This window comes from Methylobacterium sp. AC315, from assembly GCF_979253755.1.
This window is the reverse complement of sequence record NZ_CEEDEA010000010.1, coordinates 113,619-169,923: the sequence shown is the minus strand read 5'-3', so window position 1 is coordinate 169,923 and position 56,305 is coordinate 113,619. Positions and strand designations below refer to the sequence as shown.

Sequence of the window (56,305 nt, the reverse complement as noted above, 5' to 3'; positions counted from 1 at the left end):
CGGGTCCTGATGATCCCGGACGAGTTCCTGGCCCAGAACGTCCAGGCCGAGGTTCCCGAGGTCGAAATCCTGACCTGGGCTGGCCATTGCGAGGTGCACGAGCGCTTCACGCCCGCCGACATCCGCGACGTGCGGGACAGCTATCCCGGCGTCACGGTGATCGCGCACCCGGAATGCCCGCCCGACGTCGTGGCCGAATCGGACTTCTCCGGTTCCACCGCGATGATGATGGATTTCGTGCTGCAGAAGCGCCCGAGCCAGGTCGTCTTGGTGACCGAGTGCTCCATGGCCGACAACATCGCGGCGGCAAACCCGGACATCGAGTTCATCAAGCCCTGCAACATGTGCCCGCACATGAAGCGGATGAGCCTGAGCAACATCCGCAGGGCCCTGGAGACGTTGACCCACGAGGTCACCGTCGATCCCGCCTTGGCCGACCGCGCCCGGGCTGCGGTCGAGCGCATGCTGCTGGTGCGCTGACGATGAACGCCGTCACTCCCAACATGGCCGACCGCATCGTCGTGGTCGGCGGCGGCGTCGCCGGCCTCAGCGTCGCGTTGCGGCTCGCGCCGCGCCCCGTGACGCTGATCACTGCTTCGGCCCTGGGCCTCGGCACCGCTACCGGCTGGGCCCAGGGCGGCATCGCCGCCTCAGTCGGCGCCGACGACGCGGCGTCTCTCCACGCCGCCGATACCGTAGCCGCGGGCGCCGGGCTGACCGAGCCCGACGTGGCGCTCCGGGTCGCCCAGGCGGGCCCGGGGCTGATCGACTGGCTGGTGCGGATCGGCGTCCCGTTCGATCGCACCGAGGATGGCGCCCTGGCGCTCGGCCTGGAGGCGGCGCATGGCCGCCGCCGCATCGTCCGCTCGGGCGGTGATGCCACCGGGGCCCGCGTCCTCGAAGGATTGGTGCGCGCGGTCCTGGCCACGCCGTCTGTGGAGGTGGTCGAAGCCCGTGCCTGCGACCTGCTGCGGGACACGCGCGGCGCGGTCGCCGGCATCGTGGCCGAGCGCGACGGCGCCCGGTTCCGCATCTTGGCGCGCGCCGTGGTGCTGGCCACCGGCGGCGTCGGCGCCCTCTACGCGGCGACCACGAACCCGCCCGGCGCCGTCGGCGGGGGGCTCGCGCTGGCCGCGCGGGCCGGGGCGGTGATGCGCGACATGGAGTTCGTGCAGTTCCACCCCACCGCGATCGCGGCCGGGGCCGATCCGATGCCGCTGGCCACCGAGGCGTTGCGCGGGGAGGGCGCCCGGCTGATCGACGGGGCCGGCGAAGCGGTCATGGCCGGAATCACCGGCGGCGACCTCGCCCCGCGCGACGTGGTTGCCCGGGGCATCTTCCAGGCGCTCCAACGCGGCCGCACGGTCTATCTCGATGCCCGCGGCGCCCTCGGGGCCGCGATGCCGAAGCGGTTCCCGACGGTGGCCGGCCTGTGTGCCGCCGCCGGCATCGATCCCGCCGTTCAGCCGATCCCGGTCCGCCCGGCGGCGCACTACCACATGGGCGGCGTGAAGGTGGATGCGCATGGAGCCACGTCGGTGCCGGGCCTCTATGCCTGCGGCGAGGTCTCCTCCACGGGCCTCCACGGTGCGAACCGGCTCGCCAGCAATTCCCTGCTGGAAGGGCTCGCCTATGCCGGCTTCATCGCCGACGCCCTCGACGTGCCGCTTCCAGGCGCGGTCGCACCCGAGACGATAACTCCCCGTTCGGTCGCGGATCTGTCGTCGATCCGCAGGCTCATGGAGGCCCAGGTCGGCGTGGTCCGCGATGCCGCCGGCCTCGAGCAGGCGGTCGCCACGCTCGAAGCTCACAGCGAGACCTGCGACGCCGCCCTGGTGGCGCTGATGATCGCCCGCGGAGCGCTCACCCGCCGGGAGAGCCGCGGCGCCCACTGGCGCAGCGACTTTCCGCATGTCGCCCCGGCAGCCCACACGGACACGACGCTCGCCACGCTGAACGCCGAGTACCGCGAAACCACGACCGCCGGGACGGAGTTGGCATCATGACGCAATCGGTCCTGACGGAAGAGATCCTGCCCTTGCCGCGGCTCCTGGTGGAGCCGGTGGTGCGTGCCGCCCTGATCGAGGATCTCGGCCGGGCCGGCGACATCACCACCGACGCGATCGTGCCGCCCGGGCAACGGATGCGCGGCGTCATCGCGTCCCGCCAGGACGGGGTGATCTCCGGCACCGACGCCGCCGCGATCGCGTTCGCGCTCATCGACCCGGCCGTGTCCGTGACGGTCGAGCGCGGCGACGGGGCCCGGGTCGCGCCCGGCGACGTGGTGTTGCGCCTCGACGGCCCGGCCCGGGCGATCCTGACCGCCGAGCGCGTCGCCCTGAACCTGCTCTGCCGGATGTCGGGTGTCGCGACGGCGACGAACGGCCTCGTGGAGGCGGCTCGCCCGCACGGCAAGGCCTCGATCGTCTGCACCCGCAAGACGACGCCGGGCCTGCGCGCGCTGGAGAAGCACGCCGTGCGGGCCGGGGGCGGTTCGAACCACCGCTTCGGCCTCGACGATGCGGTGTTGATCAAGGACAACCACGTTGCGGTGGCCGGCGGCATCGTGCCGGCGATCCAGCGGGCCCGCGCACGGGCCGGCCACCTCGTGAAAATCGAGTGCGAGGTCGATAGCCTGGAGCAGCTCGAGGAAGCCCTCTCGGTCGGCGTGGATGCGGTCCTCCTCGACAATATGGGCCCCGACCTGCTGACCCGCGCCGTGGCGATGATCGACGGCCGTGCCCTCTCGGAAGCCTCCGGACGCATCACCCGCGAGACCGTGGGCGCGGTCGCGGCCTCGGGCGTGGACCTGATCTCCTGCGGCTGGATCACCCACTCGGCGGCGATCATCGACCTGGGGCTGGACGCCGCCTGATCGACAGAACCCTCTCCCGATGTGCGGGGGAGGGGGCCGCGCGCTTCATGCGGCCGTCATCACGTTTGGGTGACAAGTCTTCACCGTGTTGGTGGCGGCGACGGATCAAGTCTTTCGCACCGCATCCGGCTTGCTAAGGTCGCGCACGTCAGTGCCGCCCTCGACTGGATACGCCCGTGCGCCAAGTCTTCAGTCCCGCGGCTGGTCCTGCGGTCGTTCTGCCTGCTGCGCCGGTGGCGCGAAAGCCGGGCGCCGTTCGGCAGGGGCCCGGGCCCGCGCTGATGATGGGGGCGCTCGGCGTCGTCTACGGGGATATCGGCACCAGCCCGCTCTACGCCTTCAAGGAGGCCGTGAAGGCGGCCACCGCCGGAGGCGCCGCGGTGCCGGCTGCGGCGCTCGGGGCCGTGTCGCTGATCCTGTGGTCGCTGATCCTCATCGTGTCGCTGAAATACGCGGTGCTGATCCTGCGCGCGGACAACCGGGGCGAGGGCGGCATCGTCGCCATGCTGGCGCTGCTGGGCGCCCGGCAGGCGCAGCCCGGCACGTGGAAGGCCGTGCTCCTGGTGGTCGGCCTCGTCGGCGCGGCTTTGCTCTACGGCGACGGCGCGATCACCCCGGCGATCTCGGTGCTCTCGGCGATCGAGGGGCTGAAGATCGATGCGCCGGTGCTGACACCGTTCGTGGTGCCGATCACCTTGGTGATCCTGGTCGCGCTGTTCGCCGTGCAGCACAAGGGCGTGGCGGCGATTGGCCGGGTGTTCGGTCCGGTGATGCTCGTCTGGTTCACGGTGCTGGTCCTGCTGGCGATCCCCAGCATCCTGCGGGCGCCGGAGATCCTCGGGGCGGTCAATCCCTGGCGGGCCGTGGACTTCCTGGCCCATGCCGGCTGGCACGTGAGTTTCATGATGCTGGGCGCGGCCTTCCTGGCGGTCACCGGCGGCGAGGCGATGTACGCCGATCTCGGCCATTTCGGCGCACCGGCGATCCGCGCGGCCTGGTTCGGCCTGGTCCTGCCGGCGCTGCTGATCCACTATTGCGGCCAGGGCGCCCTGCTGATCGCCGACCCGGGCGCGATCGAGAACCCGTTCTACCTGCTGGCCCCCGACTGGGCGCATTACCCGCTGGTGGCGCTGGCCACGATGGCCACCGTCATCGCCTCGCAGGCGGTGATCTCGGGCGTCTACTCGCTGACCCAGCAATCGATCCAGCTCGGCTTCATGCCGATGATGCGGGTGGTCCACACCGATCAGGACGAGCGCGGCCAGATCTACGTGCCGGCGGTGAACTGGCTGCTCGCCATCGGCACCCTCACGGCCGTGGTGGTGTTCGGCTCCTCCGATGCGCTGGCCGGCGCCTACGGCATCGCGGTCTCGGCGCTGATGGGCATCACCACCCTGCTGGCCGCCCTGATCGCCCTGCGTTGGGGTTACAACCCGATCCTGGTCGTGGCGGTCAACGGCTTCTTCCTGGCCATCGACGCTTTGTTCTTCGCCGCCAACAGCGTGAAGCTATTCGAGGGCGGCTGGTTTCCCCTGGTGCTGGCCGCGGCGGTCGCGTTCCTGATGCTGACCTGGATGAAGGGCAACCACGTCCTCGAGGCGGTGCGCGAGACCATGCGCCAGCCTGAGGCGACGTTCTTGGCCCGCCTCGCGTCGCACCCTCCGGTCACGCTGCCGGGAACAGCGGCCTTCCTCACCGCAGCCACCGAGGGCATCCCCATGGCCCTGGGCCGGCTGGTCGAACGCAGCCGATGCCTGCACGAGCGCATCCTGCTGATCACCGTGATCTACGAGGAGGCGCCGATGATCCCCGCCGAGGAGCGGGCGCAGGTGACTCTGGTCGCGCAAGGCATCCGCAAGGCGATCTCGCAATACACCCCCGGGATGGAACGCGTCGTGCTGCGCTACGGCTTCATGCAGACCGCCTCGATCCCCGAAGGCCTGCAATGCGCCGTAAGGAGCGGCCTGCTCCCGCCGGAATACCTAGAGGACCTGACCTTCTTCGTCGGCCACGAGGTGGTCATCCCGTCGGCCAAGCCCGGCATGGCGCTGTGGCGCCAGGGGCTGTTCGCCTTCCTGAAGCGCAACGCCGAGCGCACCGGCGCCCATTTCTGCCTGCCGACCCGGCAGATCGTGGAAGTGGGAACAGAAATCGAGATCTGAGCCGCGCGCGTCCCGCCGAACCCGTCGCCGCCTCATTGAAAACGGCCGGCCGGGCGGGCATATCGCCACCGCATTTTCCCCTATGCGGAGGCATTGCCCGTGAGCGAGACGATTGAGCGGCACGAATTCGGGGCGGAGGTGGGTCGACTCCTCGACCTCGTCGTGCACGCGCTCTATTCCGACCGCGAGATCTTCCTGCGCGAACTCGTCGCCAACGCCGCCGACGCCATGGACCGGCGCCGGTTCGAGGCGCTGACCTCGGCGGCGAGCGCCCTGCCGCCGGACGCCAAGGTCCGGATCGTGCCCGACAAGGAGGCGCGCACCCTGACCGTCTCGGATGCCGGCATCGGCATGACCAAGGAGGATCTGGCGTCCAACCTCGGCACCATCGCCCGCTCCGGGACGCGGGCCTTCTCGCAGACGCTGGATGCGGCCAAGGCCGAGGATCGTCCGAGCCTGATCGGCCAGTTCGGCGTCGGCTTCTACTCGGCCTTCATGGTCGCCGACCGGGTCACGGTCACGTCGCGCCGGGCCGGCAGCGACGAGGCCTGGACTTGGGCGTCCGAGGGCCAGGGCAGCTACACCCTGGAGCTCGCCGATCGGCCTGAGCCCGGCACCGACATCGTGCTGCATCTCAAGGCGGACGCCGACGAGTACCTCGAACCCTACCGCCTCGACCACTTGGTGCGGAAATGGGCCGACTTCATCACCGTGCCGATCGCCATTGCGCGGGATGGCAAGGACGAATCGGCCAACCAGGGCACCGCGCTCTGGCGCAAGCCGAAATCCGAGGTGACCGAGGAACAGTACGAGGCGTTCTACCACGCCCTCGGGATGAACTTCGACAAGCCGTGGGCGACCCTGCACTGGCGCGCCGAGGGCCAGCTGGAATTCTCTGCGCTGTTGTTCGTGCCCGGCGCTAAGCCGTTCCAGGCGCTGGAGAACGACCGGCAGAGCAAGGTCCGCCTCCACGTCCGCCGGATGTTCATCACCGACGAGGCCGAGTTGCTGCCGCCGTGGCTGCGCTTCGTCCAGGGCGTCGTCGACACCGAGGACCTGCCGCTCAACGTCTCCCGTGAGATGCTGCAATCGACGCCGGCGCTCGCCCGGATCCGACGCGCCGTCACGGGCCGCGTCGTGTCCGAGCTGACCACCCGCGCCAAGGATGCCGAGAGCTACCAGACCTTCTGGGAGAATTTCGGCGCGGTGCTCAAGGAGGGCATCTACGAGGATTTCGAGCGCCGCGGCGAGATCGCGCCCCTTCTGCGCTTCCGCTCCTCGGCCGAGGACGGCTGGACCTCCCTGCCGGACTACGTGGCCCGCATGAAGGACGGCCAGGAGGCGATCTACTACCTCGTGGCCGACGATGCCGAGGCGCTGAAATCGTCGCCGCAGCTCGAAGGCTTCAGGGCCCGGGGCCTGGAGGTGCTGCTGCTCTCCGACCACGTCGATGCCTTCTGGCCCAACCAGCTCGGCAACTTCGAGGAGAAGCCGCTCAAGTCGATCACCAAGGGCGGCCTCGACCTGTCGAAGTTCGCACCCGAGGGTGAGCAGCCGGAGGCGCCGGAAGGCATCGACGCCTTCGTGGCGGCTGTGAAGGTGGCGCTGGCCGGTGAGGTCTCGGACGTGCGCACCACCGACCGGCTGGTGGACTCGGCCGTGGTGCTCTCGGCCGGTACTGCTGGACCCGACCTGCAGATGCAGCGGCTGATGCGCCGGGCCGGCCGCGGCGGTGCCGGGCAGCCGGTGCTGGAGATCAACCCGCGTCATCCGTTGATCCGGGTGCTTGCGGCCTCTGCCGAATCGGAGATCCCCCAGGAAGCGGGCACGCTGCTTGATCTCGCCCGGATCCAGGACGGCGACAGCCCCCGCGATCCGGCGGCCTTCGCCCGGACCATCGCGGCGGCTCTGGCCGCAGCCCGAAGCACTTCGCGCTGACGGTCCGGTCGCGGCCCGGCATCCGCCCGAGCCGCGGCGCCGGGCTCTTCGCCGTGCTCTTCGCGCCCACGATGCTTCCCGATGTGCGTGTGTGCTCACGCACATCGGCGTCGAAAGTTTCTAAGTTCGGTTGATCATTCCGAAACGGGCGAGCCATAACTTCGCCACTGGTCGGGACCATTTCCCGACCGGAGGCGCGGGCGCGGTGGGGGCCGCAGGCGTCTGAGCCGATTCCTCACTCGCGCGCGGCCTGCGCGCCTCACGGACGCTGCATGAACCCGGTCGAGGCTCAAGCCGGCAACGGACAGGCGGTCTTGGCGGCACGCACGCGGGCTCACGCCCGGGCGTACCGCCACAGCGGCCGCGTGCGCACGATGCGCCGACTCATCCCGGTCGCTGCGGGCGGCGCGGTGGCGCTGCTGCTCGCGTACCTGTTCAATCCGTTCGGGACGAGCCTGCCGGGAGTCTCGGTCGGCCCCGTGACGGTGGCCGGCTCCAAGGTCCGCATGGAGAACCCCCGGCTCGCGGGCTTCCGCCAGGGCAACCGCGGGTACGAGGTGACGGCCGATGCTGCCCTGCAGGATGTGCGCAAGCCGAGCCTGATCGAGCTGGAGCGGATGCGCGGCCACCTCGCCACCGACGATCAGGGCGGCGTCGCCCGACTCTCGGCGGCCTCTGGCCTGTTCGACACCGCCCGCGAGGCGCTCGACCTCAAAGACGACATCCGCATTTGGACCGACAAGGGCGAGGAAGCGCGCCTGCGCTCGGCCGCCGTGGTGTTCAAGACCGGCTCGGTGAGCTCCCAGGAGCCGGTCACCGTCTCGACCCCGCGCGCCACCGTGAACGCCAACGCCCTCGACGTGGTCGAGAACGGCAAGCGGATCTCCTTCGTCGGGAACGTGCATGTCGTGATCGCGAACGACGACCCGGCCGACAAGGCGCCCCCGCGCATCCTGACCTCGAACGCCGAGCCCGCGGAAACCGGCCGATGAGCGCGCGTGCAGCCCTCTGCGTGGCCCTGGCCGGTTGCCTGGCACTCGCCGGCCCAGCGCTGGCCGAGAAGCCGGCCAAGAAGGACTCGCCCTTCGGCAATATCGGCGGCGGCGGCAAGGATCCGATCAAGATCGACGCCGACCGCCTCGACGTGTTCGACCGGGAGAACCGGGCGGTGTTCGTCGGCAACGTCGTGGCCGTGCAGGGGGAGAGCACGATCCGCTGCTCGACCATGACGGTCTACTACAAGCGCGGCAAGGACGGCGCCGGCAAGGCCTCCGCGAGCAAGGATGCGGACGGCAAGGCTGCGGACACCGCCGACGAGGCGCCGGCGCCGAAGAATCCGGCCGAGAACGGCATTCAGAAGGTCGATTGCGCCGGTCCGGTCACGGTGGTCCAGAAGGACCAGGTCGCCACCGGCGATCACGCGGTGTTCGATCAGGACGCCAAGCGCATCGTGCTCACCGGCAACGTCGTGCTGAGCCAATGCCAGAACGTCACCCGCGGCCAGCGGCTGGTCTACGACATGGGCACCGGGCGCGCGAACATGGATCCGGTGGCTGGCGGCCGCGTCTCGGCGCTGTTCGTGCCCGGCGAGAAGGCCGACGCCAAGGATGGCAAGGGGAAGGGCTGCGCTCAGCCGCCGGTCAAGCCGCGGGCGCAGGTCAATTGAGCGGCGCGGTTGCGTTCCGGGCGGAGCCGCAGGACGCGGCGGGCCGCCCGACACTGCTCGGTCGCCTGTTCGGCCGTCGCGCGAGCCCGCCTGTCGCGGATGCCGACGAAGTCGCCGCCGCGGAAGAGGGCGGACCCGGGATCCTCAGCGTGCGCGGCCTGCGCAAGAGCTACGGCGCCCGCACCGTCGTGCACGAGGCCGGGCTCACGGTCCGCACCGGCGAGGCGGTCGGGCTGCTCGGGCCCAACGGCGCCGGCAAGACCACGATCTTCTACATGATCACCGGTCTGGTGGTGGCCGATCGCGGCCACATCACCCTGGATGGCCTGCCGATCACCCATCTGCCGATGTATCAGCGGGCGCGCCTCGGCATCGGCTACCTGCCGCAGGAAGCCTCGATCTTCCGCGGGCTGACCGTCGAGGACAACATCCGCGCGGTGCTCGAAGTGGCCGAGCCCGACCGCAAGGCGCGGGCCCGCAAGCTCGATTCCCTGCTCGAGGAGTTCGACATCGCGCGGCTGCGCAAGTCGCCCTCGATCGCCCTGTCGGGCGGTGAGCGGCGGCGCTGCGAGATCGCCCGGGCGCTGGCCTCGTCGCCGACCTTCATGCTGCTCGACGAGCCCTTCGCCGGCATCGACCCGATCGCGGTGGGCGACATCCAGGACCTGGTGAAGCACCTCAAGCAGCGCGGTATCGGCGTGCTGATCACCGACCACAACGTCCGCGAGACCCTGGGCCTGATCGACCGCGCCTACATCGCCCATTCCGGCCGCATCCTCACTGAGGGGACCCCGGAGGAGATCGTGGCGAACCCCGACGCCCGGCGGCTGTATCTCGGCGAGGATTTCAGGCTCTGACAGCCTGGACCTGATGCTCGGACGCGGAGCAGATCCGCGACGGTCCTGCTCCGCTCCGAAGCCAATCACCCCTTCCAGTTCTTCAGCGCCGCGAACGGGCTATCGGCCTCCGGGGGCTTGTCCGGGTTCAGCACCGGCTCGACCTGCGCGATGGCGTCCGCCATCGAGAAGACGGATCCGCTCTGGAGCCGGCCGCCGGCGGCGTCGCGATGGCCGCCGCCGCGGAACAGGCGGGCGCCGTCGAGGGCCGTGCCGTCGTTCGAGCGGAACGACATGGTGCCCATCCGCTGTACGTTGACGACGCGCTTGGCCCGGCCGGCATCCATGATCAGGTCCGAGACCCGCTGGAACGTGCCCGAATCGAGGGCGAAGGACAGGAGCGTGCCGTCCTTGAGCGGGCGGAACAGCGCGTCCGAGCGGGCGAGCGCCCGGGCGAGACGCATGCGCGTTGTGAGCGCCCGGTCGTCGTCCGGCGCGTCGCGCAGGAGGGTCTCGACCACCTCGGAGCGGATCGCCAGGGCACGCCGCTCCAGGTCGGCCGGGGTGGCGCCCTCGCGCAGGGAAACGGCGGCCGCACGCAGCAGCCCGGACATGAAGGCCTCATGCCAGGGATGGCCGACGGGCACGAAGCTCGACACGCTCTCCCAGAACAGCTCGTCCAGTGCCAGGCCCCCCGGGAAGGCTGGGCTGTCCTTGCGCCAGAGGTCCACCGCATCGATCGCCGCCACCAGGGCGGAGGTGTCGGTCTCGGGCTCGTGGGTGGCGAACAGGGCCCGGTGATCGAAGGTCATCCGGGTGGCGCAGACGTTTTCGTCGATCAGCACGACGCAATCCGGATCGCCGAGATCGATCCGGCTCAAGCCCGGACGTTCGGGATCGGCAACGGGCTCCAGTCCCTGGCGGCGCAACTGGTCCAGCGAGGAGGCGTGGTGGTCGAGGACCACGAGCTTATGCTTCCTTCCGTCCTCGCGGCGGCGGTTCATGGCCGCGAACTTCTTCAGGCCCGCGATGGTCTGCTCCTCCAGGCCGAGGTCGGTCATGAGCAGGATCTCGCCCTCGCCCGCCCGGGCCAGGCGTTTGGTCTCGTCCTCGAAGACGGGGCCGACATCGCTGTAGCGGGGTACGTGGACGACGCGCTCGACCGCCGTGCAGGCTGCGGCGACCGTGGCGGCGCCGTAGCCGTCGAGGTCGTGGTGGGTGATCTGGATCAGGCGCACGCGGGACGGTCTCGGTCGGTGACGGGTGCGAGCGGTCTACGACGCCCGGCGCTGCGACGCGAGGCCCCCGACTGTCAGCCGGCACCTTCCCCTCGCCGGCATTCGGTGCAGAATATCGCTCGGACGCCGTGAGTCGCGGACGCGCGATCGGTCCCGAAGCACCCTGAAGAGTGCGCGTCAGCCAAGGGGGGGAAGCAGTGGCTCCAGTCGCAACGCCGCGCGTGAAGCGCATTCAGACGATCTCGCTCGCCCTTCTGGTGACGGCCGGAGTGGTCAATTACGTCGACCGCGCCACGCTGGCGGTGGCCAACCCGCTGATCCGGCAGGATCTCGGCCTGTCGATCCCCGACATGGGATTGCTGCTCTCGGCATTCCTGTGGGCCTATGCCTTCGCGCAGCTCCCGGCCGGCGCCCTGGCCGACCGGCTGGGTCCGCGGCTGACGCTGACCATCGGGCTGAGCTGCTGGTCGCTCGGCCAGATGCTCGGTGGAGCCGTGACCTCGTTCTGGCAGTTCGTCGGCGCGCGTATCGTGCTCGGCCTCGGCGAGGCGCCGCATTTCCCGACCTGCGCCCGGGTCTCGCGGGACTGGTTCAACATCCGCCAGCGCGGCACCGCCACGGGGATCTGGAACTGCGCATCCTCCCTCGGCACCTTCCTGGCCCTGCCGCTGCTTACCTTCCTGATGGTCGCCTTCGGCTGGCGGGCCATGTTCATCATCATGGGTGTGGCCGGGCTGGCGCTCGCCGGGATCGTCTACCTGGTGTTCCGCAACCCGCCGGAGATAGACCTGACCCCGGCCGAGCGCGCCTTCCTGGAGGAGGGCGATGCGCCCAACACCGACCGCCGCGTCACCTGGAACGCGTGGAAGCGGCTGTTCCGCTACCGCACCAGCTGGGGCATGATCATGGGCTACTTCGGCTGCATCTACATGACCTGGCTCTACACGGCCTGGCTGCCGAGCTACCTCGAGATCGAGCGCCACTTCACCCTGCAGAAGACCGGAATCGTCGGGGCGATCCCGTTCGCCTTCGGGGTGCTGGGCGGCATCCTCGGCGGCCGGATCGTCGACATCCTGATCCGGCGCGGGGTCGATCCGATCCGGAGCCGCAAGATCCCGATGGTGGTGGGCCTGCTGGCGACCGCGGCCTGCACCGTGGTGGCGGCACTGACGCCGAGCGACACGCTCGCCATCGCGTGCATCTCGGCGTCACTGTTCCTGGTCTACGTGAGTTCGTCGGCCGCCTGGGCGATGGCCTCCGTGGCGGCGCCGGCCAACGCCACCGCTTCGCTCGGCGCCATGCAGAATTTCGGCGGCTATATCGGCGGCGCCCTGGCCCCGATGATCACCGGCTTCATCGTTGGCGGGACCGGTCATTTCTCCATGGCCTTCATCACCGGCGCGGTGATCGCCGTGGTGGCGGCGCTCGGATACTGGACGCTGATCCAGGACCCGATCGCCGCGGAGGCGCCCGCGGAGACCTTCCTCGCCGGGCTCAAGCCGGCCGCTTAGGCGGCGGTCAGCCGCGCAGGTGCGGCACCGGTGCGTGGAGATCGCGCGCCGGCGTCCGGGCCGGGAAATTCCGGCGCATCAGGTCGACGAAGGTCGCGGCGGGCCCGTCCCAGTCGTGCCGGGCGGCATGCGCCCGGGCGGCGCCCGCATCGAACGGCAGCCGCCCGTCGATCGCGGCGCCCATCAGCTCGGCCAGCCGCTCGACCCGGTCCGGGGCGTCCGGATCGAAGTAGCTCGCCGCGCTGCCCCCCGCCTCCGGGATCGCGGTGAGGCTCGAGGCGATCACCGGCGTGCCCCGGGCGAGGCTGTCGAGCACCGGGATTCCCCAGCCTTCGCCGCGGCTCGGGAAGACCAGCGCGGCGGCCCGGCCGTAGAGGTCGGACAGGCCGTTATCATCGATCCCGGCGATGTGCACCGCGTCCGGGGTCCGGGTCAGCCGGTCGAGGGTCTCGGGCCGCTCACCGTCGCCCTTGCCGACCACGATCAGCCGGGCCGCGCCCTCGGGCAGGCGGGCGAACGCATCGAGCACCAGGCCGAGATTCTTGCGTGGCTCCAGGCGGCCGACCATCAGCAGGTACGGGCGTCCGTCCGCGAGCGGATGCCGCTCGGCCGAAGCCCGTGGCGGGGTCGACCCGCAGCGCACCTCGGCGATCCGGCTGCGGTCGATGCCGTAGACCTTCGCGATGGAATCGCGGCTGTAATCGGAGATGGTCAGGACCAGCTTGGCGCGCCGGGCCGAGAGCCGCGTGAGGATGCGGTTCCGCCAGCGCATACGCCACGTGAAGAACTCGGGATGGGTCTCGAACAGGATGTCGTGGACCACCACCACCTGGCGGTCGCCCGGCACCAGCGGCGGGGCGATGTAGGTGGTCAGCAGGGTATCGAGGCGGTCGCGGAAGACCAGCCACGGCCAGATCGCGAGCAGGCGCAGGCTCGCCGGCACCCGCGGCAGCTTCTGGTGCTCGATATTGGCGCCCGAAACGAGGCGGGCGCAGGCCTCCGGGTCTCCGGAATAGACCACGTAGGTCGCGTCCGGATGGCGGGCGGCGGCGCGCCCGATGATGTTCACGAGCCAGGTGCGGCTGCCCTGGGGCTTGCCGGTGAGCACGTGCGCGTCGATGCCGATGCGTAGCATGTTACGGGCTCCTGTAGGCGCCGAAGGTCGGGGCTTCGCCGGCCGCGTAGGCTTGGCCGGCGAGGTCGCGGGTTGCGCCGAGCGGGATGCCGGCGCGGGCGGGGGGCTTGGTCAGCGCGAGGCCGCCAGAGAGCGGGGCGGCCGGGTCGCGGAAGGCGGGGGTGCCGGTCAGGTCGGGGCCTTGGCCGTGCAGCGGCAGGCTCGCCCCGTCGCTGGTGGTCGTGGCGGCCCAGCGATAGAGCGGCGCGCCGACGCGGCTGCCGATGAAGTTCGGCCCGATGGCGTTCCCGTTGTCGGCGGTGGTCGCCTCGATCGCGATGGCTGCGATGCCGGGCCGGGTGGCGAAGGCGATGTTGTTCAGCACCCGGTTGCCCGCGGTGCGGTCGACCGACTTGGTGTAGTCCGAGGCCAGCACGATCTCGCCGCGGTAGACGTGCTTGCCGCCGGAATCGCGCATGTTGCCGGTGACGGTGTTGTTCACCACCGTGTTCGAGCCGGCGTCGAACAGGTTGATGCCGGCGCCGTCGTTGCCGGTCGCGACGTTGAACGCGACGGTATTGCCGTCGCACCATTGGTCGATCTGGATGCCGTTGCCGTCCTGGCCGGTGGTTTCCTTCTGGCCGGTGACGATGTTGTACCGGATGGTATTGCGGTCGCCCGCGTCCTGAGCTGCATCCTTGGCGTAGACGTGGATGCCGGAGGTGCCCGACATGCCGACGCCGTTGCCCGAGACCCGGTTGCCCTCGACCACGTAGCCGGAGCCGTTGATCTCCATCCCGTGGATGCCGTTGCCGGTCACCGTGTTGGCCAGGATGTAGCTCGGATCCTCCGGCGGCACGTTGATCACGTCGATGGCGACGCCGTGGGTCTTGTTGTCGGAGAGCGTGTTGCCGGTGATGCGGTGGCCGGCCCCGGCGCCGTCGCCGATCCAGATGCCGAGACCGGATTTCGACACCGTGGAGTCCGCCACCGTCACGTGGTGCGAGCCGCGGCGGATGATGAAGCCGGAATTGACCGCGCCCTGCACGGTCAGGCCGGTCACCGTGACGTAGGCGGCGTTCTCGAACACCACCGAGTTCGACAGGACCGGCCTCGTCCCGGCGACGGCCGCCACGGTGACCGGTGCCTCGGCGCTGCCGCGGGCGCCGATCACCGCCACGTCGCCGTAGCTGCCGCCGCGGATCAGCACGCTCGATCCGGGCCCGAGGCTCGCGAACGGGACGTCTGCGAGCCGGGCCACCGTGCGGTAGTTTTCCATCGCGCCGCCCGCGGGATCGACTAGGATGCGCTGCTGTGATTGCGCATCGGCCGCGCCGCAGGCGGCAAGCGCCGGTAGCAGCAGGGCGGCGAAAAGGTTCTGAGCGTGCATCCGGGAGCCGCTCACGCCGCCAGCGCCCGGGCGATGGCGAGGCGCTTCTGGCGCTGGAACAGGCGGCGCCAGACCGTGCGGCCGGCCTCGGGACTGATCCGAGTGAGGACACGTGCCGCCATCTGCCAGCCGGGCAGCAGCGCCGTGGGCATCGCCAGGTCGGCGACGCGGTGGCGCGGGGCGGCGGCCAGCGGCGGCGGGCCGACGAGGCCGAGCCGGGTGAGATCGGGCGCGAGGTCCGGGCGCTTCCGGTACCACAGCACCAGCGCCGCCCCCTCGCGCTCGGCGATGCGCAGGTAAGCCGTCTCGTCCAGGAGGTGGTGGTGATAGGCCAGCGCCTCCGGCTCATAGAACAGGTGCATGCCGCGCCGGGCCAGCCGCTCGCCGAGTTCGATGTCCTCATGCCAGGTCAGGCGCGGATCGAAGCCGCCCGCCTCTTCGAGCAGGCGGCGATCGACGCTGACGTTGCAGGTCAGGAAGGCGTCCCAGCCCACTTCCACCCGGCCCGCGAGCGCGTCGTACGACGCGTCGTGGTGCAGGGCGGAGAACGGCGAGAACGGCAGAGCCGGGTCGATGGTCATGCGCCCGAGGATCGCGGTCTCGCGTCCGCCCCGCCTGGCATGGGCGGCGAGATGCGCATCGACGAGGCTGGGGGCCGGGATCGTGTCGTCGTTGACGATCAGGAGCCGCGCGCCCCGGGCCGACGCGATCGCCCGGTTCCTGGCCGCGTTGGCGCCGGCATTCTCCTGGCGCAGGTGCACGACCGGGATGCGGCCGGTGGCGACCGCGTGGCTGATCACCGTGCCCGTTGCGTCGGCGGAGCCGTCGTCGCAGACGACGATCTCGAACGGCCGGTCGGTCGTCTGTCGGTCAAAGGCCCGCAGGCACAGGCGCAGCGTGTCGGCGCGGTTGTAGGTCGGGATGATGACCGAGAGCACGGGGACGTCGCTCATGACGAAGCTTCCGGGATCGAGAGGGGGAGGGGAGCGGCGGTGGAGCGGCCGCGCAGGCACAGCCAAGCCGCCACCGCAGCGGAGAGGACGGCGGCGAAAGGCACCGTGATCGGCGCGAGCGTCGCCGGGCCGGCGGCCCAGACGAGGGCGGTGACGAGGCCGGGGCCCAGCACGGTCGGGGCATCGCCGGGCGCCAGTGGTGCGCCGGCTTCGCGCCAGAAGGCGTGGGCGACCACCGCCAGCATCGCGACCTCGGCCAGGAGGGCGGCCCAGGCCGCGCCGAGCAGCGGATCCAGGGGGATCAGCACCGCGCAAGCGGCCAGATTCGTGGCGCAGGCGGCCGCACTGCCGCGCACCGCGAAGCCGGTCCGACCGAGGGGAACCAGACCGGCGAACAGCACCGTGGCGGTGATCAGCAGGGCGCTCATCGCGGCTGCGATGCGCAGGACCGGCGCGGCCGCAGCGAAATCCGGCCCGAAGATCACACGCACCAGGGGATCGGCGACCGCGCAGGCCGCCACGGTTCCGGCCCCCGCGGCCGCCAGGATCACGATCAGTGCGGGGCGCAAGCTGGCGCGCAGCCGATCGGTGCCGGAACGTGTCGGGCCGGCATCGATGGCGCCGACTGCCCGGCCGAACACGGGCACGAGCGGCGCGCACAGGGTGATCGCCACCGCGGCGCCGAGCTCGAAGAACCGGAAGCCCGCGGTGAACTGGCCGAGCTCCGCCGCACCCGCCAGCGCCGCCAGCATGATCAAGCTGATGCGGCCGTTGAGTGAGCCGAGGGCGTTCGAGATCCCGACGCCGGCCGCGGCCCGGATCGTCGCCCAGCCCTGCGACAGGGAAGCGGGACGCAGAGGCAGAAGCTTGGCGGCCAGGATCAGCCCGACCACGCCGTAGACGATGCCCGAGGCCACCGCGACGATGCTCAGGGCCGCCTCGGGGAGCTGCAACCAGAGCGCGAGTGCCGTGCCGCCGACCAGGACCACGGCGTTGGCCAGGGACGGCCAGACCGACCAGCCCGGCTTTCCGCAGACCTGGAACAGGGAATCCTGGAAGCGCGCGGCCGCGAGCGGCATCAGCACGGCGGCGAGGGCCAGCGCCGGCCGGATCTCCCCGGGCAGCAGCGGCAGGGCGCCGAGCAGCAGCAATCCGGTGCCGCCGCCGAGGAGCAGCCGGGCCGAGATCATGCGGCCGAATTCCGCCGCCCGCATCTCCGGCGCGCCGGCGCCGAGGCGTGACCCGAAGGTCAGCGTGGTCCCGAAATCGGCCGCGATGAGCGCCACCGCCAGCACCGCGAGGGCCAGGCCGTAGCGGCCGAGCGCCGCCGGGCCGACGCCGTGCCCGACCATCACGAAGGCGGCGAAGCCGGCGGCCAAGTAAACCCCGCGGCCCGCGGCCTGTCCAAGCAGATTGGCGCCGTACCGCATGCCGCCCGGGCGGCCACGTCCGCGCAATCGATTTACCAAGCGGACCATCTCTCGGTGGAGCCTTACTGAAAACCGCGACCTACGATTGCATCGTGGCAGGGTGCGTATGGCTTGCAACCGTATCTTCAATTTATGGTTGCAGAGATAAAGCGTCTGAGGAAACCGGAGGACTGCGTATGTCCGAGCGCGCAGAGACTGACGCCGCCCGAGGTATCCCCCTCGCGGGCGCATCGAAATCCGCAGACGGGCGGCGACAATGCTGGGCACAGATGCGCATGGCGCTCGCGGCCGACCGTGCCCACTGGCATCGCCGGGGCCACGGTTCGGCGCGACTGTACCGGGGCTATCACGCGGTCTGGCTCTATCGGCTCTCGCGCTACAGCCACGAGCGCGGCTGGCGCATGGCGGCCTGGCTGCTGTGGCTGGTCAACGGCTGGTGGACCGGCTCCGATATCCCCCCCTCGAGCCGGATCGCCGGGGGATTGTTCCTCCCGTATCCGTTCGGCGCGGTCATCGCGGGCGCCGTCGGGCGTGACGCGGCCTTCGGCGTGCAGGCCTCGATCGGCGGCCTGTTGAAGGAGCCCGATCAGGATATCGGCGGGGGCCCCGGCCTGCCGCTGCTGGGCGACGGCGTGGTGCTGGAGGCCGGCGCGATCGTGCTCGGTGCGGTGCGGATCGGCGATCGGGCCCGGCTCGGCCCCCGCACCACCATCCTCAAGGACGTCGAGCCCGGCGAGACGGTGATGCCCCAGCCCTGGCGTGCCCTCCCGGGCCGGGGAGCCGCGGCATGACCGGCGCCGTCGTGAACACCGATCCGCACGGTCCGACCGGCTACGCGGAGGTGCGCCGGCTGCTCTCGGCCGACTTCGCCCGCGTCCTGCGCCAGACCACGGGCGGCAAGCCGACCTCCCGGCTGCGACGCCTGATGCACCTGACGCTGCCCGCCATGCAGGTCGCAATCTTCCACCGCGTGGCGCATCTGCTGCACGGACACGGCTGGCGGCGATGCGCGGCCGCCGTCTCGAACCTGTCGCTGCGGTTGACCGGCGCGAGCCTGCATCCCGGATCGCCGATCGGGCCGGGCCTGTTTGTGCCCCACCCGGCCCGCATCGTCTTCTGCGGCAGCGCGGGGATCGACCTGGTGCTGCTTCCCGGGACGCTCGTGGGGCCGCGGGATTGGGTTTTCCCCGGCGCGCCATTCCCCGCGGACGCGCCGCGCCTCGGGGACAATGCCGTGGTCGGGGCCCACGCGGCCGTCCAGGGTGCTGTCACGGTCGGGGCCGGAGCCACGATCGGGATCGGCGTGTGCAGCCTGCGGGACGTCCCCGCCGGCACCGTCACGATGGTGGCGCAGCGGCAGATCCGCAGCCGCTCCGATGTTCCGGAGGGCGGCGATGCAGTTTAGCGCCCACCCTCCAACGTCGGCCCGCCGGTCAGGCCGGCCCGTGCTCGTGTCGGCGGATGGCTTCCCGGCCTCCGCGGGCGGCGCGCCGGGACGGGAGCTGACGGCGGAGCACACCCTCGTAGGCATCGACGATGCCGCGCCAGCCGAACGCGTCCGCGTGCCGGTCGCGAGAGGCCGCCGACATCGCGTCGAGCCGGCTCGGCGCAGCGCGCACAAGGTTCAGGATGCCCCGGCGCAACTCGGTCTCGTCGCCGAAGAACACGGCGCCGTCGCCCGCCACCCAACGGTTGAACGGATTGTCGTGGGCCAGGATCGGCGAGCCGGCGCCGAGGGCCTCGACCAGGGACGGGTTGGTGCCGCCAACCGTGTGGCCGTGGATGTGGAAGCGGGCGTGGAGACGGAGGGCGGACACCCGGTCGGCCTCGTAGATCGCGCCCGCGAAGATCACGTCCGGCCCGCCCGCGGCCTTCACGGCACGGTGGTAGGAATCCGAGTCCATCAGCTTGCCGAGTACGACGAGGGGCAGGCCGGGGCGGATCTCGCTCCAGGCGCGGACGATCTGGAGCACCAGGTTTTCGGGCACGACCCGGGCGATCAGCAGCCCGTAGTCGCGGGGGCGTACGCCGAAGGCGGACAGCGGCGTCGTCGGCGCCTCCAGCACCGGGTCGGCGCCGTACGCGATCGTGGTGATCCGCTTCGCCGCCGTGTTGCGGGCGAGGTGCTTCGCGATCTCCGGATGGTCCGCGACCAGATGCGTGGAGAACAGGCTGCCGAGGCGCTCGTTCAGCCAGAACCACGCCTTTGCGGGCTTCGACCAGCGGTCGCGCTTCCACTCGATCCCGTCCATGTTCATCACGCTGCGCTTGCCCGTGAGGCGGTACAGGATCGAGAACAGGGCCGTGTTGTAGCCGAGCACCAGCGGCAGGGCCGGCCGGAACGCCGCCCGCAGGGTGCATTTGAGGTCGAACACGATCGTGGCGAAGGCGCCGTCGCCCCGCACCGCGACCGGGATCAGCGCGACGCCGCGCCAGACGCTCGGCGGGGTCGGCGTGCTCACCTGGCAATAGACCTCGACCCGCCAGCCCCGCTCGACGAGATCCAGCGCCAGACGCTCGGCCAGGGTCTCGAAGCCCCCATGCGCGGCCGGCACCCCGCGGGTGCCGAGGATCGCCACCGCCGGGCGCCCGTCCGGCCCATCCCAATTCACCACTCCGGCGCGCGTCGCGTCCTCAGAGGAGCCTGAAGTATGGTCACCGTCGAACAGCGCCTGTTCCGGGAGATGGGGGCCGGGGGTTACTCCCGGCAGGACCACCGGATGGAGTACATCGTGCGCGTCAACGCGCTGCTCCGGCCGGATATGCGGGTGATGGAGTTCGGGGCCGGGCGCGGCAAGTGGACCGATGACCCGGTTCCACTGCGCCGGCACCTCGGCGACTTCCGCGGGCGCTGCGCCCACGTCATGGCCTGCGACGTGGACGAGGCGGTCCTCGAGAACAAGTCGGCCGACGAGGTCCGTCTGATCGGCCACGACGGGATCCTTCCATTCCAGGATGGGAGCTTCGACCTGATCTCGGCGTTCTCGGTCCTCGAACATATCGAGCATGCCGATGTCACCGCGGCCGAGCTCGGCCGGGTCCTCGCTCCGGGGGGCTGGCTCTGCGCCTGGACGCCCAACCGCTGGGGCTATGTCGGGGTCGGCGCGCGGCTCATCCCGAAGCGCCTGCACGCACAGGTCCTGCGCTGGGTCGAGCCGCGGCGGGTCGAGATCGACTCGTTCGTGCCGCTCTACACGATGAACACGGAGGCGGCGCGGAAGCGGCTTTTCCCAACTGATCGGTTCGAGCACTTCACCTACAGTTTTGACGGGCAGCCGTTCTATCATGGCGAGAACATCGTCCTGGGCAAGTTCTGGGAGCTGCTGTTCCGGCTCACGCCGGGGCCGTTGAAAGGCTACCACATGGTTTTCATCCGCAAGAAGCCGTGAGTATTTGACGGGATCAAATTCGAAGACTGCGCAGGTGGTTGGAAAACCTGCGCATGTCCTCGGCTTTGCGGGCGAGTTCCGGCTGCCGTTTCAGGCGGCCGGCGAGGCCGTAGGCCAGCGCCCGCAGCGTGAAGCCGAGGCGCAGCGGGGCTACGAAGAAGGCCGGAGAGGACAGGAGCCGGCCGGCGTTGCGGAGGCGGTAGATCCCCGCCAGACCGTCGAGCCAGCGGGCCGAGCGCGTGCCGGCCGAGCCGCCTTGGAGGTGGACGACCGCGATCCCCGGCAGGTAGGCGACCCGCCAGCCGGCATCGCGCAGGCGGCAGCCCCAATCGACGTCCTCGCCGTAGAGGAACAGCGCGCTTTCCAGGCCACCGATCGCCTCGATCGCCTTCCGACGCATCAGGATGAACGCGCCGCAGACCCAGTCCACGTCCAGGGCCTCGCGCCCCCGGGCCTGCCGGCTCGCGAGGTAGAGGCCGCGCAGGCCGAAGCGCCCGGACAGACCGGCGGCATGGACCAGGGTCGAGAGCGGGCGCGGCTCGTAGCCGGCATCGCCGACCTGATGGCGGCCGTCCGGGAAGATCAGGCGCGGACCGACTGCGCCGACATCGGGGTGCGCGTCGAGATGGGTAAGCGTTCCGGCCAGCGCCTCCGGGTCGCGCAGGAACGCGTCGGGGTTCAGAAGCAGGATCGTGTCGCCCCGCGCCGCAGCCAGCGCGACGGCATTTCCCCCAGCGAAGCCGTGATTGGTCCGCTCTGCGATGAGCCGTACCCACGGGAAGGTACCGGCGATCCGCTCCGGCGTCCCGTCCGACGAGGCGTTGTCGACGACGATCACCTCGTAGGATCGGTCGATCCGGCTGGCCGCCAGCAGGCGCAGGCAGGTCTCGATGTCGGCGCCAGTGTTGTAGGTGACGATCAGGACGCTGAGGCCGATGCCGCTCATTGTCGATCTCTCCGCGCTCTGACGGCTGGGCGGTTATGGGCAGCGGACGGTCTCGGACGGATACCCAACGCGGTCGCGGCTCCTTGCCTCTGCGCCGAGAGGGAGCGCGTCGCGCTGCCGATCTCCGCAGCGGCACGGCGCTGCGCCGCCCGCACGCCCGCGATCAGCCCGAGGCCGGTGTAGAGCAGTTCGGCGATGCCGAGGTTCAGGCGGAAGCCCGGGTCGACGAGCCCGTGCAGCAGGTGGGCGATGAGGCCGACCGCGCAGGCGGCCGCGATGGCCGCCAGCGGATCGCCCACCGGTGCGCGCCACGCCGCCCGGAACCCGCGGAAAATCCCGACCGAAAAGACCAGCGCGAAGGCGGTGTAGCCGACGATCCCGACCTCGGTGAGGATCAGGATGTGCAGGTTGTGCACGACGTGGTTCGAGCGGTCGAACAGGCCGGCGAGGCGGGACAGGCCGGTCTGATCGAGCACCGCGAACTGGTTGCCGAAATTGTTCAGCCCGACGCCGAAGATCGGGAATTGCGCGAACAGCGCCAGGGCGGCTGCGTTGAGCGGTCCACGTTGCGCCGCGGAGCCGCCGTCATCCGCGGTCAGGCGTTCCCAGACCAGCGGCCCGGCATAGATCGCCCCGATCCCGGCCGCGACGACCAGAAGGGCGAACACGATCAGGCTCGCCCGAGTGAACAGCCGGTCCCGGTAGACCAGCAGGATCACCAGGGTCGCCGAGAGCGGATAGGTCAGCCAGGAGGCGCGCGACAGGGTCAGCACCACGCCGACGACGGCCGAACCGGCCCCGGCGGCGCCGACGAGGCGCAGGAGTTTCGGGCCCCGAGAGAGGGCTAGCGCCAGTGCCAGCGGCCAAACGAACTCGTAATAATACCCAAGAATATTCGGGTGGACCTTCAGACCGCCGGCGCGGCGCTGCGCGGAGAAGTTGATGTTCTCCTCGACGATCTGCTCCTCGCCGAGCACGGAAAGGCCGAGTTCGGACCCGGAGACGTATTGCAGCCCCGCCACCGCAGTCTGCACCAGGCACAACGCGCAGATCGCCAGCGCGAGGGTGCGGATATCGGCGCCGGACAGGTTCGAGACGGCCACCGAGACGAGGAGCAGTCCGAGGAACCGCCAGGCATCGAACCACAGGTAGGCGGTGTCGGTGGCGTTGGCCAGCGAGAGCAGGCCGGCGGTCAGGAAGGCGAGCTGCGTGAGCACGAGCGGCCGGTCGAGGCGCAGCCCCGAGACCCGCTCCCCGATGCCTGTGACCTTTGAGAGGATCAGCGTCAGCGCCACCAGGAGCGCCACGCTCACGGTCAGTCCGGCACCGCCGCCGATGCTCGGCAGGTATTGGCCGACGGCTTCGAAATGCTGGAAGAAGCTGACATCCAGCTTCACGGTCAGCCCGACCGCGAGGGCGACCAGCAGCAGGGGCGTCAGGCGGTAGCGCTGCCCGGCGATCAGGGCGCCGACCCCGCCGAAGGCAGCGGCCAACCCGACCACGGCGAACTTCAGCGGTGCAGCGCTCAGCGCCACGGCACCGGCCGCCGCCGCGAGGCCGAGGCCGGCCACCGGCAGTGCGCGGAGTGCGCGAACCGGGGCGCCGCTCATCCGAGCCACCGGTACAGCCATTTCGGGATCGGCCGCCGGGTCCCGTTGAGGACGATGCCGAGCGGTGCGCCGCCCGCGGCCTTGAGGTCGGCAAGCGCCCGCTGGGCCACGGCCCGGCGCGTCCGCTCGGCGCCGATCACCACGACGAACCCATCCACGAAGGGCGAGAGCGCCGCCGCGTCGCCGATCTCGGTGATCGGTTCGCAATCCAGGATGGCGAGGTCGAAGCGGTCGTCGACCAGTGCCAGGAAGTCCTCGACGCGGCCGTCGTCAAGGGTCGCCTTCCGGATCGCCCCGGCGCTGCCGGCCGGCACGACGCTCAGGCCGTCGGCGACCGGGTGGACCCCGAGGCTCGGCGCCACGTCCCCGGCGACGATATCGGCGAAGCCTGGCCGGCCCTCGAGCCCGTAAGCCGCGGCCAGGGACGGCCGGGACCAGTTGGTCTCGATCAATGCGGCGGTGCGGCCGCGGCGGGCATAGGCGCCGGCGAGTTCGCGCGCGAGCGTGCTCACCCCCTCGCCGGGTTGGACCGCGGTGATCCCGACGCGTCGCAGCCGGGTCTCGTAACGGCTGAGCTGGACCAGGGCCGGCTCGAGCACGGCGGGGTCGATCATCGGGGCGTAGGCGGCGATCATGCGGCGGCTCCACCGAAGCGCGGCCGCCGCTCGGCGCCGGAGCGCAGCGGGACGGCGGCAAGGACAGGCACGCGCAGGGAGCGGGCGACCTCGGCGGCGCTGCGGTAGGTCTGGGCGAGGATCTCCGCCAGCGCGACGTAGGCCAGGGCGGCGAGCAGCCCGAGCCCGGCCGCGAGGCCGAGGATCAGCGGCCGGTTCGGGCCGGAGGGCAGCCGCGGCGGCACGGCACGCGCCACCAACGCGGAGGAGGTCACGGATTGCGCGTCGAGCCCGGTGCCCGTGCGCAGCGCGTCGATCCGCTTCTGGGTGTCGGTGATCTCGTCGCTGAGCAGGGACTTCTGCTGCGCGAGCCGGCCGTAGGCCAGAGCCGCGTCGCTCTGGCCGATGGCGGCTTTGCGGCGGCTCGCTTCGATCCCCGTGATGGTCTGGATCTTCTCCGCGAGCACCGCGAGCCGCGCCGTGTCGGCGGCGATCAGCGCCTGGTACTTCTGCCGCGTCAGGGCAATGAGGTCCCGGTCGAGGCTGATAAATTCGGGTGCGGTCGGCCTGAACCGGACGGCGATCTCCGCCCGCTTGGTCCTGAGATCGGCCCAGCGCGTGTCGAAGGCCGCCACCGTCGGGTCGGCGTCGGGCGGCGTCGGCTGCCAGCGGTCGGGGCCGGTCTCGCGGGTGCGCTTGAGCCGGGACTCGACGCCTTCGCGCTCGATCTGGGCGGCCGACTTCTGCCGGGCGAGGTCGGAGAGCGTGCCGAGGTCGTTCTGCTGCTCGATCTCGAAGCTGGCGGTGTTGTTGCCCTTCAGGGAGGTCGCCAGCTGCGCGTCGATGGCGGCGAGGTCGGCGCGCGCCCGCTCCAGTTTGCCCTGGTAGAACGTGGCCGGCGTCTCGTCGGCGTAGACCTCGACGTGGCGCCGCTTATAGGCATCGAGCAGCCGGTTCAGCGCCTGGGCGGCGAAGTTCGGGTCCGTCCAGGTGAAGCCGGTCAGGATCACGTCCGTTTCCTTGACGAACACGACCTTGAAGGAGGCGAGATAGGCCTCGTAGAGTTTCTCGTCGGGACTGAGGTGGCGCAGCAGGCCCAGCGCCTCGAACGGGACGCGGGCCGTGTCCACGACCCAGGTCTTGACCGCCTTGGCGCCGCGCATGGCGACCCGGCCCTGGTAGACCAGCCAATCCATCCAGTCCGCGGGGGGCGGGCCGAGGTCGCCCGTCGGGGTGATCGCCTTCAGCGCCGCGAACTCGTCGCGCACGATGCTCGGGTCCCGCAGGATCTCGACCTCGTTGTTCACGTTCTGCGCACGCTCGGAGAACATGTAGTTCTGGTTGGCGCCGCCCTGGACCGGGGCGGCCGCCTTCTCGCGGCCGAGGCGGATGATCAGCTTGGCGTCGGCGGTGTACTCGGCGGGCGTCAGCAGCAGGTAGATGCCGGCCCCCAGGATCGCGGCGGCCAGGATCAGGAGGGCCGGCCGGATGTGCCGGAACAGGGCCGCCAGGGCGTCGCGGAGGTCGAAGGCGGGGCCTTCGACGTCCTCGGGGGCGGCCCGGTCGGGCCGGGACATGTCGGACTTCGTCACGTCCCGGACCTCACGGTGGCGCTGGTGGAGGTGTTGGCGGACGGGCCGGTGATGTAGTTCACGCCGAAGCCGGTGCCGTTGAAGAGCAGGATCTGGCGGACCACGAGGTCGACGGCGCGGGCGGTCTTCGCCAGCAGCGAGGGCGGCACGTAGACCGTGGCGTTCGGGGGCACGATGATCGAGTCGGCCAGCCCCGGCTCGCCGATGTCGACGATGCGGACGCTGCCCGCGGCCCCGCCATCGAACCGGATGATGCGGACGGCATCGCCCGCGGCGGTCGGCAGGATGCCGCCGGCCGAGCCGAGCACCTGCGCCAGCGTGCGGGCACCCTGCAGGGTGACCGGCCCGGGGGCCCGGACCTCGCCGAACACCATCGTGTTGGCCGGCACCAGGCTCGCCAGCCGCACGCTCGTGCTCACCGTGGCGAGCTGGCGGTGGTAGGCGGCGGTGAGGTTGCTGGCGACCTCGGCCACGGTCCGGCCGGCGGCCTGGACCGGCGGGACCATCGGCAGGTTGATCTTGCCGTCGGGCTCGATCGCCAGGACCTTCACGCGGCCCATATCGGCCCGCTGGGTGAGATCGCGGAAATCATCGGTCACGGTTCTGAATTTGCGCAGCATGATCGTGACGACCGGGTCGATCAGTACGTCGTCGTAGGTGCTCTTGATCAGCGTGGCGGCGGACTCGGGCGACAGACCGGCGACCTTGATGCCGTTCTTGCCCGGCAACGAGATCCGGCCATCCGGTCGGACGATCACCGTACGGTTGTATTCCGGGTGGGTACGGAAATCGACGTCGAACTCGTCGCTCGGGTTGAGCCGGTAGGTCGGCTGGACCACGCTGGAGTCGATCAGGAACGAGACTTCGAGGTTGTCGCCGACGTTCAACCGGTAATTGGCGAGACCCAGGCGCATGGTGCGCCCGACCTCCTCCTCGGCGGCGGCGACGACAGAGGGCGGCACGGCATCGGCGATCGAGCCGGTCTGGGTCACGTCCGGGCCGGACCGCCCAGCCGAGCGGGGTTTGCCGGAGGACATGCAACCGCTCAACAGCGGTGCGCAAGCGAGCACCGCCAGCGCGGCGGCGCGGCATCGCGGATGATCCGCGACGCAGGATGCCCGGGGGGCGCGCCGGGTCGCCGCGCCGAGGAACGCAGACAGGGAAAACGCCATCGACCTTCAGCCGCACCATGCTCGACTGCGCCCGTCCGATGACAACTCGTGATCGAACCGCGCAGAGCGATACAATCGACGGGTTTGGTTAACGAGGCTTGAAGCTCGCCCCGCTCAACTCTATCAGAAGTTGTGAAAGCCGGCCTGTGGCAAACTGCGGAGCCCGCGCATGCGGACAGGCCGCGACAGCTGCGCGCCGGACGCATCGGCTCGTCGAAGGCGGCGCTTGCGTGGTGGCGGTGCCGGCCAACGGAACGACCCTGCTTGCAGATGGATCTTAAGGAACGGTCACGCTCGGATTTCAGGATCCTTGCCGCCCGGGATCGTGCAACGGTCCGTCTTAGGCATGCGGTGACGGCGCGCTGAGCCGGATCCAATCAGATGCGGTGTCCGATCCGAACGCAGTCGGCGCGATGACTGTCGATCGATCTAAAGGTTCGATCGAAAAGTGTATCTCCTAAGTCTCTTGCCCAAGCTTGAGCGATCGGTTAACAATAACTTGATCGAATCGCCTTGGATATTAAGACGAGGCTGGGGCGGCGCGGTCCTGAATGCCGGCATTCACCGGCCCGGAGTCGAGCGCCATGCCCGGCCTGAACCCCGCGCTGTTCGCACGCCTCAGCGACGACCTCGAGGCGTCCTTTCAGGAGGACCTGGAGGAGGCGGTGGTCGATCCGGCGCGCTGGCCCGATCTGATCGAGCGCGTGTCGCTGGCGTCCGGGAGCGAGGGCGCGCTGCTCCTGCGCACCGACCGGACGGCCCTGGATGCGCTCACCACGGCCTCGCTCGCCGAATCCTCGAAGCGCTACTTCGAGGAGGGCTGGCATCGGGAGGATCACCGCTTCCGCGGCATGCCGATGATCCGCGCCCGCGGCATCGCGGTCGATCAGGACTTCACCACCCCCGAAGAGATCCAGCGGCTGCCGTTCTATCAGGATCTGCTGGCCTCCAGCGGGCTGCGCTGGTTCGCCGGGATCGGCTTCGAGGTGAAGGGCCGGCTCTGGTGCCTGGCCCTGCAGCGGACGGTGGCGCAGGGCCTGTACGAGCCGCACGAGCAGGCGCGCCTGGCTACCCTGTCGCCGCTGCTCCGGCGCGCGGGCCTCCTCACCGCGATGGTCGAGAAGGCGCGTTTGGCCGGCCTGACGCAGGCCTTCGACATCATCGAGCGAGCGGCCATGATCCTCGATTCCGAGGGGCGGGCCGTGCACTGGAACACGGCGTTCGGGGCACTCCTCGGCCGCGACCTGAGGCTCGCAGGTGGGCGCCTGGCCGTCGAGGAAGGTGAGGCGGCACGCCAGTTGGAGGCGCTGTCGCGGCCGTCCGGGCGGGCGCCGATCTCCGCGATCGTGGTGTCCCGCCGGGACGCTTCGCCGATCGTGCTCCACGTGGTCCCGCTGGTCGGTCCGAGCCGCGGCCTGTTCGCGGGCGGGAGCACGCTGCTGATGGCCAGCATTCCCGGGACCATGACGGCGCCCGCCGCCTTCGTTCTTCAATCCGCCTACCGGTTGACCCCCGCGGAGGCGCGCCTCGCTCAAGCCTTGTCCGATGGGATTCCCCTGGCGGAGGCGGCGAGCCGCTTCGCGATCACCGCCGCCACCGCGCGCTCGCAGCTGAAGGCGATCTTCGCCAAGACCGGCGTGACCCGGCAATCGGATTTGCTCCGGCTCGTGATGGGCTTGGCGCGGTAGTTCGCCGTCTGACGGGTTGCGGAACGGGTCGCCTCGCGAGGCCGTTTCAACCAACACGACAGGAGACAACACCATGACGTATCGGATCGCACTGGCCTCCGCGCTGACGATCGGAGCTCTCGCGATCGGCGCCCCCGCCGAGGCGAAGGGGTGTCTCAAGGGGGCGGTGGTCGGCGGCGTCGCCGGCCATATGGCCGGACACGGCAAGATGGGCGCCGCCGCCGGCTGCGCGATCGGTCATCACCGGGCCAACAAGAAGGACAAGCAGGGCTGATCGCATCCCCGCAAGCACCGCCGCGCCGCGACCGGCGCGGCGGTGGTCCGAGATGACCGGCACGGCCTTGTGAAGCCGGATCCCCAGCCGGGGATCCGGCTTCACGCGTTTCTGAAGGGGGGCTCGGTCGGCGGGGCCGAAACCCGATCGGTGACGACGTCCGATGACGGCGATCCCTTGACCGCTCATTGGAGTTGTTCTAATTAAGATCTGTAGGCGGGCGGCCAGCGATCGGTCCCTGCCGCAAGCCATTGCGACGACGGAGAGAGACGATGACCGGTACCGCGAACGCCGCTTGCGAGAGCTGCCGCTTCTTCGACGACCACAAGCTCAACGGCGCCCAGGCCCAGGGCGACGAGGGCCTCTGCCGCTTCAACCCGCCGGTCAGCCAGCCGGCTCCCCAGTCCAAGGGCTTGTGGCCGGTGGTGGCCTCCAAGGATTGGTGCGGCCACTTCACCGCCGAGATGTCCGCCGCCGAGTAACTGGAGCGCGCGGCCCCGCGATCGCGGGGCCGGGTGGGCGTCCATCCCCGCGCCGTCCTGCACCGCGATCCACCCGTGACGACCCGCGCGCGATCACCCGGCCCCACGGGGTGGTCGCGCATTGCCGTTCTGGCTCCGGCAGCCGTATGGTCGGGCCATGAGCCACGCGATCCGCCCCGCGACCCAGGCCGACATCCCGGCGATTGCGGCCATCTACGGCGATGCCGTCCGGACCGGCACGGCGAGCTTCGAGCTGGAGCCGCCGGACGCCGTGGAGATGGGGCGCCGTTTCGCCGTCCTGAACGACGGCGGGTTCCCCTACCTCGTGGCTATCAGCGGCGGTGCGGTCTCCGGCTACGCCTATGCCGGTCCCTATCACCAGCGCGCGGCCTATCGTTCGACCCTCGAGGATTCGATCTACGTCGCTCGCTCCGCCCGGGGTACCGGCGTCGGACGCGCCTTGCTCGGCGCATTGATCGTCGAAGCCGAACGGATCGGCGGCCGGACGATGGTCGCGGTCATCGCCGAGAGCGACTCTCCCGCCTCCGTGGCGCTCCACGCCGCCTTCGGTTTCACGCCGGTCGGCACCCTCGCGGGCGTGGGCTACAAGCACGATCGCTGGCTCGATGTGACCTTGATGCAGCGACCGCTCGGACCCGGCCGGAGCGCCCCGCCGACCCGCACCTGACCGGCCGGCTATCGGCACGAAGACTGGTCATCGCGGCTCAGCCCAAGACTGCACCGTCATGATGCGGACAACTTCGCGCGAGAGACGGCGGGCAGGACGCGCAAGCCGCCCGGTGCTCGGCCCGGCGAGAGCGCGATGACGCGAGCGCGGGGGCCGTCCGCAAAGTGGGTGGTCTTGTTCCTTCGGGGCGCGCGAGGCAGGGGAGTTCGGGTATGATGATGTCTTCGATCGGTCGGCGGGTTGCGCCGCTCGCGGCCCTGGCGCTCGCCGCGCTCGGGTCGCCCGCGCATGCCGCGACACCGGCTGACCCCAGCGGCACCTACATCACCGAGGATGGCCGCGCCCGCGTCCGCCTCGAAAAGTGCGGCACCGCCAACGACCGGCTGTGCGGTTACGTGGTCTGGCTGAAGGTCCCGCTCAACGACAAGGGCGAGCCCCGGATCGACTTCAAGAACCCGGATCCGAAGAAGCAGGCGCGCCCCTCGCTCGGCCACCAGCTGATCCTGGGCCTGAAGCCGAACGCCGACGCCCATTACGAGGGCAAGATCTACAATTCCGAGGACGGCAAGTCCTACGACGTCACCATCTGGACCGACGCGCCGAACGAGTTGACGGTTCGGGGCTGCCTGATCGCCTTCCTGTGCAAGTCGCAGACCTGGAACAAGGTCGTCGACCTTCTGCCCGGCCAGCTTGCCGGCGCGACCAACACGCCGAACGGCCCGCGCAGCGACCCGGAATTCGCCACGACCTCGCCTCGGCCCGCCGCCAAGGCAGGCGCTAAGCCGTCGGCCAAGCCCGCCGCGGCCGACGCTCCGGCCCCGCAATGAGCGAGGAGGAGCATCGTCGCGGTTTAGAGACGGGCGACCGTCCGACGGCACGATGCTCCGGCGGCGCTCAATCGTCGAGCGCCGCGTAGGTCAGGACCCGCAGCTCCCGCCGGATCGGCAGTGCCGAGGACGGTACGAGCTGCGTCATGAGCACGACCGAGAGATCCTCGGCCGGGTCGATCCAGAAGGCCGTCGAGGCCAGGCCGCCCCAGGCGACCTCGCCGGGCGTGCCGAGGATCTGGGCTCGGGCCGGGTCGAGCATCACGGAGAAGCCCAGGCCGAACCCGATCCCCGAGTAGGAGGTCTCGGCGAAGCGCGGCGTGCCCATGGCCGCCAGATCCCCCGTGAGATGGTTCGCAAGCATCAGCGCGACGCTCTTCCGGCCGAGCAGGCGGTTCCCGTCGAGGGTGCCCCGGTTGAGGATCATGCGGCAGAAGCGCTGATAGTCCGATGCGGTCGAGACGAGTCCGCCGCCGCCGGACGCGATGGCCGGGACTCTCGCGAAGCTGGTCTCCACGGAATCGTCGAACAGCCTTAGTTGGCGCGCGCGGTCATACGCGTAGGTCGCGCAGAAGCGCGGCATCAGCTCGGGCCGGACGTGGAAATCCGTGTCGACCATGCCGAGCGGGCGGATCACCTCATCGCGCAGATAGTCCGCGAACGGTCGGCCGGTGAGGGCGGCGACGTACTGGCCGAGCACATCGGTGGCGACGCTGTAGTTCCAGGCGCTGCCCGGCTGGGCGAGCAGCGGCATCCGGGCGACCCGGGCGGTCATGTCGGCGAGGCTGCCTTCCGGCGCCAGGAAATCGACCCCGTGCTCACGATACTGCGCGTCGACGAGGGTCGCCTCCATGAAGCCGTAGGTCAGGCCCGCCGTGTGGGTGAGGAGATCGCGCACGGTGATCGGACGACGCGCCGGCTCGGTCTCCAGCTTCGCCCGGTTGCCGCCCACGGCCACGCGCATCTCGGCGAAGTCCGGCAGCACCCGGGCGACCGGATCGTCGAGCTGGAACAGGCCCTGCTCGTAGAGCTGCATCACCGCCACCGAGGTGAGCGGCTTGGTCATCGAGTAGATCCGCGTCACCGTATCGAGGGTGAACGGCGTTCCGCGGGCGAGGTCGGCTTGTCCGCAGGCGCGGGCGAAGGCGATGCGGCCCCGCCGTGCCACGGTGACCGACAGGCCGGCGAGCCGACCCTCCGCCACGAGCCGGTCCATCCACGGCGCGATTCGGGCGAGCCCCACCGGGCTGAGCCCTGCGCCCTTCGGGTCGATCTCGGTCAGCGCGCTCATGTCGTCTCCTCGGGCCGGTGCGGCTCGACCAGGAGGATAAAGCGCGGCTCCAGCGAGATCACCAGCCCATCGTGCCCGGGCCGCCCTTGAACGGGCCGACGATGCCGGGGGTGATCCAGCCGCCGTAGAAGGTTCCGGGCTGCGGCGTGACCCGAGCAGCGCCGACGAAGCAGGCATCCATCGGCAAGGCGTAGAACGCGACGTAGCCGGCGATCGCGTCGAAACCCGCCGTCGGATCGGGGTAGGACCACGCGGCGCTGGGCGCGAGACGGTCGCCGCCATGCACGTCGAACAGCACGGCTTGGCCCTTCCACTCGCAGATGCCGCCGCGGCGCGGCCCCGAGAGAGCGCCGGCCAGCACGTCGCCGGGCGGCAGGTAGTAGGTTGGAGGATGGGACGTCTCCAGCACCCGGTAGCCGGCGTCCGTCTGCGCGATCTTCATCCCGCCGAGCACCACCCGGAGCGTCTCCGTCACGCGCTCCAGCCGGGGCGGCCGCGGGTAATCCCAGACGCTCTGCTGGCCGGGCTGGATCGGATCGGGAACGGGGCGTGCGAGCGGGCGTGCCATGACGCCCCTTGCGTATATCGTATCCACATTGAACGCTAGGTTGAAGCTTCTCACCGTTCCGCGAACAGCCGCCTCGTGCTAGCCCGGGGCCGACATTCACGGCCCCGGGACCGACCGCGATGGACATCGCTCTCTTCCTCGACTTCGACGGCACCCTCGCGGAGATCGCCCCGCGGCCGGACGCGGTGCAGGTCGAGCCCGGACTGGTCGAGGCCCTGGAGCGGCTGCGCGACCGGCTCGGCGGGGCGCTCGCGATCGTCACCGGCCGGCCGGTCTCGGTGATCGACGGCTTCCTGGCACCCTCGCACCTTGATGCTGCCGGGCTTCACGGCGTCGAGCATCGGGTAGGCGGAGCGTTGTCGGGGGGGCAGGCGGAGGACCATCCGGAGCTGCGCCGTCAGGTCGAGCGCCTTCGTGCGGAGAGCCAGGCGCTCGCCGACGTCCTGATCGAGGACAAGGGCGCCTCGGTGGCGGTGCATTGGCGGCTGGCGAGCGCGGACGATGCCGGCCGGGCCGAGGCGCTGGTCAAGGACGCGGCCGCGTCGCTCGGGGGCGCCTACCGGCTCCAGCTCGGCAAGGCGGTGGGCGAGATCGTGCCGGCCCACGCCACCAAGGCCCATGCGATCCGCGCCTTCATGGAGCGATCCCCCTACGCGGGTCGCCGCCCGGTGTTCTTCGGCGACGACCGGACCGACGAGATCGCCTTCGAGTCCGTGAACGCGGATGGCGGCATCGCGGTCCGGGTCGGCGACGGCGACACCGTGGCCACCCGGCGCCTGCCCGACCCGGCCGCCGTCCGCGCCCTGCTGCGGGACTGGGCCGCGGGCGGCCGCATCGATCCCGAGGCCCTGCCGCCGGCCTGAACCCGCCCTATCATTCGCGGCGCGGCGGCAGGCACGCTGTCTGCCTCGCGGTGAGCCCGCCCAGGAAAAGGCTACGCGTCGATGTTCGAATTCCCGGTTCTCATCGGTGACATCGGGGGCACCAACGCCCGTTTCGGCCTGATCGCCGAGAAGGGTGCCGCGCCCCAGCTCCTCTCCCACGAAGCCACCGCCGAGCATCCCGATCCGTCCCACGCCATCAAGGCGGCGCTGGCCAAGAGCGGCGACGCTCTGCCGCCCCCGCGCTCGACCATCCTGGCGATGGGCGGACGGGTCGACGGGCCGGAGCCGCAGCTCACCAACGCGCACTGGCGGATCGGCGGCGAGCGCATCGCGAAGGATTTCGGGCTCTCCTCGGCGGTGGTGGTGAACGATTACGTGCCGGTCGCGGCCGGCGCGGCCGATATCGAGCCGCACGATCTCACGCCGGTCGGGCCCTGTCCGGCCGTGCCGGGCGGCGCCCGCGTCGTGCTCGGACCCGGCACCGGCTTCGGGGCGGCGGCCCTGGTGCCCTACGCCGCTCATCTGGCGATCGTCTCCACCGAGGCCGGGCATACCGATATCGGCCCGGCGGACGCGTTCGAGGAGAAGGTCTGGCACGCGTTGGAGCGCGTCGAGGGACGCGTGACCGTCGAGGCGGTGCTGTCAGGCCCGGGCTTGGCGCGGCTGCACGCGGCGGTGGCGCATGTCCGCACCGGCCGGCCGCACGACAAGATCGATCCGGCGGCGGTGACCGACGCCGGGCTGAACGCGTCGGACCCGCACGCCGCCGAGGCGCTGGAGCTGTTCGGCCGTCTGCTCGGCCGCGTCTGCGGCGACCTCGCCCTGACCTTCCTGGCCACCAGCGGCGTTTATATCGGCGGCGGCATCGCCCCCCGCATCGTCAAGGTTCTGGAGGAGAGCGGGTTTCGCAACGCGTTCGAGCGCAAGGCGCCCTTCGCCGCGATGATGCGCCAGATCCCGACCAGCGTCATCACGGTCCAGGATCCCGCCTTCCGGGGCCTGGCGGCCCTCGCCAATGAGGGAAGGCGTTTCGTCTACCACGGGCAGGTGTGGCGGAAGGAGGGTTGATCAAGCCCCGTCAGGCAGCCCTCCAGGCCACCTGACGGTCTTCGATGCTCAAGCCGCCGCGAGCGGCTTCGAGACGTCCTCCAGGGACTTGCCCTCCGCAGCCGTTCCCCAGACGCCGCCGACGATCGCGGCGATCAGCATGAGCGCGGCGCCGAGCCCGTAGCCGAACAGCACCCAGTCGCGGGAGCCGGTCTCGACCAGGCTGCCGAACAGGAGCGGGCCTGAGACGCCGCCGATGCCGGTGCCGACCGCGTAGAAGGCCGCGATGGCCAGTGCCCGGATCTCCAGCGGGAAGGTCTCGGAGACGGTCAGGTAGGCCGAGCTCGCCGCCGCCGAGGCGAAGAAGAACACGACCATCCAGGCCGCGGTCTGCCCCACCGGACCGACCACATCGAGCCGGAACAGCAGGCCAACGGCCACGAGCAGCACCGCCGAGATGCCGTAGGTGAACGCGATCATCTGGCGCCGGCCGATCGTGTCGAACAGCCGCCCGAGGAGCAGCGGGCCGAGGAACGAGCCGAGCGCGAACGGCAGCAGGTACCAGCCGACGCTGTTGCCCGGCACATCGTAGAACCGCTCCAGCACCAGTGCGTAGGTGAAGAACAGCGCGTTGTAGAAGAACGCCTGCGCGACCATCAGGGCGAGGCCGACCATCGTGGCCAGCCGGTTCGTCACGAACAGGGCCCGGAACACCTCCGACAGGGGGGTGTGGTCCCGGGTCCGGACCTTCATGCGCTTGCTCTCGTCCACCGGCGGCAGGGTGACGCCCTCGTCGGTGAAGCGCTTCTCGATACCGGTGACGACCCGGTCGGCCTCTGCGGCGTAGCCGTGGGTGGCGAGCCAGCGCGGGCTCTCGGGGATCCAGGTGCGTAGCAGCAGGATCACGAGGCCGATGGCGCCGCCGGTGAAGAACGCCACGCGCCAGCCCCAGGCCGGATCGATCACCTCGGGCCGCAGCAGCACGATCGACATGAACGAGCCGAGCGCGGCGCCGATCCAGAACGAGCCGTTGATGACCAGGTTGGTCCAGCCGCGGACCCGGGCCGGGACCAGCTCCTGGATGGTCGAATTGATCGCCGTGTACTCGCCGCCGATGCCCGCACCGGTGAAGAAGCGGAAGACGCAGAAGCTGGCGACGTTCCAGGACAGGCCCGTGGCCGCGGTGGCGACCAGGTAGAGGGCCAGGGTGATGAAAAACAGCTTCTTGCGGCCGATCCGGTCGGTCAGCCAGCCGAAGCCGAGCGCACCGGTCACGGCGCCGACGAGGTAGCAGGAGGCTGCCAGGCCGACGTCGAACTCCGAGAACGACATCGGCGGCTGGCGCAGGGCGCCCACCAGGGATCCGGCCAGCGTCACCTCGAGCCCGTCCAGGACCCAGGTGATGCCGAGCGCCACGATGACGAGCACGTGGAAGCGACCCCACGGCAGCCGGTCCAGGCGCGCGGAGATATCGGTGTCGATGACGCGTCCGATCTCCGCGCGCTCGGGTGTCCCGGCACCCCCCTCAACCTTGCTCGCCATGCTCGCGCATCCTCCCGACGGGTTCGTTTACCGTGCCTCAAGACCGGGTGTTTACCGCGACTCGACGCAGGTGTTGGGAACAGGTTGGGAATCGATTCGGTTCGATCCCGTCTTCACGCGTGATGGGCACAGGTGACGTGTCCACGCGGGTTCCCTGTCATGTTCGCTCCGTCACCTCGTTCCGGGCCCTTGCGCCGGTCCCGTTACGGCCTGCTTGCCGCCGTGACGGTGGCCGGGCTCGCCACCGTGCCCACGGAGGGCGCCGACCGCCATCTCGACAGGCCGAAACCGCGGATCGAGATGGCGGCGGCCGAGCGGTGGCGGTTGCGGCCCACCGAGGTTGCAGTGCCGATCACCACCGGCAGCCTGCGCAAGCGCATCGCGACCGCGATCCCCGAGGACCGCCGCAGCGTCCGCTTGGTCTACCCGGCGCTGATCGAGGCCCGCTGACGGCGGGGTGCCGCCGAGCTTGGCGATCGCGCTCCGGGCAGGCACAGCGGCTGCATCGCCCGGATCGGGCATGAGCCGAAATGTCGACGGAGGTCTGGGATGGCGGAGGTTGTCGCGCTGGTCGGCTGCAAGGGGCCCGACCAGGAGGCGGAGTACCTGCAGATCCTGTCGGCCGCGATGCCGGGTGAGCGGCTGGTTCCGTTCCGGCTGATGGCGGAGGCCGAGCGTGCGGCCGCGCGGGTCGCCATCGTGGCCAACCCCGATCCCGCGGAGGTCGCCGCCCTGCCGAGCCTGGTCTGGGTGCAGAGCCTGTGGGCCGGCGTGGAGAAGCTCGTCGGCGCCTTCGACCGGCCGCTCCCGATCGTCCGGCTGGTGGATCGCGAGATGGCCCGGGCCATGGCGGAGGCGGTGCTGGCCTGGACCCACTATCTCCAGCGCGACATGCCCACCTACGCGCGCCAGCAGCGCGAGCGGGTCTGGCGGCCGCACCCCTACCGCAAGCCCGCCGACACGGTGGTCGGCCTGCTCGGCCTCGGGGCGCTCGGCACCGCGGCGGCCGGGCGGCTCACCGGCGCGGGGTTCCCCGTCACCGGTTGGAGCCGGACGCCGAAGACCGTCCCGGGCATCGGCACGTTCCACGGTGGGGACGGCCTCGGGGCGATGCTCGGCGGCTGCGACATCCTCGTCTGCCTGGTGCCGCTGACGCCGGAGACGCGCGGCCTGGTGAACGATGCGCGGCTCGCGGCGCTCAAGCCCGGGGCGGCGCTGATCAACTTCGCCCGTGGCCCGATCGTGGTGACCGAGGACCTGATCGCCGCCCTCGATTCCGGTCACCTGTCGCACGCGGTGCTCGACGTGTTCGACACCGAGCCTCTGCCGGCCGGATCCCCGCTCTGGACCCATCCGGGCGTGACCGTGCTGCCGCACATCTCCGGCCCCACCGACATGGACTCGGCGGCCACCACGGTGGCGGCCAACCTGCGGGAATACCGCAGCACCGGTCATCCGCCGGAGGGCGTCGATGCGGGGCGAGGGTATTAGATCCTGAACCCGATCGCAGGAAAAGAGTGCGGTTCGCATCCGACACGTTTAGGTCGTTCAAGCATAACGTAGTCGATCTAGGAGCTTTCTCCTGCGATCATGCTTCCACGGAAGACGCCTTAAGTAGCTTCACATCAATTTGCATTCTATCGACAATTACAAGTTGACGGTAAAAACAGTGTGCCACAATTTTGCGGCCGCAATTTTTTCATAATGCTGTTGCACTAATTTTTTTTCGAACCGCATTCCGTTGGCAATGAGTGCAAATATTATGAATATATCGAGACCGGTTATTGCAGCGTTGCTGATAATACTTTTTGCATCGGCGACGTCCGTTGCTGATACTCGGAATGGCGAGCAAATTTTTCTAAATCGATGTGCTATATGTCACGGCAAAGACGTGCAAGGTACAGGCCCCTTAGCCAGTAAAAGCACTCCTGTCACTCCTGATCTCACAACGCCCCAGTTTAAGAAACGTCTAAGCAGCTATCCTGGTGTAATTGTATCATCAATAATACTGCGTCCCAATGGCGACCTAATTTCAAAAACATGACGGGAAAACAATGTGCGGATACCTGCTTTCTCATGGACGGTAAAAAATTTTCGCGACCTGAATGATTATCTGTCCGAAACGATCTCAAAAACAAAATGACTGTTGTGTCGCGTAACTTTTGAGTTCCGCGAAAAGGATTTTGAGTCCTGATAAGCCAAGGGGCCAGTCACAAGCAGAGCGGGTTGCCTTCAGGCATGAAAGCCAGATTTTTCAAGATGTTGGGCCGCGAGCCAGGACAGGGCGTCGAGCTGGTCCGCACTGCCCTTTTCCCGGGCGCATGCAGCGCCTGCGGAATGCGACCTGGGACCCAGCACAGGACGGCACGCAGCGTCCGTTTCATCAACTTCTGCCGCTGGCGCGGCACTTCGTGTGCTGGGTCCCGGATCAGGTTCCGCTTCGCTTCACCTGTCCGGGAAAGAGGGGGGGCGCGTGACCTGCTCGGGAGGGTCGATCCCACGACGCGCATCTGGCGAGACGCCTTGAATGGGCTGGCATGAAAGCCTCGTCTGAAAAGCAGTGGCCGGCTTTCGAGATGAGCTCCCATCACTGCCCTACGCGGCCGAGGCGACCGCCGGAGAGATCCGCTTGCGCGCCTTCGAGTCGGTGGTGCCCAGGAAGGCCTGGGCCTCTTCCTTGCGCTCGAACACGTGGGGGGCGACGCCGCGTCGGGTCAGCGCCTCCTCCATTTTCAGGCGCAGGAACGCGCTGGTGACGTAGCGCGTCGTGGTCGCGTAGTAGTTCGCCTGGAGATACTGGATCATCCCGGCATAGTCGTCGATCAGGTTCTCGTTGAGCCGGAAACCGTCGTGGTTGATCACGGCGTTGACCCGCTGGCCGGCCTTGCGGCAGGCCCCGACGATGCTCATGCGCAACTCGTCCATGTCGCTCTTCACCCGGCAGTACCAGCCTTCCAGGTTGATGAAGAGGATGTTGCGCTCGCCGTCGTAGCTGATGCGCGAGGACAGATCGAGGTTGAGCAGATCGGAGAGCAGTTCCATCGGTTCGTCGCGGAAGATGCGCGGGTCCATGAGCACAGGATTGCGCACCACCGGCTTGAAATCCATGTGGGCGAGGATGTCGCGCTCGATGTCGATGCCGGGCGCGACCTCGATCAGCTCCAGGCCGTCGGCAGTCAGCTGGAACACGCAGCGCTCGGTGACGTAGAGGACCGGCTGCGAGCGTTCCACCGCGTAGGGGCCCGAGAAGGTGTTCTGCTGGACCCGGGTGACGAACTTGCGCGCCCGGCCCTCGCTGACGATCCGGACCACGCCGTCGTCCACCGCGATCTCCAGCCCGCCCGCCGTGAAGGTGCCGGCGAACACCACGGTGCGGGCGTTCTGCGAGATGTTGATGAAGCCGCCGCAGCCGTTGAGCTTGCCGCCGAACTTCGACGTGTTGACGTTGCCGGCCTCGTCGCACTCGGCCATGCCCAGGCAGGTCATGTCGAGGCCGCCGCCGTCGTAGAAGTCGAACATCTGGTTCTGGTCGATGATGCAGTCGGCGTTGGTGGCAGCCCCGAAGCTGGAGCCTGAGGCCAGCACGCCGCCGACCGCCCCGGCCTCGGTGGTGAGGGTGATGTAGGGGGTGATCTTCTCCTCGTTGGCCACCGACGAGATGCCCTCCGGCGCGCCGACCCCAAGATTGACCACGCCGTTCGGCGGCAGCTCGAAGGCGGCCCGGCGGGCGATGATCTTGCGCTCGTTGAGCGGCATCCGCTTGATGCCGGTGACGGGCACGCGGATCTCGCCGGCGAGCGCGGCGTCGTGCATGACGCCGTAGTTCATGCGGTGCATCTCGGGCTCGGCCACCACGACGCAGTCGACCAGGATGCCGGGCACGCGCACGTCCTTGGGCAGCAGGTAGCCGTCCTCGACGATCCGCTCGACCTGGGCGATGACGATGCCGCCGTTGTTGCGCGCCGCCATGGCCTGGGCCAGGCAATCCAGCGTCAGCGCCTCCTTCTCGTAGGAGAGGTTGCCCGACGGATCGGCCGAGGTGGCGCGGATGAAGGCCACGTCGATCTTGGTGGCGGTGTAGAACAGCCACTCCTCGCCATCGACCTCGACCAGCTTGACGATGTCCTCCGTGGTCAGCGTGTTGACCTTCGCGCCGCCGTGGCGCGGATCGACGTAGGTCTGCAGGCCGACCTTCGAGAACAGGCCGGGCTGGCCCGCGGCGCAGGCCCGGTAGAGCTGCGAGATCACTCCCTGGGGCAGGTTATAGCCGCGGATCAGGTTGTTCTGCGCAGCCTGCGCGACCTTCGGCATCCGGCCGAAATTGGCGGCGATGACCCGCGCGAGCAGGCCGTCATGATGCAGGCGTCCGGTGCCGAGGCCTTTGCTGTCGCCCGCTCCGGCGGTCATGATCAGGGTCAGGCCGCGCGGCGAGCCGGTCTCGACGAAGCGCTTCTCCAGCGCCGCGTGCAGCGCCTCCGGGATGCAGCTCTGGACGAAGCCCGTGGTGGTCACGACGTCGTTCACGCGGATCAGCGCGATCGCCTCGTCCGCCGTGATGACCTTGTTCTTCTTCATGAAGCCCACGATCCTCCCTCCGGCCCGGATGTCCGGACGGCGTGTGCGCCGTCCGTCTCCGAGTCTGTTAGCGGCCGGCGACGCAGAGCCCGCAGGGTTCAGCGCATTGTCGACCAAATTTCTGACCGTCAGCACTGTTGCGCCGCATCAAAGATTTGCGGCATTGCAGTAAAAACAAGCCCGTGACGTCATGCTAACGCATAATGACCCGGACGTGCTGCTGAAAAAGTCTTTGGCGTAGGGTCAGAAAAATTGTGTGACCGCATTGCCCACCCTGATGGGGTGATGCTTTTGGGCTCCTGGCGAGCCGGTCGGACTGGTATGTCCCGCCTCGAACCCGGCTTGAGATGCGCGCCGCGACGGCGCAGCCTTATCGGCCGGGCGGTGCGGTCGCACTCGCCGCACTCAACACGGCTTTCACGGTCGCGGTCGCCACGTCGCTGTCGATCGCCACGCCGAACACCGGGCTGCCGTCCGCGAGGGTGCATTCGAGATAGGCCGCCGCCTGCGCATCCGAACCACGCCGGAGCGCATGCTCCGAATAATCCACCACTGGTGCCAGCAAGCCCGGATGCTCCACGCCCTGCCGCTGCTGGCGGAGGGCCGGGCCATCCTCTCGGTCGCGCTGGATTGCGGCTACGACAGTCCGAGCGCCTTCGCGGCCGTATTCCGACGCTCCTTCGGGCGTCCGCCGGGCGCGTACTTCCGGCCGCCGCCTGTGGAGAGCGTCGACCGGGGTTGATCGCGACGTCGCGGATCAGGCCGATGGGCGGTTCTGACGCCGCCTCCGCTGGCGAGAACGTGACACCCGGGCGCGCCCGCCTGGGTGAACCTCGGCTGCGGACGCCCGTTGATCGCCGGCCGCCGATCCCCGCACACCCGCGGGGCGGATCGGCCACGGATATCGAAGACCGTTCATGGGTTGGCCTCGCCGTATCCTCCTCACCGCCGGGCTCGCGACCGTCGCGGCCGGTGTCACGATCAGTTTCGGGCGCTTCAGCTACGCGCCGATGCCCGACAGGGCCGACCTGCTCAACCCCGATCGCTATCCGATCCAGACCGCCTTCGACGTCCTCGGACGCCGGGTCTCGCGTGCGGAGGCGGACCGCCTCAACGGCACCGAGGCCGGCCGGAAGGAACTCTCGGCCAGCAACGGCGCCGTGGCGATCGATCCCGCCATGGTCGAGCGCGGGCGGCAGGCGTTCTACCAGGAGACGTTCGGCAACGAGGTCTTCCTCACCGACGTGATGGGCATGCTCGACGGCGGCCTGACGCCCACCGCGGTTGCCCTGGCGGTGGCCAAGCTCCGCGGGCAGGGCACCACGAACCTGCAGGTCGCCATGGCGCGAGACATGCGCGTCGGCGACCGCACCTACCGCAAGGGCGAGCTGCTCCCAACCGGGCTCGACGTGCCGAAGGGCGGCGCGTTCATCATCGGGATCAAGACCTTCTCGGACCAGGGCCATCTGCGCATGGGCATCACCTGCGCGCTCTGCCATGCCGCGGTCGATCCCGGCACCGGCAAGGTCGTCGAGGGGGCGCCCAACACCGACCTCAATGCCGGGCTGCTGATGGCGCTGGCCAAGAACTCGTCCGCCTACTTCATGCATGCCAGCGTGAACCAGGCCGATCCCCCGCAGGCGGGCTCGGCCGGAGCCGGCCCGGCCCTGCCGGATGCCGAGGCCGTCGAGGCCGCCACCAAGGTTCAGGTCGCGAGCTGGCCGCCGGGCAGCTTCGATTCCTCGGCCGACCGGGTGACCAACCCGACCTCGATCCCGTCGAGCTTCTCGGCCTACGGCGAGCCCTACAGCTGGAGCGGACGGGAAGCCGTCGGTCCCTTCGGCGGGCTGTCCTCGCTGAACAACAACGTTCACGCGGCCAACTCCGATACGACCCAGCTTGCCGCAGCCGCGCCGTGGCTGTTCGGCATGGATGCGGAAACCTACCTCGGCATCGTCCTGCGCGGCGCGGCCACCGCGTCCTTCCGGTACACGGCCGGCGAATCACGCAAGCCTTCGGAGGTGCTGCGCAGCGTCGACCCGACGCCGGCCTCGCCCGGGCTCAACAGCTACGCGGTGCTGCCGACTTATCCGGCGACCAACTACGTCACGGACAACGGCCTGTTCACCTCGGTGCCGGGTGAGCCGGTCAACCACGCCAACAACGCCATGTCGGCGTTCCAGAACCTGCTGCGCCCGCCGGCCGCACAGCAGGATCCCGCCGCCGTAAAGGCCGGGCGCGCCGTGTTCGACCAGGCCGGCTGCGGCGCCTGCCATTCGGGCCCGGCGCTGACCAACCACCGCGTCATCCCGATTGCGGAGATCGGCACCGAACCGACCCGGGCCAGGGCCGGGGCCAAGATGGAGGCGCGGCTCTCGCCTCCCAGCCTGTTCGCCACCGACACGCCGTTCCCGCTGCCGGCCGATCCGGCGATCGTTCCGGTGCCGCTCGCCGGCGACAAGCTCGCCCAAGTCCAGCTCGCCTGGGGTCAGGGGGGAACCGAAGGCGGCTACAAGGTTCCGAACCTCGTCGGCCTGGCCTGGACGGCGCCTTACCTGCACGATTCCGGGATCGCCGTCGGACCCGATCCGGCGACGCAGCTTGGCGTTCCGGGCACGGTGTACCGCGGCATCGCTCCCGATCCTTCGAATAGTCTTCGTGCTCTGATCGACCGTGATTTGCGGGCTCAGGTGATAGCCGCGAACAAATCCTCGGATACGGCGCGCATCGCACGCGTTACCGGCGAAGGACACGCGTATTGGGCCGATGTCGGCTCCGGCGTCTCGCGGCAGGAGCAGGACACACTGATTGCCTACCTGCTGTCGATCGACACCCTGACCAAGCCGGCGGCGACGCCCTGATCAGAACGGGACACACCAGCATGCCGAACACCCAACCGGTCTGGTTCATCACCGGCTGTTCCACCGGCTTCGGCCGGGAACTCGCCAAGCTGGTCATCGCACGGGGCTGGCCGGCGGTGGTGACGGCCCGCGACCGGGCCAAGGTCGCCGACCTCGCGGAGGGCGCGGCGGACCGGGTCCTGGCGCTTTCCCTGGACGTCACCGATCCGGCGCAGATCACCCAGGCGGTCGCGGAGACGACCCAAACGTTCGGGCGGATCGACGTCTTGGTCAACAACGCCGGCTACGGCTACCAATCCTCGGTCGAGGAGGGCGAGGAGGACAAGATCCGAGCCCAGTTCGACGCCAACGTGTTCGGCCTGTTCGCCCTGACCCGGGCGGTGCTGCCGGTGATGCGGGCGCAGCGCTCCGGCCACGTGCTCAACGTGACTTCGGTTGCGGGCTTCGTCGGCTTCCCGGCCTCGGGCTATTACGCCGCCACAAAGCACGCCGTGGAGGGGTTCTCCGACGCGCTCAGCGCCGAGGCCGGCCCGCTCGGCATCCGGGTCACCTGCATCGAGCCGGGCCCGTTCCGCACCGACTGGGCCGGGCGCTCCCTGATCCAGACCCCCAACACAATCCCGGACTACGCCGAGACCGCAGGCGCCCGCCTCAAGGCCACGGCCGAGAAGAGCGGCACCCAGGCCGGCGACCCGGTCCGGGCCGGCGAGGCAATGATCCGGGTGACCGAAATCGACAACCCGCCGCGCCACCTCGTCCTAGGCGCCTGGGGTTACGAGGCGGTCACGACCCGGCTGAAGCAGCGGATCGCGGAGATCGAGGCGTGGCGCGAGACGAGCTTGGGGGCGGATTACCCGGAGGGCTGAGCGCTCTTGCGGCTACAGCATCGCGTTCGCACGAGGTTCGGTACGGCTTCGGGACGGATCGCTCATTCCACGCTGTCATCGCGCATCGAGCGAGGCGATGACGGTGCTGGCCGTGACGGGCACACCGATGAGCATACCCGTCCCGCGGCCCCGATCAGCGTCTCTGCCTCAGCGCAAGGTCGGCGACACGTCCCTCAGATTACCGCCTCGATCAGCCCCCGCGACCGCGCCTCGTCCGCCTCGAGGTACCAATTGGCCGGCGCCTTCTCCAGCACCTCGTCGAGGCTCACGTCCGAGCCCCGGATGAGATTGGAGAAGCCCTCGTTCTGGATCACGATCGAGCACTCGATCTCGTGGAGCGTCGCCTTCACGGAGGCGACGCAGGTGGTGAGCGGGCCCTGGACCTGGAGCTGCTTGTTCATCTTGCGCTCGTGAATCATCAGCCGCGTGCCCCGGGTGAGGTAGCGGTTGGGCCGGGCGAAGAAGCTCATGACGGTCGTGCCGGCCGAGTAGATCGCGGCCTTGCCGAGGAAGACGAAGCGCCGGTCCGGGCTCATCTCGGTGTGGTAGCGGATGTCCTCGCCCATCATCCGGGCGACCTCCGGGTCGCCGCCGAGGGTGGAGAGCTCGACAACCACGATCTGCCGGTCGCCGGCCTCGGCGAACTGACGGCGGAAATCCTTGTACATGTCGTAGTCGACCGGGCCCGACAGCAGCACCGCGGGGCTGCGGAACGCGGTCGGGCCGAGGGGCGTGGTATCCATGGGGGCCTGTGATCCGTTCCTGTGGTCTCAGCGCACCGGGTCGGGTGCGCCCTCGCCCTTGCCGACGAACGGGATGCCCGCGATCGGGCATTCCTCGGTGCCGACAGAGTGCCGGGTAATGGCCCGAACGGCGTCGCGGGTTCCGTCGGGATCCTCGATCCAGCGCCGGTAGAACTCGTAGGGGCATTCCGACAGGCCGTGCCGGTTCTCCTTGGAGTTGATCATGCCGGTATAGCCGCGGTGGAGCAGCTTGAAGAGGTGGTTCTCGGACTGACCGTGGGCGCGAGAGTCCCGGATCAGGAACTTCGACAGGGCGGCGTACTGGATGCCCATTTCCTCCTCGCCGCACTCGCCGAGCGTGCGGCCGTCGAAGCCGATGACCGCCGAGTGGCCGAAATAGCTGTAGACGCCGTCGAAACCAGCGGCATTGGCTACCGCAACGTAGGTGTTGTTGGCGAATGCCATCGCCTTCGACATCAGGATCTGCTGCTCCTTCGCCGGGTACATGTAGCCCTGGCAGCGGATGATCAGCTCGGCGCCCCGCATGGCGCAGTCGCGCCAGATCTCGGGATAATTGCCGTCGTCGCAGATGATCAGGCTGATCTTGAGGCCCTTCGGCCCGTCCGAGACGTAGGTGCGGTCGCCGGGATACCAACCCTCGATCGGCGTCCACGGCATGATCTTGCGGTACGTCTGTACGATCTCGCCCTGGTCGTTCATCAGGATCAGGGTGTTGTAGGGGGCCTTGTTCGGGTGTTCCTCGTGGCGCTCGCCGGTCAGCGAAAACACGCCCCAGACCTTGGCTTCCCGGCAGGCGGCGGCGAACACCTCGGTTTCGGCCCCCGGTACGGACGAGGCGGTCTCGTACATCTCGGCGGCGTCGTACATGATGCCGTGGGTCGAGTATTCGGGGAAGATCACGAGGTCGAGCCCGGGTAGGCCGGTCTTCATGCCGACGATCATCTTGCCGATCGCCTTCGCGTTCTCCAGCACCTCGGCGCGGGTATGAAGGCGGGGCATCTTGTAGTTCACGACGGCGACGCCGACGCTGTCCTGGCTGGACGAGATGTCTCCGTGCATCATGGCGTGGGTTCCTCCGATGATGGTTGCGGCGAGGTGCGCCGTTTCCCTCCCCCGCACAGGGGGGGAGGGTCGTCGGTGGTTCAGTGGCTGATCATCCAGGGGCGCGCGGACGGAAAACTCTTGGCCGCGGCGCGGGCCGAGGCCGTCTTCTTCGGAGTGCAGCAGCCGCAGCCGGCGCCGTGGCCCGACGAGCGCCGCGGCGCATGGCGGCTGCGCTCGTTGGTGGCGTGGGCCGCCTTGAGCCCCGCATCCATGCCGGAGATCCGCGGCGCGGTGAGAAAGGCCCGGCCGCAGGCTTCCCCGCAATCCGGGCAGGCGTGCGGATCCTTGAACTCCGCCATCGGCCGCATGGCGGTGAACGGCCCGCAGGCCGCGCAGGCGTATTCGTAGACCGGCATGATCAGAGATCCGGCGAGAGCGGCATCTGGATCGAGCCGTCGAGGAACTTCGTCGGCCCGTCGGCACCGGGATTGATGTCGAACTCGAAGATCTTGGTCGGAATCCACAGGGTCGCGCAGGCGTTCGGGATATCGACGACCCCGGAGATGTGCCCCTGGACCGGTGCCGTGCCGAGGATCGAGTAGGCCTGTGCGCCCGAGTAGCCGAACTTCTTGAGGTACTCGATCGCGTTGAGGCAGGCCTGGCGATAGGCGATGTGAACATCCAAATAATGCTGGCCGCCGTGCTCGTCGACGGAGATGCCCTCGAAGATCAGGTGGTCGTCGTATTTTGGCGTGATCGGCGACGGCTTGAAGATCGGGTTCCGGATCCCGTACTTGGCCATGCCGTCCTTGATCAGCTCGACCTTGAGATGCACCCAGCCGGCCATCTCGATGGCGCCGCAGAAAGTGATCTCGCCGTCGCCCTGGCTGAAATGCAGGTCGCCCATCGAGAGGCCGGCGCCCGGCACGTAGACCGGGAAGTAGATCTTAGAGCCGCGCGAGAGATCCTTGATGTCGCAATTGCCACCGTGCTCCCGGGGCGGGACCGTACGGGCGCCCGTGGCGGCGGCCGCGTCCTTCGCCTCGCCCTTCAGCCGGCCCATATGGGCGGTCGGGCCGAAGGGCAGGGTGGCGAGCGCCGGCACGCGCTCCGGGTTGGTGTCGTAGAGCGCCTTCTCCCGGGTGTTCCAGGTCTCCAGCATCTTCGGATCGGGCAGGCAGCCGATCAGCCCGGGATGGATCAGCCCGGGGAAGCGAACGCCCGGCACGTGGCGGGACTTGGTGAACAGGCCCTCGAAGTCCCAGATCGACTTCTGCGCCTGGGGGAAGTGCTCGTCCAGGAAGCCGCCGCCGTTCTTCTTGGAGAAGAACCCGTTGAAGCCCCACTGGCTCTCGGGCTTGGCGCCGATGTCGAGCAGGTCCACCACCAGCAGGTCGCCCGGCTCGGCGCCCTCGACGCCGATCGGGCCGGACAGGAAGTGGACGATCGACAGGTCGATGTCGCGCACGTCGTCGGCGGAATCGTTGTTCTTGATGAAGCCGCCGGTCCAATCGTAGGTCTCGACGATGAAGTCGTCGCCCGGCTTGACCGTGGCGACCATCGGGATGTCGGGGTGCCACCGATTGTGCACCATGTCGTTGTCATAGGCCGATTGCGTGAGATCGACCTTGATCAGCGTCTCGGGCATTTTTTGCGACTCCCTGTTGCGATCTCGAGTGCCGAATTGCTTTGCCGGCCGCGGCCGAGCTTCCCCGCTCGACGCGCTCTTCTCCCCCGCGCGGAGGGAAGGAGGTGGGGGTGGTTCAGGCCGTACCGTTGCGTTTCATCCGGCATCGCCCCCACCCCTGACCCCTCCCCCAGGGGAGGGGAAAGTGCCTCACACCGACAGGAACCGGGCGACCTGCGCCTCGTCGATGCCGGCCCGCGGTGCTTCGTGCACGATGGCGCCGTTCTCCATGACGATGACCCGGTCGGCGACATCGAGGGCGAAGCTCAGTACCTGCTCGGAGACCACGATGGAGAGGCCGCGGTCGTCGCGGATCTTCTTCAGGGTCCGGCCCATCTCGCGGATGATCGAGGGCTGGATGCCCTCCGTGGGTTCGTCCAGGAGCAGAACCTTCGGCCGGCTGGCGAGCGCGCGGGCGATGGCGAGCTGCTGCTGCTGGCCGCCCGACAGGTTGCCGCCGCGCCGGCCCTTCATTTCGAGCAGCACCGGGAACATGTCGTAGAGGTCCTGCGGCACCTTGCGGGTGCCCGTCACCGTCAGGCCGGTCTCGATGTTCTCCTGGACCGTCATGGTCGAGAAGATCATCCGGCCCTGCGGCACGTAGGCGAGGCCCTGGGCAACCCGGGCGTGGCTCTTGAGTGCGACGACATCCGTTTCGCCGACCTGGATCGATCCGGATTTCACCGGCACGAGACCCATCAGGGTCTTCATCAGGGTGGTCTTGCCCATGCCGTTGCGGCCCATCACGGCGACGATCTCGCCCGGCGCCACCGAGAAGCTCAGCCCGTGCAGGACCTCGCTCTGGCCGTAGGCGGCGTGAAGGTCGTGGACGGCGAGGGCCGGGGCCACATCGGGAATCGCGACGTGCGGAGGCGCCTTGACCAGGGGCGGGTGCGCGGTCTGGAGCGAGCCCATCGTCAATGTCCCAGATACACTTCGATGACCTTCGGGTCGTTCTTGACCCGCTCCATCGAGCCTTCGGACAGCACCTTGCCCTGGTGCAGCACGGTCACCCGGTGGGCGATGTCCTCGACGAACTTCATGTCGTGCTCGATCACCAGGACCGAGCGGCCCTTGATGATCTGGTTGAGCAGCTCGGCGGTCTTGATCCGCTCGCCGACGCTCATCCCGGCCACCGGCTCGTCGAGCATCAGCAGTTCCGGGTCCTGGATCAGCAGCATGCCGATCTCGAGCCACTGCTTCTGGCCGTGGCTCAGGAACTCGGCCCGCTCCTTGAGCTGGTCCTTCAGGAAGATCGTCTCGGCGATCTCGTGGATCCGGTCGCGGACCTCGGCGTCCCGCTTGAAGGTGAGGGCGCCGAACACCGTGCGCCCGCGGGGAAACGAGATCTCCAGGTTCTCGAACACCGTCAGGTCGTCGTAGATCGACGGCGTCTGGAACTTGCGGCCGACTCCGGCCTGCACGATCGCGCTCTCGGTGAGCTTGGTCAGCTCCTGGCCCTTGTACTTGATCGATCCGGCGCTGGCCCGGGTGCGCCCGCAGATCAGGTCGAGCACCGTGGTCTTGCCGGCGCCGTTCGGGCCGATGATCACCCGGATCTCGTCCGGGTCGACGTAGAACGACACGTCGTTGACCGCCTTGAAGCCGTCGAACGAGACGGTCAGCGCCTCGACGGCGAGGAGGTATTCGGGCGGCGCCGCGTCGGCGCCGACCACGGGGGAGGAGAGGATCGCGGCGTTCATGACATCCTCACTCGGCCGGAGCGCCGTGGGGCGGGACGATGGTGGTCTCGGGCGGGCGCAGGCCCTTCACCCTCCGGGTCAGGCGGGGCTCGATCTGCTCGCGCCAGATGCCGGCCAGACCGTTCGGGAAGGCGAGCACCACTGCGATGAACAGGGCGCCGAGGCCGAACAGCCAGAGGTCGGGGAAGCTCTCGGAGAAGCTGGTCTTGGCCCAGTTCACCAGCAGCGTGCCCCAGACCGCGCCGAACAGGGACAGGCGCCCGCCGACCGCGGCGTAGATCACCATCTCGATCGACGGCACGATGCCGACGAAGGACGGCGACATGAACCCGACCTGCAGGGTGAACATCGCCCCGCCGATCGCCGCGAAGCCGGCCGCCAGGCAGAAGGCGAAGACCTTGAAGCCCGCCACCGAGTAGCCGGAGAACCGGACCCGGTCCTCCTTGTCGCGCATGGCGACCAGGATGCGGCCGAGCTTCGATTTCTTCACGTACTGCGCCGCCAGGATGCAGGCGAGCAGCAGTCCGCCGTTGACGAAGTACAGGATCACCTTGGCGTGGTCGGTGCGGATGTCCCAGCCATGAAGGGTGCGCAGGTCGGTGATGCCGTTGATGCCGCCGGTGTAGCCCTGCTGGCCGACGATCAGGATCGTCAGGATCGCGGCGATGGCCTGGGTGATGATCGCGAAGTAGGTGCCGCCGACCCGACGCTTGAACATCGCGTAGGAGATGACCAGCGCGAACAGGACCGGGACCGCCACCACCAGGATCACGGTCAGCGGCAGGCTTTTGAACGGCTGCCAGAACCAGGGGAGGGCGGTGATCTGGTTCCAGTCCATGAAGTCCGGGATACCCGGCGTCGATTGGATTTTCGTATTCGCGACGCTTGATGCTTCCAGCTTCAGGTACATCGCCATGCAGTACCCGCCCAAGCCAAAGAAGACGCCCTGGCCTAAGGACAAGATACCGGCATAGCCCCAGCAGATCACCAGCCCGAGGGCCACGAAGGCGTAGGTGAGGTACTTGCCGACGAGGTTGAGGCGGAACCCGTCGAGGGCCAGCGGCAGGACCACCAGGATCACCCCGGCGAGCAGAGCCAAGCTCAGCCACTCCACCGGCTTCATGAACGGGTTGTCGTTGACGGTGACCGACTTGGTCAGGGTCTGGACCGGATTCGTCATCTCGAACAATCCTCAGCGCCGGACCTTGAGGGTGAAGAGGCCCTGCGGCCGCAACATCAGGATGCCGACCACCGCGAGCAGGGTGATCACCTTGGCCATCGAGCCGGAGAGGAAGAATTCCAGGATCGATTGCGTTTGCGAGATCGAGAAGGCCGACGCGATGGTGCCGAGCAGGCTCGCGGCGCCGCCGAACACGACGATCAGGAAGGTGTCGACGATGTAGAGCTGTCCCGAGGTCGGCCCGGTCGAGCCGATCATCGTGAAGGCCGAGCCGGCGACGCCCGCGATGCCGCAGCCGAGGCCGAACGTGTAGCGGTCGACCTTCTCGGTATCGATGCCCACGGCGCCCGCCATGGCACGGTTGGCCATCACGGCCCGGACCTGCTGGCCGAAGCGCGAGCGGTAGATCAGCAGCGCCACGCTCACCGTGATCAGGATGGTCACCGCCATCACGAACAGGCCGTTGACCGGGATCTCGATCGTGTCGGTAACCTGCACCGAGCCGATCAGCCAGGACGGCAGCTCGACGCCGACCTCGCGGGCGCCGAAGATCGACCGGTAGGCCTGCTGCAGGATCAGCGACAGGCCCCAGGTGGCGAGCAGCGTGTCGAGCGGGCGCTTGTAGAGGAACCGGATCAGGCTCCACTCCACCAGCATGCCGAGCGCCCCGGAGGCGAGGAACGCCAGCCCCATCGCGACGAAGAAGTAGACCGGGAACAAAGCCGGCAGGTAGCTCTGGCAGAAGGCCGAGCAGAGATAGGTGACGTAGGCCCCGAGGATCATGAATTCCCCGTGGGCCATGTTGATCACGCCCATCTGACCGAAGATGATCGCCAGACCCAGCGCCATCAGCAGGTAGACTGAGAACAGGATCAGGCCGGCGAAGCCCTGCATGGCGAAGATCGCGCCGAGGTCCCCGAGGGAATACTCGCCCAACATTTTCTCGTGTCTCCCGCGATCTGGCTGGTGTGGTAATGGTCGGCGACGCTCTCCCTCCCCCCTCTGCGGGGGAGGGGAGAGTTGGAGACTACTGGTAGCCCTTCGGGAACGGATCCGGCTTGATCAGCTCGGGGCTGGTGTAGACGATCTCGAACTGGCCGTCGGGCTTGGCCTTGCCGACCCGGGTCTTCGACCAGAGATGGTGGTTCTCGTCGATCTTGACGTAGCCTTCCGGCGCGCCCTTGAACTCCAGGCCGGGGGAGGCGGCGACCACCTTGTCGACGTCGAAGGAGCCGGCCTTCTCGCAGGCCATCTTCCACAGGAACGGGCCGAGATAGGCCGCCTGCGTGACGTCGCCGATCACGGTCTTCTCGCCCCACATCTTCTTGAACGCTGCGACGAAGGCCTTGTTGTTCTCGTTTTCGATCGACTGGAAGTACTTCATGCACGCGTAGGCGCCGGCGATGTTCTCGCCACCGATGCCGTCGATCTCGTCCTCGGTGACCGAGATCGTCATCAGCACCTGTTTGGACAGGTCGATGCCCGCTGCCTTGAGCTGCTTGTAGAACGCCACGTTCGAGCCGCCGACCACGTCGGTGAAGATCACTTTCGGCTTGGTCAGCTTGATCTTGTTGATCACCGAGTTGAACTGGGTGTGGCCCAGAGGGAAGTACTCCTCGCCGACCACCTTGCCCTTGAGCACGTTCTCGACGTGCTTGCGGGCGATCTTGTTCGAGGTGCGCGGCCAGATGTAGTCGGAGCCGATGAAGTAGAAGCTGTCGCCGCCCTTCTCCTTGTGGACCCAATCGAGCCCGGCGAGGATCTGCTGCGTGGCCTCCTGGCCGGTGTAGAACACGTTCTTGGACTGCTCCAGGCCCTCGTAGAAGGTCGGGTAATACAGGAGGCCGTTATACTGCTCGAACACCGGCAGGACCGCCTTGCGCGAGGCCGAGGTCCAGCAGCCCATAACGGCGGCGCAATGGTCGTTGACCAGGAGCTTCTTGGCCTTCTCGGCAAACGTCGGCCAGTCGGAGGCGCCGTCCTCCTGGATAATCTTGATCTTGCGGCCGAGCACGCCGCCGGCCTCGTTGATCTGGGCAATGGCGAGTTTCTCGGCCTCCTGGGCGCCCGTCTCGGAGATCGCCATCGTGCCGGTGACCGAGTGCAGGATGCCGACCGTCACCTCGGTGTCGGTCACCGCGAGCCCGGTGGTGTTGACCGCCGCGGTCGGGGCCGCGGCCCAGGCGCCGCGCGGCATGAGGGCGAGGGCCGGTGCGCCGGCCAGTCCCATGAGCAGCCTGCGCCGCAGCGGGGAGTGCAAGCCGTTCTTCGCGCCGGTCTCGGTGTCGTCAGCCATCGTGCCTGCCCTGGTTCGCGTCCGGGCCTCGCGTGGCGCCCCGGATCGACCAGTCCAGGCTAGGTCTTCGGTCACGCTGCGGCCTATACGATGTTTTGCGTATGGCCGTTCTCTTGCATCGAGCGCACCATCGCGGCGCAGAAGTCTGAGGGATCATTGGGAGCGAAGGCGGAGAGCGTGGGCGGCGCCCCGGCGCTGGGTTCTGTTCGCGCGCGCGTGCGCGGCCGCTGCTCCATGTGCCGGACAGGGCCGCGATGAGCGGGCCTCAGCGCATCATCCCGATCCGCCGGGACTACAACCGCTTCGTCGCCGACGAGACCCTGGAGGATTACGCCCTCCGGTTCACCGCCAAGAAGGCCCGGCGCTGGTCCGGCTTCCAGGTGGCGCAGACGGCGCTCGGATCGGTCTCGTTCCTGGCGCTGGAGGCGATCGGCGGGACCCTGGCTCTGACGGCGGGGTTTCCCAACACGCTGGCCGCGGTGCTGGTCGTAGGCCTGATCATCTTCGCCTCCGCGGCGCCGATCACCGTCTATGCGGCCCGCTACGGGCTCGACATGGACCTGCTGACCCGGGGCGCCGGGTTCGGCTATCTCGGCTCCACGGTCACATCGCTGATCTACGCGAGCTTCACGTTCCTGTTCTTCGCCATCGAGGCGGCGATCATGGCGCTGGCGCTGCAGCTCTGCTTCGGGCTGCCGCTCGGCATCGGATACCTCGTCTGCGCCGCCGCGGTGATCCCGCTGGTGGTCTACGGGATCCGGCTGATCAGCCGGTTCCAGATCTGGACGCAGCCGCTCTGGATCGGCTTGAGCCTGCTGCCGCTGGCCTTCGTGGCGGCGCAAGGCGCGGCGCCCCTGCAGGCGCTCACGGATTTCCCGGGGCTCGACGGTGGCGGGGCTGCCTTCGATGTCGGCCGGTTCGGTCTGGCCACCGGGGTGCTGCTGGCCCTGCTGGCCCAGGTCGGCGAGCAGGTCGACTTCCTGCGCTTCGTGCCCGAGCCGGTGGGCCGGCGCGACTGGCGCTGGTGGCTGGCGGTGCTCTCGGGCGGTGCCGGCTGGATCGTGCCCGGCATGCTCAAGATCCTGCTCGGCGCGGGCCTCGCGGTCCTCGCGCTCGGGCACGGCGTCCCGCCCGAGCACGCCGCCGAGCCGACCCGGATGTACGCGGTGGCGTTCGGCTACGTGACCGGGGAGGGCGGCCGCGCGGCCCTGCTGCTGACGGGGCTGTTCGTTCTGGTCTCTCAGCTCAAGATCAACCTGACCAACGCCTATGCCGGCTCGATCGCGTGGTCGAACTTCTTCTCCCGGCTGACCCACAGCCATCCGGGGCGGGTCGTCTGGCTGGTGTTCAACGTCGCCATCGCGGTGCTCCTGATGGAGCTCGGCATCGACAAGACCATCGAGAGCACGCTGCCGCTCTACGCCTCCGTGGTCTCGGCCTGGGTGGGGGCGCTCGCGGCCGACCTCGCGGTGAACAAGCCGCTCGGCCTCTCGCCCCCGGGCATCGAGTTCAAGCGCGCCCATCTCTACGCCATCAACCCGGTCGGGACCGGCGCCATGGTGCTGGCGCTCGCCATCGGCGGCCTCGCCTATGCCGGCCTGCTCGGCCACGCGCTCCAGCCCTTCGCGCCGCTTCTGACGCTGGCGACCGCCTTTGCGGCGGCCCCGGTGATCGCCTGGGCCACGGCCGGCCGCTGGTATCTCGCCCGGACTCCCAAGCGGGATTGGGGGGTGGGCGAGGTCACCTGCCGGGTCTGCGAATTGCCGTTCGAGGGCGAGGACATGGCCCATTGCCCGGCCTACGACGCCCCGATCTGCTCCCTGTGCTGCTCCCTCGACGCTCGCTGCGGCGACCTGTGCAAGCCGCACGGCCGGCTGGAGGCGCAGGCGCAGCAGGCGCTCGGCCGGATCCTGCCGGGCCGGACGGCGGCCTGGATCGGCGCGCCGCTCGGCCGCTACCTCGCGGTCATGCTGACCCTCTGCGCGGTGATCGCCCTGATCCTGGGGATCGTCCATGCCGGCGCCACCATCGCGCATCCCGAGCATCGCGTGGTCCTGCGCACGGCGCTGACCAGCGTGTTCTTCATCCTGGTGGTGATCCTCGGCGTGGTCGCGTGGCTGTTCGTGCTCGCCCAGGAGAGCCGGCGGGTCGCCCAGTCGGAGACCATGCGCCAGACCGCGCTCTACGAGGCCGAGATCGCGGCCCACAAGCTCACCGACGCCAAGCTGCAGGAGGCCAAGGAGCGGGCGGAAGCCGCAAACCTCGCCAAGAGCCGCTACGTGGTCGGGATCAGCCACGAGTTGCGCACGCCGCTCTCCACCGTGCTCGGCTACGCCCAGCTCCTCGAATCCGATCCCGCGATCCCGGCCCCGCGCCTCAACGGCATCCGGGTGATAAGGCGCAGCGCCCAGCACCTGTCCGGGCTGATCGACGGCCTGCTCGACATCTCGCGGATGGAGGCCGGGCGGCTCGAGATCCACCGGGACGAGGTCCGGCTCACCGAGTTCCTCGACCAGTTGGTCGACATGGTCCGGCTGCAGGCCCGGGAGGCCGGACTCGAATTCCGGTTCTCCCGGCCGGAGATCCTGCCGGCGGTGGTCGCCACCGACGAGAAGCGCCTGCGCCAGGTGCTGCTCAACCTCCTGTCGAACGCGATCAAGTTCACCCCCTCCGGCACGGTCTCGCTGGATCTCAGCTACCGCAGCCAGATCGCGGTGTTCACGATCCGGGATACCGGGCCGGGCATCCCGGAGGCGGACCTGGCGCGGATCTTCCAGCCGTTCGAGCGGGGCTCGACGCCGGCCGCCCGCAGTACTCCGGGGACGGGGCTCGGGCTCACCATCGCAGACCTGCTGGCGCAGCTGCTCGGCGGCGAGATCACCGTGGCGGCGGCCCCCGGCGGCGGCACCCAGGCCCGGCTGCGGCTGATGCTGGCCTCCGTGGCCCAGCCCGCGCCGGTCGTCGTGGTTCCCCCGGCCTCCGCGCCCGAGCGAGCCTATGCCGGCGCCCGACGCACGATCCTGGTGGCCGACGACGACACCGCCCACCGCGCCCTGATGCGGGCGATCCTCGAGCCGCACGGAATCTCCGTGATCGAGGCGGGCTCGGGGCCGGAATGCCTGGCGGCGGTGGCGAAGGGCGGGATCGACCTGATCCTGCTCGACATCGCCATGCCGGGCATGAGCGGCTGGGCCGCCGCCGCGACGCTGCGTGCGGAGGGGCATACCGGACCGATCGCCATGATGTCCGCCAACGTCCACGAGATCAGCCCGGTGCGCGGCGACGACGCCCCCCACGACGCGATCTTCGCCAAGCCTTTCGACCTGCGCGACGTGCTGGAGCGGATCGGCAAGCTGCTCCACCTCGAATGGACCGACGCCGCGACGCCCGCTCTGCGCGAGCCGGCTCCGGCGCTCGCGGAGATCGGCTATCCCGGGCCGGAGCATGTCGGCGAGCTGCTGCGCCTGGGCCGGATCGGGCATATCCGGGCCATCGAGGCGAAGCTCACCGAGATGGAGGGCGACGTGACGGTGCCGCCCGCCTTCGTGGCTCAGATGCGCGGTCTCGTGGAGGGCTACGAC

General features: G+C 69.4%; 51 protein-coding genes (2 of these 51 only partly in view). 26 read left to right on the top strand and 25 right to left on the bottom strand.

Features of this window, described 5'->3' with window-relative positions; translation table 11 throughout:
* The 8 genes from nadA to lptB all read left to right on the top strand — a co-directional run.
* Positions 1-480: the end of a quinolinate synthase NadA gene (gene nadA, locus AC0IY0_RS18025; protein WP_147906245.1), read on the top strand. It extends 531 nt beyond the left edge of the window; 480 of the gene's 1,011 nt are visible here — the last part of the coding sequence; its start codon lies beyond the left edge, outside the window; its stop codon occupies positions 478-480.
* Between the two features lie 2 nt (positions 481-482).
* Positions 483-2,006, top strand: a complete 1,524-nt coding sequence (locus AC0IY0_RS18020) for an L-aspartate oxidase (protein ID WP_471764877.1) — start codon at positions 483-485, stop codon at positions 2,004-2,006.
* Positions 2,003-2,875, top strand: coding sequence for a carboxylating nicotinate-nucleotide diphosphorylase (gene nadC, locus AC0IY0_RS18015; RefSeq protein ID WP_471764875.1), 873 nt, complete (start codon positions 2,003-2,005; stop codon positions 2,873-2,875). The genes AC0IY0_RS18020 and nadC overlap by 4 nt, the downstream gene beginning before the upstream one ends.
* 281 nt (positions 2,876-3,156) lie before the next feature.
* Positions 3,157-5,037, top strand: a complete 1,881-nt coding sequence (locus tag AC0IY0_RS18010; protein ID WP_461232518.1) for a potassium transporter Kup — start codon at positions 3,157-3,159, stop codon at positions 5,035-5,037.
* A gap of 99 nt (positions 5,038-5,136) precedes the next feature.
* A complete protein-coding gene (htpG, locus tag AC0IY0_RS18005) occupies positions 5,137-6,975 on the top strand; it encodes a molecular chaperone HtpG (RefSeq protein ID WP_471764873.1) in 1,839 nt (612 codons plus the stop codon).
* Positions 6,976-7,247: 272 nt separating this feature from the next.
* Positions 7,248-7,967 carry an LPS export ABC transporter periplasmic protein LptC gene (gene lptC, locus AC0IY0_RS18000; protein ID WP_147906240.1) on the top strand — a complete coding sequence of 240 codons (720 nt, stop codon included), beginning with the start codon at positions 7,248-7,250 and terminating at the stop codon, positions 7,965-7,967.
* The gene (locus AC0IY0_RS17995; protein ID WP_419830776.1) at positions 7,964-8,641 is read left to right on the top strand and encodes an LptA/OstA family protein; all 678 of its coding nucleotides are present in this window, start codon (positions 7,964-7,966) and stop codon (positions 8,639-8,641) included. Before lptC ends, AC0IY0_RS17995 begins: the two co-directional genes overlap by 4 nt.
* Positions 8,638-9,498: an LPS export ABC transporter ATP-binding protein gene (gene lptB, locus AC0IY0_RS17990; RefSeq protein WP_147906238.1), complete on the top strand. Its 861-nt coding sequence runs from the start codon at positions 8,638-8,640 to the stop codon at positions 9,496-9,498. Before AC0IY0_RS17995 ends, lptB begins: the two co-directional genes overlap by 4 nt.
* 65 nt (positions 9,499-9,563) lie before the next feature.
* Here the strand turns inward: lptB and AC0IY0_RS17985 are convergent, their stop codons facing one another.
* A complete protein-coding gene (locus tag AC0IY0_RS17985; protein ID WP_471764871.1) occupies positions 9,564-10,715 on the bottom strand; it encodes a dimethylmenaquinone methyltransferase in 1,152 nt (383 codons plus the stop codon).
* Between the two features lie 221 nt (positions 10,716-10,936).
* Here AC0IY0_RS17985 and AC0IY0_RS17980 point away from each other — a divergent pair, with 221 nt between their 5' ends.
* A complete protein-coding gene (locus AC0IY0_RS17980) occupies positions 10,937-12,226 on the top strand; it encodes an MFS transporter (RefSeq protein WP_471764869.1) in 1,290 nt (429 codons plus the stop codon).
* A gap of 7 nt (positions 12,227-12,233) precedes the next feature.
* Here the strand turns inward: AC0IY0_RS17980 and AC0IY0_RS17975 are convergent, their stop codons facing one another.
* The 4 genes from AC0IY0_RS17975 to AC0IY0_RS17960 are packed head-to-tail and all read right to left on the bottom strand — an operon-like array spanning position 12,234 to position 17,062.
* Positions 12,234-13,361, bottom strand: a complete 1,128-nt coding sequence (locus AC0IY0_RS17975) for a glycosyltransferase family 4 protein (RefSeq protein ID WP_147937969.1) — start codon at positions 13,359-13,361, stop codon at positions 12,234-12,236.
* A gap of 1 nt (position 13,362) precedes the next feature.
* A complete protein-coding gene (locus tag AC0IY0_RS17970) occupies positions 13,363-14,730 on the bottom strand; it encodes a right-handed parallel beta-helix repeat-containing protein (RefSeq protein ID WP_471764867.1) in 1,368 nt (455 codons plus the stop codon).
* Between the two features lie 11 nt (positions 14,731-14,741).
* Complete coding sequence (locus AC0IY0_RS17965) at positions 14,742-15,683, bottom strand: glycosyltransferase family 2 protein (protein ID WP_147906233.1); 942 nt, start codon at positions 15,681-15,683, stop codon at positions 14,742-14,744.
* Positions 15,680-17,062 carry an oligosaccharide flippase family protein gene (locus AC0IY0_RS17960; RefSeq protein ID WP_471764866.1) on the bottom strand — a complete coding sequence of 461 codons (1,383 nt, stop codon included), beginning with the start codon at positions 17,060-17,062 and terminating at the stop codon, positions 15,680-15,682. The genes AC0IY0_RS17965 and AC0IY0_RS17960 overlap by 4 nt, the downstream gene beginning before the upstream one ends.
* Positions 17,063-17,382: 320 nt before the next feature.
* On the opposite strand from AC0IY0_RS17960, the gene AC0IY0_RS17955 reads away from it, so the two are divergent.
* Positions 17,383-17,904 carry a serine acetyltransferase gene (locus tag AC0IY0_RS17955; RefSeq protein WP_471764864.1) on the top strand — a complete coding sequence of 174 codons (522 nt, stop codon included), beginning with the start codon at positions 17,383-17,385 and terminating at the stop codon, positions 17,902-17,904.
* Positions 17,901-18,518 carry a serine O-acetyltransferase gene (locus AC0IY0_RS17950; RefSeq protein WP_147937972.1) on the top strand — a complete coding sequence of 206 codons (618 nt, stop codon included), beginning with the start codon at positions 17,901-17,903 and terminating at the stop codon, positions 18,516-18,518. The genes AC0IY0_RS17955 and AC0IY0_RS17950 overlap by 4 nt, the downstream gene beginning before the upstream one ends.
* Positions 18,519-18,546: 28 nt before the next feature.
* Here AC0IY0_RS17950 and AC0IY0_RS17945 read toward each other — a convergent pair whose 3' ends face one another.
* A complete protein-coding gene (locus AC0IY0_RS17945; protein WP_419830771.1) occupies positions 18,547-19,728 on the bottom strand; it encodes a DUF1972 domain-containing protein in 1,182 nt (393 codons plus the stop codon).
* A 36-nt stretch (positions 19,729-19,764) separates the two neighbouring features.
* On the opposite strand from AC0IY0_RS17945, the gene AC0IY0_RS17940 reads away from it, so the two are divergent.
* Positions 19,765-20,502 carry a class I SAM-dependent methyltransferase gene (locus tag AC0IY0_RS17940; RefSeq protein ID WP_471764863.1) on the top strand — a complete coding sequence of 246 codons (738 nt, stop codon included), beginning with the start codon at positions 19,765-19,767 and terminating at the stop codon, positions 20,500-20,502.
* A gap of 13 nt (positions 20,503-20,515) precedes the next feature.
* Here the strand turns inward: AC0IY0_RS17940 and AC0IY0_RS17935 are convergent, their stop codons facing one another.
* The 5 genes from AC0IY0_RS17935 to AC0IY0_RS17915 are packed head-to-tail and all read right to left on the bottom strand — an operon-like array spanning position 20,516 to position 26,301.
* The gene (locus AC0IY0_RS17935) at positions 20,516-21,448 is read right to left on the bottom strand and encodes a glycosyltransferase family 2 protein (protein WP_147906228.1); all 933 of its coding nucleotides are present in this window, start codon (positions 21,446-21,448) and stop codon (positions 20,516-20,518) included.
* Positions 21,445-23,058 (bottom strand): O-antigen ligase family protein, encoded by a 1,614-nt coding sequence (locus AC0IY0_RS17930; RefSeq protein ID WP_471764862.1) that lies wholly within the window; start codon positions 23,056-23,058, stop codon positions 21,445-21,447. The genes AC0IY0_RS17935 and AC0IY0_RS17930 overlap by 4 nt, the downstream gene beginning before the upstream one ends.
* A complete protein-coding gene (locus AC0IY0_RS17925) occupies positions 23,055-23,693 on the bottom strand; it encodes a CpsD/CapB family tyrosine-protein kinase (protein WP_147906227.1) in 639 nt (212 codons plus the stop codon). Before AC0IY0_RS17925 ends, AC0IY0_RS17930 begins: the two co-directional genes overlap by 4 nt.
* Positions 23,690-25,264 carry a Wzz/FepE/Etk N-terminal domain-containing protein gene (locus tag AC0IY0_RS17920; RefSeq protein ID WP_419830768.1) on the bottom strand — a complete coding sequence of 525 codons (1,575 nt, stop codon included), beginning with the start codon at positions 25,262-25,264 and terminating at the stop codon, positions 23,690-23,692. Before AC0IY0_RS17920 ends, AC0IY0_RS17925 begins: the two co-directional genes overlap by 4 nt.
* The gene (locus AC0IY0_RS17915; protein ID WP_246692003.1) at positions 25,261-26,301 is read right to left on the bottom strand and encodes a polysaccharide biosynthesis/export family protein; all 1,041 of its coding nucleotides are present in this window, start codon (positions 26,299-26,301) and stop codon (positions 25,261-25,263) included. Before AC0IY0_RS17915 ends, AC0IY0_RS17920 begins: the two co-directional genes overlap by 4 nt.
* 719 nt (positions 26,302-27,020) lie before the next feature.
* On the opposite strand from AC0IY0_RS17915, the gene AC0IY0_RS17910 reads away from it, so the two are divergent.
* The 5 genes from AC0IY0_RS17910 to AC0IY0_RS17890 all read left to right on the top strand — a co-directional run bounded on the left by AC0IY0_RS17910 (position 27,021) and on the right by AC0IY0_RS17890 (position 30,395).
* Entirely contained in the window at positions 27,021-28,124 is a 1,104-nt protein-coding gene (locus tag AC0IY0_RS17910) for a helix-turn-helix transcriptional regulator (RefSeq protein WP_147906225.1), read from the top strand.
* A gap of 73 nt (positions 28,125-28,197) precedes the next feature.
* Positions 28,198-28,398, top strand: a complete 201-nt coding sequence (locus AC0IY0_RS17905) for a hypothetical protein (RefSeq protein ID WP_147937975.1) — start codon at positions 28,198-28,200, stop codon at positions 28,396-28,398.
* Between the two features lie 272 nt (positions 28,399-28,670).
* The gene (locus AC0IY0_RS17900; RefSeq protein WP_147855581.1) at positions 28,671-28,880 is read left to right on the top strand and encodes a hypothetical protein; all 210 of its coding nucleotides are present in this window, start codon (positions 28,671-28,673) and stop codon (positions 28,878-28,880) included.
* Between the two features lie 157 nt (positions 28,881-29,037).
* Positions 29,038-29,568 carry a GNAT family N-acetyltransferase gene (locus AC0IY0_RS17895; protein WP_419830766.1) on the top strand — a complete coding sequence of 177 codons (531 nt, stop codon included), beginning with the start codon at positions 29,038-29,040 and terminating at the stop codon, positions 29,566-29,568.
* 212 nt (positions 29,569-29,780) lie between these two features.
* On the top strand, positions 29,781-30,395 hold the full coding sequence (locus AC0IY0_RS17890) for a DUF2147 domain-containing protein (RefSeq protein ID WP_147937977.1): 615 nt from the start codon (positions 29,781-29,783) through the stop codon (positions 30,393-30,395).
* Positions 30,396-30,462: 67 nt separating this feature from the next.
* Here the strand turns inward: AC0IY0_RS17890 and AC0IY0_RS17885 are convergent, their stop codons facing one another.
* Together AC0IY0_RS17885 and AC0IY0_RS17880 are read right to left on the bottom strand one after the other, a co-directional pair.
* Entirely contained in the window at positions 30,463-31,686 is a 1,224-nt protein-coding gene (locus tag AC0IY0_RS17885; protein ID WP_471764860.1) for a serine hydrolase domain-containing protein, read from the bottom strand.
* 58 nt (positions 31,687-31,744) lie between these two features.
* Positions 31,745-32,254 (bottom strand): DUF427 domain-containing protein, encoded by a 510-nt coding sequence (locus AC0IY0_RS17880; protein ID WP_471764859.1) that lies wholly within the window; start codon positions 32,252-32,254, stop codon positions 31,745-31,747.
* A 119-nt stretch (positions 32,255-32,373) separates the two neighbouring features.
* Here AC0IY0_RS17880 and otsB point away from each other — a divergent pair, with 119 nt between their 5' ends.
* Together otsB and AC0IY0_RS17870 are read left to right on the top strand one after the other, a co-directional pair.
* Positions 32,374-33,117: a trehalose-phosphatase gene (otsB, locus tag AC0IY0_RS17875; protein ID WP_471764857.1), complete on the top strand. Its 744-nt coding sequence runs from the start codon at positions 32,374-32,376 to the stop codon at positions 33,115-33,117.
* A gap of 102 nt (positions 33,118-33,219) precedes the next feature.
* A complete protein-coding gene (locus AC0IY0_RS17870; protein WP_471764909.1) occupies positions 33,220-34,206 on the top strand; it encodes a glucokinase in 987 nt (328 codons plus the stop codon).
* Positions 34,207-34,254: 48 nt separating this feature from the next.
* On the opposite strand, the gene AC0IY0_RS17865 is transcribed toward AC0IY0_RS17870, so the two are convergent.
* Complete coding sequence (locus AC0IY0_RS17865) at positions 34,255-35,727, bottom strand: MFS transporter (RefSeq protein ID WP_147906217.1); 1,473 nt, start codon at positions 35,725-35,727, stop codon at positions 34,255-34,257.
* 189 nt (positions 35,728-35,916) lie between these two features.
* Here AC0IY0_RS17865 and AC0IY0_RS17860 point away from each other — a divergent pair, with 189 nt between their 5' ends.
* The 3 genes from AC0IY0_RS17860 to AC0IY0_RS17850 all read left to right on the top strand — a co-directional run bounded on the left by AC0IY0_RS17860 (position 35,917) and on the right by AC0IY0_RS17850 (position 37,771).
* The gene (locus tag AC0IY0_RS17860; protein WP_419830763.1) at positions 35,917-36,177 is read left to right on the top strand and encodes a hypothetical protein; all 261 of its coding nucleotides are present in this window, start codon (positions 35,917-35,919) and stop codon (positions 36,175-36,177) included.
* 99 nt (positions 36,178-36,276) lie between these two features.
* The gene (locus AC0IY0_RS17855) at positions 36,277-37,218 is read left to right on the top strand and encodes a 2-hydroxyacid dehydrogenase (RefSeq protein WP_471764855.1); all 942 of its coding nucleotides are present in this window, start codon (positions 36,277-36,279) and stop codon (positions 37,216-37,218) included.
* Positions 37,219-37,474: 256 nt separating this feature from the next.
* Entirely contained in the window at positions 37,475-37,771 is a 297-nt protein-coding gene (locus tag AC0IY0_RS17850; RefSeq protein WP_471764907.1) for a c-type cytochrome, read from the top strand.
* A 551-nt stretch (positions 37,772-38,322) separates the two neighbouring features.
* Here the strand turns inward: AC0IY0_RS17850 and AC0IY0_RS17845 are convergent.
* The gene (locus AC0IY0_RS17845) at positions 38,323-40,302 is read right to left on the bottom strand and encodes an acyl CoA:acetate/3-ketoacid CoA transferase (RefSeq protein WP_419830761.1); all 1,980 of its coding nucleotides are present in this window, start codon (positions 40,300-40,302) and stop codon (positions 38,323-38,325) included.
* A gap of 370 nt (positions 40,303-40,672) precedes the next feature.
* On the bottom strand, positions 40,673-40,867 hold the full coding sequence (locus AC0IY0_RS17840) for an alpha-isopropylmalate synthase regulatory domain-containing protein (protein WP_471764853.1): 195 nt from the start codon (positions 40,865-40,867) through the stop codon (positions 40,673-40,675).
* Positions 40,868-40,873: 6 nt separating this feature from the next.
* Between AC0IY0_RS17840 and AC0IY0_RS17835 the strand changes: the two genes are divergently transcribed.
* The 3 genes from AC0IY0_RS17835 to AC0IY0_RS17825 all read left to right on the top strand — a co-directional run bounded on the left by AC0IY0_RS17835 (position 40,874) and on the right by AC0IY0_RS17825 (position 44,029).
* Positions 40,874-41,044, top strand: a complete 171-nt coding sequence (locus AC0IY0_RS17835; RefSeq protein WP_246691999.1) for a helix-turn-helix domain-containing protein — start codon at positions 40,874-40,876, stop codon at positions 41,042-41,044.
* Between the two features lie 175 nt (positions 41,045-41,219).
* Positions 41,220-43,163 carry a cytochrome C oxidase Cbb3 gene (locus AC0IY0_RS17830; protein WP_471764851.1) on the top strand — a complete coding sequence of 648 codons (1,944 nt, stop codon included), beginning with the start codon at positions 41,220-41,222 and terminating at the stop codon, positions 43,161-43,163.
* Positions 43,164-43,183: 20 nt separating this feature from the next.
* A complete protein-coding gene (locus AC0IY0_RS17825) occupies positions 43,184-44,029 on the top strand; it encodes an oxidoreductase (protein WP_471764849.1) in 846 nt (281 codons plus the stop codon).
* A gap of 194 nt (positions 44,030-44,223) precedes the next feature.
* Here the strand turns inward: AC0IY0_RS17825 and AC0IY0_RS17820 are convergent, their stop codons facing one another.
* The 9 genes from AC0IY0_RS17820 to urtA form a co-directional block, all read right to left on the bottom strand.
* A complete protein-coding gene (locus tag AC0IY0_RS17820; protein WP_147937987.1) occupies positions 44,224-44,793 on the bottom strand; it encodes a ClpP family protease in 570 nt (189 codons plus the stop codon).
* A gap of 27 nt (positions 44,794-44,820) precedes the next feature.
* A complete protein-coding gene (locus AC0IY0_RS17815) occupies positions 44,821-45,876 on the bottom strand; it encodes an aliphatic amidase (RefSeq protein WP_147906210.1) in 1,056 nt (351 codons plus the stop codon).
* An 80-nt stretch (positions 45,877-45,956) separates the two neighbouring features.
* Positions 45,957-46,274 (bottom strand): FmdB family zinc ribbon protein, encoded by a 318-nt coding sequence (locus AC0IY0_RS17810; protein ID WP_147906209.1) that lies wholly within the window; start codon positions 46,272-46,274, stop codon positions 45,957-45,959.
* 2 nt (positions 46,275-46,276) lie between these two features.
* A complete protein-coding gene (fmdA, locus tag AC0IY0_RS17805; RefSeq protein ID WP_147906208.1) occupies positions 46,277-47,506 on the bottom strand; it encodes a formamidase in 1,230 nt (409 codons plus the stop codon).
* Positions 47,507-47,695: 189 nt separating this feature from the next.
* The gene (urtE, locus tag AC0IY0_RS17800) at positions 47,696-48,460 is read right to left on the bottom strand and encodes an urea ABC transporter ATP-binding subunit UrtE (protein WP_471764847.1); all 765 of its coding nucleotides are present in this window, start codon (positions 48,458-48,460) and stop codon (positions 47,696-47,698) included.
* 2 nt (positions 48,461-48,462) lie between these two features.
* Entirely contained in the window at positions 48,463-49,248 is a 786-nt protein-coding gene (gene urtD / locus AC0IY0_RS17795; protein WP_147906206.1) for an urea ABC transporter ATP-binding protein UrtD, read from the bottom strand.
* Positions 49,249-49,255: 7 nt separating this feature from the next.
* Positions 49,256-50,428 carry an urea ABC transporter permease subunit UrtC gene (urtC, locus tag AC0IY0_RS17790; protein ID WP_147937991.1) on the bottom strand — a complete coding sequence of 391 codons (1,173 nt, stop codon included), beginning with the start codon at positions 50,426-50,428 and terminating at the stop codon, positions 49,256-49,258.
* Positions 50,429-50,440: 12 nt separating this feature from the next.
* The gene (gene urtB / locus AC0IY0_RS17785; protein WP_147906204.1) at positions 50,441-51,367 is read right to left on the bottom strand and encodes an urea ABC transporter permease subunit UrtB; all 927 of its coding nucleotides are present in this window, start codon (positions 51,365-51,367) and stop codon (positions 50,441-50,443) included.
* Between the two features lie 88 nt (positions 51,368-51,455).
* Complete coding sequence (gene urtA, locus AC0IY0_RS17780; protein WP_147906203.1) at positions 51,456-52,724, bottom strand: urea ABC transporter substrate-binding protein; 1,269 nt, start codon at positions 52,722-52,724, stop codon at positions 51,456-51,458.
* A gap of 254 nt (positions 52,725-52,978) precedes the next feature.
* On the opposite strand from urtA, the gene AC0IY0_RS17775 reads away from it, so the two are divergent.
* On the top strand, positions 52,979-56,305 hold the 5' portion of the coding sequence (locus AC0IY0_RS17775) for a hybrid sensor histidine kinase/response regulator (RefSeq protein WP_471764845.1). Its footprint extends 48 nt past the window's final position; only the first 3,327 of its 3,375 coding nucleotides appear in the window; it begins with the start codon at positions 52,979-52,981; its stop codon lies off the right edge, out of view.

Excerpts from the sequence above, each read along its gene's own strand:
- AC0IY0_RS18020 (WP_471764877.1), top strand. The coding sequence starts at position 483 with ATGAACGCCGTCACTCCCAACATGGCCGACCGCATCGTCGTGGTCGGC.
- nadC (WP_471764875.1), top strand. The coding sequence starts at position 2,003 with ATGACGCAATCGGTCCTGACGGAAGAGATCCTGCCCTTGCCGCGGCTC.
- AC0IY0_RS18010 (WP_461232518.1), top strand. The coding sequence starts at position 3,157 with ATGATGGGGGCGCTCGGCGTCGTCTACGGGGATATCGGCACCAGCCCG.
- lptC (WP_147906240.1), top strand. The coding sequence starts at position 7,248 with ATGAACCCGGTCGAGGCTCAAGCCGGCAACGGACAGGCGGTCTTGGCG.
- AC0IY0_RS17995 (WP_419830776.1), top strand. The coding sequence starts at position 7,964 with ATGAGCGCGCGTGCAGCCCTCTGCGTGGCCCTGGCCGGTTGCCTGGCA.
- AC0IY0_RS17975 (WP_147937969.1), bottom strand. The coding sequence starts at position 13,361 with ATGCTACGCATCGGCATCGACGCGCACGTGCTCACCGGCAAGCCCCAG.
- AC0IY0_RS17970 (WP_471764867.1), bottom strand. The coding sequence starts at position 14,730 with ATGCACGCTCAGAACCTTTTCGCCGCCCTGCTGCTACCGGCGCTTGCC.
- AC0IY0_RS17965 (WP_147906233.1), bottom strand. The coding sequence starts at position 15,683 with ATGAGCGACGTCCCCGTGCTCTCGGTCATCATCCCGACCTACAACCGC.
- AC0IY0_RS17955 (WP_471764864.1), top strand. The coding sequence starts at position 17,383 with ATGCGCATGGCGCTCGCGGCCGACCGTGCCCACTGGCATCGCCGGGGC.
- AC0IY0_RS17950 (WP_147937972.1), top strand. The coding sequence starts at position 17,901 with ATGACCGGCGCCGTCGTGAACACCGATCCGCACGGTCCGACCGGCTAC.
- AC0IY0_RS17940 (WP_471764863.1), top strand. The coding sequence starts at position 19,765 with ATGGTCACCGTCGAACAGCGCCTGTTCCGGGAGATGGGGGCCGGGGGT.
- AC0IY0_RS17935 (WP_147906228.1), bottom strand. The coding sequence starts at position 21,448 with ATGAGCGGCATCGGCCTCAGCGTCCTGATCGTCACCTACAACACTGGC.
- AC0IY0_RS17930 (WP_471764862.1), bottom strand. The coding sequence starts at position 23,058 with ATGAGCGGCGCCCCGGTTCGCGCACTCCGCGCACTGCCGGTGGCCGGC.
- AC0IY0_RS17925 (WP_147906227.1), bottom strand. The coding sequence starts at position 23,693 with ATGATCGCCGCCTACGCCCCGATGATCGACCCCGCCGTGCTCGAGCCG.
- AC0IY0_RS17915 (WP_246692003.1), bottom strand. The coding sequence starts at position 26,301 with ATGTCCTCCGGCAAACCCCGCTCGGCTGGGCGGTCCGGCCCGGACGTG.
- AC0IY0_RS17910 (WP_147906225.1), top strand. The coding sequence starts at position 27,021 with ATGCCCGGCCTGAACCCCGCGCTGTTCGCACGCCTCAGCGACGACCTC.
- AC0IY0_RS17905 (WP_147937975.1), top strand. The coding sequence starts at position 28,198 with ATGACGTATCGGATCGCACTGGCCTCCGCGCTGACGATCGGAGCTCTC.
- AC0IY0_RS17900 (WP_147855581.1), top strand. The coding sequence starts at position 28,671 with ATGACCGGTACCGCGAACGCCGCTTGCGAGAGCTGCCGCTTCTTCGAC.
- AC0IY0_RS17895 (WP_419830766.1), top strand. The coding sequence starts at position 29,038 with ATGAGCCACGCGATCCGCCCCGCGACCCAGGCCGACATCCCGGCGATT.
- AC0IY0_RS17890 (WP_147937977.1), top strand. The coding sequence starts at position 29,781 with ATGATGATGTCTTCGATCGGTCGGCGGGTTGCGCCGCTCGCGGCCCTG.
- AC0IY0_RS17885 (WP_471764860.1), bottom strand. The coding sequence starts at position 31,686 with ATGAGCGCGCTGACCGAGATCGACCCGAAGGGCGCAGGGCTCAGCCCG.
- AC0IY0_RS17880 (WP_471764859.1), bottom strand. The coding sequence starts at position 32,254 with ATGGCACGCCCGCTCGCACGCCCCGTTCCCGATCCGATCCAGCCCGGC.
- otsB (WP_471764857.1), top strand. The coding sequence starts at position 32,374 with ATGGACATCGCTCTCTTCCTCGACTTCGACGGCACCCTCGCGGAGATC.
- AC0IY0_RS17865 (WP_147906217.1), bottom strand. The coding sequence starts at position 35,727 with ATGGCGAGCAAGGTTGAGGGGGGTGCCGGGACACCCGAGCGCGCGGAG.
- AC0IY0_RS17855 (WP_471764855.1), top strand. The coding sequence starts at position 36,277 with ATGGCGGAGGTTGTCGCGCTGGTCGGCTGCAAGGGGCCCGACCAGGAG.
- AC0IY0_RS17850 (WP_471764907.1), top strand. The coding sequence starts at position 37,475 with ATGAGTGCAAATATTATGAATATATCGAGACCGGTTATTGCAGCGTTG.
- AC0IY0_RS17845 (WP_419830761.1), bottom strand. The coding sequence starts at position 40,302 with ATGAAGAAGAACAAGGTCATCACGGCGGACGAGGCGATCGCGCTGATC.
- AC0IY0_RS17835 (WP_246691999.1), top strand. The coding sequence starts at position 40,874 with ATGCTCCACGCCCTGCCGCTGCTGGCGGAGGGCCGGGCCATCCTCTCG.
- AC0IY0_RS17830 (WP_471764851.1), top strand. The coding sequence starts at position 41,220 with ATGGGTTGGCCTCGCCGTATCCTCCTCACCGCCGGGCTCGCGACCGTC.
- AC0IY0_RS17825 (WP_471764849.1), top strand. The coding sequence starts at position 43,184 with ATGCCGAACACCCAACCGGTCTGGTTCATCACCGGCTGTTCCACCGGC.
- AC0IY0_RS17820 (WP_147937987.1), bottom strand. The coding sequence starts at position 44,793 with ATGGATACCACGCCCCTCGGCCCGACCGCGTTCCGCAGCCCCGCGGTG.
- AC0IY0_RS17815 (WP_147906210.1), bottom strand. The coding sequence starts at position 45,876 with ATGATGCACGGAGACATCTCGTCCAGCCAGGACAGCGTCGGCGTCGCC.
- AC0IY0_RS17810 (WP_147906209.1), bottom strand. The coding sequence starts at position 46,274 with ATGCCGGTCTACGAATACGCCTGCGCGGCCTGCGGGCCGTTCACCGCC.
- fmdA (WP_147906208.1), bottom strand. The coding sequence starts at position 47,506 with ATGCCCGAGACGCTGATCAAGGTCGATCTCACGCAATCGGCCTATGAC.
- urtE (WP_471764847.1), bottom strand. The coding sequence starts at position 48,460 with ATGGGCTCGCTCCAGACCGCGCACCCGCCCCTGGTCAAGGCGCCTCCG.
- urtD (WP_147906206.1), bottom strand. The coding sequence starts at position 49,248 with ATGAACGCCGCGATCCTCTCCTCCCCCGTGGTCGGCGCCGACGCGGCG.
- urtC (WP_147937991.1), bottom strand. The coding sequence starts at position 50,428 with ATGACGAATCCGGTCCAGACCCTGACCAAGTCGGTCACCGTCAACGAC.
- urtB (WP_147906204.1), bottom strand. The coding sequence starts at position 51,367 with ATGTTGGGCGAGTATTCCCTCGGGGACCTCGGCGCGATCTTCGCCATG.
- urtA (WP_147906203.1), bottom strand. The coding sequence starts at position 52,724 with ATGGCTGACGACACCGAGACCGGCGCGAAGAACGGCTTGCACTCCCCG.